Source organism: Streptococcus sp. P25B114, assembly GCF_053010325.1.
This window is the reverse complement of sequence record NZ_JBRKNW010000001.1, coordinates 230687-272907: the sequence shown is the minus strand read 5'-3', so window position 1 is coordinate 272907 and position 42221 is coordinate 230687. Positions and strand designations below refer to the sequence as shown.

Below are 42221 nucleotides of genomic sequence, written 5' to 3'. Positions count from 1 at the left end.
CTAATTGTTTCTGCTGTTCGCGCACTAGTGCTTCGTCCCTCAAGCGAAGTTCTCTCAACTTTTTTAGGAAGGCCACCTCAGTTCGAAGACGTTCATTTTCCTCTTGAAGGCGCTCTAATTCCGTCATCTCTTCCCAGGTTTTCTTGCGTTTACGTCCCATCTTGCTCGGTCTCCCTCTTGGTTTTTCAAGAATAGTATACCCGTTTTTCTTGTATTTTGCTATCCAATTGGGAAGCATTCCTCGATTTGGCAAGGCATAATCAAGGGAAACTGAGAGTTGAGAACACCCATGAATCAAGACCTTATCCATTATTTCTTGCTTTAATTCAGGTGAATAATACCTATTTTTACCTTTTTCAACGATTTCCACGCCATATCGATCCATGAGTTTTATCATGTAGGTGAGATTGGCAATAGTGACCTTGTATATATTGCTAAGGTTGACCCACGACACGTCAATCATTCTCAGCTCTTATATTTCTAGTTTATCTTCATAACTTAATTTCATAAGAAAAACACCCCAATCGTTAGATTTTGTGTCTAACTTTTGGGGTGCAGTTCACTTATCTATTCTCTTTTGCTTAAAAGCAGTCATACTGAATTTGGTATTAGCTTAAAATATTCCCTTGCTTACGCTTGATTAACTAGCACAACGGGTATATATACTCTATTTTGCATACTTATTGATTGGACAAGTCAATTGTTTTTGAGCAAGGCTAGTCCCCCTTAAAAAAGAAAAAGAAAACGAACAAATCATCGGCTCTTGTAATTCCAGATGTTTGTCCGTTTCTGATACTAATTCTTAAGCAAAATCCATTCCGCTTTATTCAGCTTTTTTGCGACCAATCCAGAAACTAAAGCCTAGGGAGGCAAGTAAGAATCCTAAAAGACTTAGATTGTTTCTCTCCCCTGTTTCAGGTAAACGATTGGAAGTTGACATGTTTGAATTGCTACTTGTCAAGGTGGCACTTAACTGGCCTGCCTGCTTCTTAGATACAGCTACCAACGGTAACACAGCTGGCTTGGTCTCCGTATTTTTCTGCCGTTGCTGTAACAATGAGACGGCTGGCATTGCCGGAGTATAAACTTCACTTCTTGTTACTGTTAGAGGCAAGGTACCACTTGGAATAAAATGAGTAACCCCCTTGCCTTTTGCAGTCACCAACGGTTCTAAAATTCCTTCCGGTAATTCATGACGAACTCCACCTCCATTTGCCGTTTCAAGTGGTGGAAGAATACCGACTGGCAATTCATGAGTAACCCCCTTGCCTTTTGCAGTCACCAACGGTTCTAAAACGCCTTCTGGCAATTCATGACGAACTCCACCTCCATTTGCCGTTTCAAGAGGTGGAAGAATACCGACCGGCAATTCATGGCTAACTCCCTTGCCTTTGGCAGTAACTAAGGGTTCTAAAACGCCTGCTGGCAATTCATGACGAACTCCACCTCCATTTGCTGTTTCAAGAGGTGGGAGAATTCCGACCGGCAATTCATGAGTAACTCCCTTGCCTTTGGCAGTAACCAACGGTTCTAAAACACCTGCTGGCAATTCATGACGAACTCCACCTCCATTTGACGTTTCAAGAGGTGGGAGAATTCCGACTGGCAATTCATGGGTAACTCCCTTGCCTTTGGCAGTAACCAACGGTTCTAAAACACCTTCTGGCAAGCTATGTTTGACAACTTCTCCATTTTTTATTGTGAGAATATGAAGGGGAACTACAAGCTCTTCATGGCCGAGGTCATCATAGACCACACGAACAGTCATGGAGTGGTCGCCACTAGACTGTGGAAGTGGAGTGACTACTACAACATCAAATTGACCTACTTCTGCTGGTAGACTGATTTGCTTCACAATTTCATCTGTTGTTTCCTCACTATTGCTTGCCGGTAGGACACGGGCTTCCCCATTAACGTGTGGCTGGTAGCGATCCGCTTTAGGAAGAACTCCTGCTGGCAAGCTGTGTTTGACAACTTCTCCATTTTCTATTGTGAGAATATGAAGAGGTATTACAAGCTCTTCTTCGCTGCGATCATCATAGACCACACGAATAGTCATAGAGTGGTCGCCACTAGACTGTGGAATTGGAGTGACTACTATAACATCAAATCGACCTACTTCAGCTGGTAGACTGATTTGCTTCAAAATTTCAGCTGTTGTTTCCTCACTACTGCTTGCCGGTAGGACACGGGCTTCTCCATTAACGTGAGGCTGGTAGCGACTTGCTTTTGATAGAACCAAGACTACTGGAATCTCAATCGTTTTACTACTAGTGATAGCTGTCAACGCTGTTCTGTCAAAGTTTGGATCCAACTGATAGGTTCCCTCTGTCGCACTAGGCAACTCGTTCTCCACACCAGTAATGGACTGCCCATTATCAACTTGCACCTGCTTCTCTTTTACCAACTTACCTGACTGTGTGAAGTGCAAAGTTACTGTATGAGTTTGAACAGGCTGTTTTAGCTCTACCAAGCGATAAACAATTTCATCTTTAACCAGGCCAAAACGATTATAGCCTTTCTCCAAGGTAATACGAGCTGTAGGAGATAACAGTCCCTCAACCCTTACATATTCCTTGTCTATATTCTTGGTCAGATCTTGTTCAAAGCCTCTGACAAGAACTTGAACATTATCTTGAATATCTCCTGTTACCTGCAAGCTAGAGCTAACTGGGATAATCAGTTTTCCATCTCCAATCAGTTCACCGACTTCAAGATTCTGATTCATAGCCAGATTGAGAAGGCTATCTGTTCCCAACTCAAGTCGTGTGGTGATGCTAGAAACCTTATCAGACAGGGTAATATCTGCACGTTCACTCAGAGTCAATTCCTGAACATCCACTAATTCTACTCCAAATATACGAGCCGCCTTCAGAGTAACATGGTTGTCTGAACTATTTGTCGCCACAACCTTCTTGATATTGCTAGAACTACTCTCCAAGGTAACCCGATCAATAGTTGGAGATCCATCTACACCACCTAAGTCAATCCCTTGATCAACCATGGCAAATTCTGAGTCTATGATAATCTCAACCGGAATCAAACTAGTCCCTTGGGCATGGCCCGCAAAAATTTTCTGGAAGCGAGTGTCTGAGGAACCACCAATAATCGAGATCCGAGCATGGCTTCCTGAAGGGGTGTCAGTTGGAGAACCTGCAATCAAGGTAGGACGAAGATCGACTTGGGCCTGACTGATGGTCGTTGACACGTTATTAAAGGTCAGATGGTTACCATCCGCATAAATCTTCGGTTGCTGACCACCATCAGGAATCATCTCGAGCTTGAGATTACTTAGGGTCACATCTTTTGTCGTTAGCAAATTAAGACCACGAAGATTTAATTTATACCCACGACCATCAATTGTCACCGCCTTATCAATGACAAAATTCGTTGAAAAATTTTGTCCATCACGATGGATGATATCACTAACCAATTTAATAGTATCACCATCTTTAGCTTGGGAAATAGCATAGGACAAACTTTGATATGGATGAGTTTCTGTTCCCTGTCCCTCTTTAGATGTTTCAGCACCTTTGGTGACATAGAGCTCACGCGCCTGAACTTCTTGATAAATACTTGAGCGGAAGTCATCTGTATCCTTCAAATAAGCCTGGAAGATGCTCTTTTTCAATTCTTGAACAGCTGAAACTCTAGTTGACAAGGCTACCCTATTGGTTGCATTAAGTTTCATCTGTTGCAAATCTTTGGCAACGGCCGCATCCATCAAACTCTGAATAGCAGCGAAATCGCTGGCTACACTAGTGGATTTTAGCTCAGTAACCTTGGCGATGCGACGGTCAAACATAGCCTTCTTAAAGGTTGCTAGGTCTCCTCCATATTCTGGCATAATGGCATTCAAAGCTGCCTGATCATTGGCATATTGGCCAGAAACATAGGCTACCATTCCTTTTTCATAACCATATTCTCCCAGAATATCATAGGCATTTCTTCTAAAGCTAATGTCACCTACTGTTCCTGCATTGTTTTGCAGACCTGCATAGATAGGCTCAAAGAGAGGAATGGTGTAGTAAGAATTGGTCCGAGCTGTTCCTGTGGTATTGAGACCGTCAAACTTGTAGCGACCTGAAATCAATTGCTTATCTACAAAATCATGGACAGATTGCAAACCTGCTGCTAAATCTCTCGAAATTGGTTGAGCTTGATCTGTCTGACCACCATTGGCACTTGCGACAAGGCTCAGCTGATTAAGTAGGACCGCCCTGTTTTCAGGTATCTGACTCAAGATAGACTGAGCTTCTGCGTAATCTAAAGTGTACAAGACGTCCAAGATACCCTGCATATAGGTCTTGAGGTCATCACTTGTTTGGAAACGGTCTGGACTAGTATTTTGTGTCCGATTGTCTCCCATGCGATAGGCTGTATTGATAATAAAGCTCGGGTCTTGATAGGGTGTTTTGGCAACATCCATAGACTCAAACATTCCTCTGGCAAAAACTTCTTGTAACTGGCCAGCTCGTCTATCATAGCCATTTAACCAAACGTTCTTATCAAACATATGGGTCAATTCATGGGTATAGACAGACTGACCTGCCTCAGACAGGGATTTTTTCAAGAAGAGGTTAATGGAAGTCTTTCCATTGGCCTGACCATCAGCTTGCAAAAAGTTGGCATAAAGGCTGAGCGGTCTGATAAATTTCTCGACCCCTTCTAAAACACTTGAACCATATTTTGGTGAATAAAGTTCTTGAACGCGCTGAGTAGCTGTCCCTAGTTTCTGCGGACTATCAACCACAATAATGGTTTCATGATTGGCTAGAATATCCCTGTTCTGACTGATACGATGCCAGAATTTCAAAAAGCTTTCCTGGTCATCAGCATAGGATTGTAAGCTAGTTTTAAATGTTGAAATGCCGGTCTGGTCACCTGGTCGGACATAAGATTCCGTCAAACCATAGTTGACTGTGTTTGAAGTGATAATGGCATATACGAGATCACTAGGTAGGGTCAAGAGAGGAATGAGATGGTTACCTAGACGTACATTGCTCTTTAATTTCTGATAGAGCGAGGAATTTCCGTAAGGAGATTGGGACTCTGCCAGATGAGCCTTGCTGGTCTCCTTAAACCATTGCTCCCCTGTTTTACTTGGCTCAAACAAGCTCACTCCCTTCTCCACAAAGGAGAAAATATCAGCTTGATTTGTAATTGGAGCTAGTTTGGTTTGGTAAGTAGTCGCTGACTGTCCCAAGGTCAAATCACGATAGGTCAAGGTATTCAAGATAGTAAGAGTTCCAAGGGGACTCCCGCCACCACCAAAAACCTGAGGGTGATACAAGATTAAATCTTGGGCCTGATGTTGACCAAATTCAAAGGAATATTGACGATCCAGATAGGAAAGACCTGCTAAAATCTTCTCCTTATTACGACGGATATCCTCTACATTGACCTGGCTTGATTTCTCAAAAATACCCGTCAGACTCGTTTCAATCTTAGCCTTTACTCGCTCAAAACTCTCCCTCATATCCAGCATATCCATATAGGCTGTCTGCTTGAGAGACTGCAGCTGGTCGGCTGACAGAGCATTTCCCCCATTTTCCTTCCGAATGGCCGTCTCTAGAGCATTTTTTTCAAGAAAACTTTCTTGATGGCCCAAGTAAGGATAGAGTGAGTCATAGGTCACAGCCGCAAAATCATTTTTCAGCGAAGCAACCTGCTGCGCAACTGCCTCTCTGGTCTGGCTTGTCGTCGGCTGAGTCGTCGCAGGGACTATCTGACTACTACCATCCGAATAAACCACTTGAAACTGCTGAACTGTTTTTCCATTGACGGAGGTCATAAGCTCCCCTTGGTCATCTAGTGGTAATTTAGCAACTTCATTGGCAGCTACACTACGAGCCATGGGTACTGAACGAAGTACAGGTTGGACTACTTCTTCTGCTAGCTGGTCAGTCGGAGCAGATTCTACTGCTGATGTTTCTGCTACCTGAGCTGTTGTAGCTGACTCTACTGCTGATTGGCTTGGGGTTTCAACTACTGTTTGAGGACTTTCTGTCCCTATACTAGGTTCACTTACTTTCGCTTCCGACAGGGGTTGAACTGAGTTTGCTTTTTCTTGATCGAGTGTTGTTGATTGATTTTCTTGGATAACTGGAGTCTGTGAGACGATTGAATCAGTTTGAGTAGACTGAACTACTGGAGACAAAGTCTCTGCGGGAACTGGTTCTGTCAACTGAGTTCCCACCATCTCTGAAACCTGATTACTTGTTTGATCTTGACTTGGCCCATCTGTTACTGCCTGACTAGTTTGCTGACTACTAGCAGGCACTTGACTTACCTCTTGCGCAGCAGCAACCTGCCCTCCAAGGATGCTAAAGCTAATTGCCAGAGCAACTGACACGACACCGATGGAAAACTTACGAATACCAAAATGGTGCTTTTTTTGTAAAAAATGTAAATTCATTAAAATATAGTCTCCTTTTTGAGCCAAATAAAAAATCCACTATAATTATATAAGTAAGAAGAGTGAAATGCAAAGAAAACGCTGACAATCTCACCAAAACAAGAAAAGTTTCCCAACGATAACCGTCAGGAAACTAATGAAAACCATGGTTTCTAAGCAACCTCTTCAACCATCATTCCCTCACCGTCTCAATCGTCCACTCCTTCCAACCTCGAAAGCGAATAGCTCCTTGCTGATTGGTGCGATACCAAACAAATTTTAAGTGAATTAAAATGGTTCTAGTGAAAATTTTTGTTTTTTCACTGTCCACTATAAGGGGAGTATATCACCTTGATATGCATAGGGTTGGGGAGGTTTTTGTCGTTTCAAACTGCCAAAGATGGGATTATACCATAGATTCCACATGGAGCGGGAAAGCAACCTTGGAACCAAGGCATAAAAAGACCTTGTACTCTCTCAGTACAAAGTCCTACTAACTATAATTCAAAATCACTCTTCAGCTTGTCTATCATCTGCCGCAGCAAATCTTGATTGACACTGTATTTGACATCACTATTTTTTGTATTGAAGAGAAGTAAGTCACCGTTGATCAGTTTTTGGGTGTGGAAAGACACTGCCGCCCCTGTAATAGCCAGGCGTTCTGCAATGTCCTTGCTCTTGGCATGGGGCTTGGTCAGTTCCACTAAAACTTGGTAGCGCGTGCTATCGCTGATGACTTTAAGAGCCGTTGTCAAATCATCCAGATCCAGCTCGTCATTTGACAGCATCATCTGATCAATTCGACAGGATGCTAAAAGAGCGACTTTCATATGGTCAAAGTCTTCATTGCCATAATAAGCAAACCAATAATTCCAGGGACTGAGAACGAAGAATTGGGCAGTTTCTACTCCTAAAGCATCCAAGCCAGTCATGGCTAGCTGCTTGGATTCTCGATAGAGTTTCTCAATGTCAAAGTCTCTAGCAAAGGTTTCCCTCTCTGTCCTTGCCTGCTCAAAATAGGGCTGATAGATTGGCAGCATCTTATCCAAGAGATGGACAGACCGCTGAACTGTTTCCAGGGGATTGCGAATAGCCAGTGACCAGTACCACTTATCTGTCGGCTTTTTATCCGTTTTTTCCAAAAGTTCCATGAGGCTAAGGGTCTTCTCACGATGTCCGTCATTTTCAGACGCCAACATGGTTCGCATGGCATCTTCTACTTCTTCTTGAGACAGCTTTAAAATCAATTGACAAGCTTCCTCGACTGTCTTAGGATCCTGTCCTTGATCCAAGAGGTAGAAATACAAGGTGTGCAGGATTGTAAAGATATGTCCCCAGACAAAGACTTGATTGACTTCCTGACGAAAATCTGCCAACTTTTCTTCCATCTCATCACGAATGTCCAAGGCATCTTTGAGAATGTCTTTTTCTTTCTGTGAAAAATCCGCCTCAATCGGTTCCTCACGTTCCGTAACAATTAAAGGAATAAAAAATTTTTCGACAATTTCGCTTCTATAATCTCGGTAATCTAATTTCATAGTTTTCTTTCTAAGTATTCACTAATGACTTTGCAGGCTTGATCCCTGTAAGAATAGTATAGCCCAAGAGTCCCACAGAAAGCAAGAGGAAAATGAGGGAAATACTTGTCGCAGAAAGCACCGTCACCATAAGGGCGACCAAGGCTTGACCTGCAAGCATCCCAATATTGAATATAGTCCCCATTCCTGCATTGATAGTCGCCAATTTATCTTCGGGTAGTTCATTCATTATCAGGGCATACAATTTTGGATTGATAATGCCAGTCATCATGGTAGTGACTAAGATAGTCGCCATCACAATATAAATATTATGAAGGTAGAAGCCAACAAACAGGATGACCGACAAAAATGTACAACACTTGAGCAGGTTAGACAAGCTGATATGTTTGAAGAAAGCCATACCTAGACTAGAGCCAAGGATGTAACCAACAGAAAATAGATTGAATACCAAGGCAAGAGTTATACCAGAATTGACAATCACGAAGTCTGAAAATTCCTTCATAGACAGGATAACCATGGGAGATACGGCACTAACAACCGTATTGATACCCGAAATGGTCAGAATAGAAGCTTTTAGTACAGGGATGTTTTGAATGGCTTGATAAGATTCTTTAAGGCTCTGACCAATTCCCTTGACAAGTCCTGCTTCTGTTTCAGTTTGTTCAACCTCTTGGATAGGATTTTCTTTCAACAACTTGGCAAAAGCTGGACGCAGACCTACCATAATCGCAAGGCTGACCAAGAAGGTCCCAGCATTGAAAAAGGCAAGATTCTGGTAAGACATGAAGCCGATGAGAATGGCACCGCTGGATCGAAAGACAATCATCAAGATACCGCCCACGGTATTCTTAAAAGCCATGGCTGTTTCACGGTCTTCTGCCTCCAAGACCCGCAGGCTAAGTGGCATATAAAGCCCGTTTTCATACTGACCAACCAAGTCAGATAGGAAATTGACCACACAAACCACCGCTACAATCCATAGGGCTGGTGTAAATCCCATTAGTAAACCAACGAGGGCATAAAGAACAAAACGAAGCACCAGAGTAGCCAAAATCGTATCCAATTTATTTTTGGTCCGATCAGCCCAAATTCCCATAAAAAGTTCCGACAAGATTGGCAGAGTTTCAGAAACCGTAATCATGGCCAAGGCAAACTTAGTATCTGGCAGAAATAAGACATAGTTCATCAAAGCTAGGTAGTAAAGCGTGTCTCCAAAGTTGGAAATCACATCCGCTAGGTAGCTTGATAAGAACAATTTATTGTTGAGTATCTTTTTCAAAGTAATTCTCCTTCTAGTAACCAGAGATTTATTCCTATGCACTAGCTACAATCTTTTCAGTATTTTTTCCTGTAAAAATGCTATAACCCAAGAGTCCCACAGAAAGCAAGAGGAAGATGAGAGAAATACTTGTCGCAGAAAGCACCGTCACCATAATGGCGACCAAGGCTTGACCTGCTACCATACCAATCTGGCAGAAAGCATCAATCCCTCCACCGACTGTCGCCAATTTATCTTCAGGCAATTCATTCATAACCAGAGCACTCATTTTTGGATTGAAAATTCCCAGTGTCACTGCCGTTACGAAGATCACTGCCAATACTACATAGATGTTGTGAAGAAAGAAACCTGAGAAAAGTAAAACAGGCATAAGAGTAGAGAACTTGAGGAGGTTGACCAAGCTAACATTTTTGAACAAAGCCATACCGATACTTGACCCCAAGATACTACCAACTGAGAAGAGAATGGAAATCAGAGCCACCGTTGTCCCCGCATTGACAATCACAAAGTCTGAAAACTCCTTCATATTAAGAATTGCTAATGGTGAGAGGGCAGTAAAAATCGCATTCAAGCTTGCAATGGTAATGATTGACGCTTTAAGAACAGGAATATTCTGCACGGCTTGGTAGGAATCTTTGATACTCTGACCAATCCCCTTGATAATGCCTGCTTCTGTTTCTGTTTGCTCAGCTTCTTGGATAGGATTCTCTTTCAACAACTTGGCAAAAGCTGGACGCAAACCTGCCATAATCGCAAGGCTGACCAAGAAGGTCCCAGCGTTGAAGAAGGCTAGGTTTTGATAAGACATAAATCCGATCAGGATGGCACCACTGGCTTGAAAGGCAATCTGCAAGAGATTTTTAACAGTCATTTTAAAAGCCATAGCTGTTTCACGGTCTTCAGCAGCCACTACTCGCAGGCTGACTGGCATATAGAGACCGTTTTCGTATTGACCAGCAAGGTCAGACAGGAAGTTGATGACGCAGACCACTGCCACAACCCACAGGGCTGGGGTAAATCCCATGAGGAAACCAACCAAGGTATACAAACCAACACGAACCAGTAGGGTCGCTAGGATGGTATCCAATTTGTTTTTGGTCTTATCTGCCCAGATTCCGATGAAGAGGCCTGCCAAAATCGGCAAGGTTTCAGAAGCGGTAATCATGGCCAGAGCAAATTTGGTATCTGGTAGAAGCAATACATAGTTCATCAGGGCTAGATAGTAAAGCGTATCGCCAAAGTTGGAAATCAAGTCCGCTACAAAGCTGGACAGGAACAATTTATTGTTGACTAGTTTTTTCATAAGAAACTCCTTTTAATAAAATTAAATATTTGTTTAATCTTATTTTACACTTTATTTTAATAAAGTCAATATTTAATTTTATAAAAATTAAATATTTTTTAAGCAATTGTTTAATTTTTGTTCTATCTGACTTTTTCTTGACAAGATTAGCACAGTTTGTTATAGTATTGTTCGGGCACCTCTTTTGAGAGGTCGGAGAAAAGGCTCCCTAGTTTTAGGGAGCTATTTTTTGTTTTCCCAGAGATTAATACACATTTGGAGGACATATTTGATGAAGAAAATCGCATTTGATTCAACTAAATATTTGAATTTGCAACGTGACCACATTTTAGAGCGTATTGCTCAGTTTGAAGGCAAGCTCTATATGGAATTTGGCGGAAAAATGCTGGAAGATTTCCACGCAGCCCGTGTTTTACCTGGCTATGAACCAGATAATAAAATCAAACTCCTCCAAGAGTTAAAAGACCAAGTAGAAATCGTCATCGCCATCAATGCAAGCAACATCGAACATTCTAAGGCACGTGGTGACTTGGGTATTTCTTATGACCAAGAAGTCTTCCGCTTGATTGACACCTTCAATGATATTGATATTTATGTTGGTTCTGTGGTCATTACCCAGTACCGCAACCAACCAGCCGCAGACGCCTTCCGCAAACAGTTGGAAAAACATGGCATCAAGTCCTATCTCCACTACCCAATCAAGGGCTATCCTTCTGATATCGACCACATCATCTCACCAGAAGGTATGGGCAAAAATGACTACATTGAAACTAGTCGCAATCTCGTCGTTGTCACCGCACCCGGACCTGGTTCAGGTAAATTGGCGACCTGTATCTCCCAGCTCTACCACGACCAACTGCATGGCGTAACATCAGGCTATGCTAAGTTTGAAACCTTCCCAGTTTGGAACTTGCCACTCCACCACCCAGTCAACTTGGCATATGAAGCAGCAACTGCTGACCTGGATGACCTCAACATGATTGACCCTTTCCACTTACAAACCTATGGAAAAACAGCCGTCAATTACAACCGTGACATCGAGGTCTTCCCTGTCCTCAACCGTACCTTTGAACGTATTTTGAACAAATCACCATACGCCTCACCGACAGACATGGGCGTTAACATGGTGGGCTATTCTATCGTGGACGAGGAGGCTGCGATCGAAGCATCCAAGCAAGAAATCATCCGCCGCTACTACCAGACCTTGGTTGATTTCAAAGCTGAGCGGGTTGGTGAACAAGCAGTCAAAAAGATTGAGCTCCTCATGAATGAAGTTGGCGTGACACCTGCTGACCGTAAGGTTGTTATCGCTGCGCGCGAAAAAGCAGAGCTAACAACCAGTCCTGCCCTAGCTATTCAGCTGCCAAATGGTGAGATTGTCACAGGTAAAACCTCTGACCTCCTCAAGCCAACTGCAACTGTCCTTCTCAATGCCATCAAGCAAATCGCACAAATCGATGATGAAACCCTTCTTATCGAACCAAACTACATCCGTCCAATCCAGGAATTGAAGGCAGATTATTTGGATAAAAATAATACTCGTTTGGACGCCAGCGAAATCCTTAACGCCCTTGCTATCACCGCACAAGACAGTCCTCTTGCTGCACTTGCCATGAAAGAATTGGGTCAATTAAACGGTAGCGAAGCCCACTCGACCGTTATCCTATCTGATGAAGACAAGAGCGTCCTCCGTAAACTAGGTATCAATTTAACCTATGATCCTATCTATCAGCACAATAAGTTTTATCAGAAGAACTAAAGACTAAAATAGACTTGCCGGGGCAAGTCTATTTTTGTTATAGAAAAAACAAGAATATTTCTACCCTTGTTTTCTTATTTTATCTATTAGTTGAAATCAACATACTCTTTTTGAAGTTCAAGAACTTCTTCTGCCGTTGCACATTCTGTCAAGGCACGTTGAGCATATTCTTCCATCTTAGCTGTGTCAAGCGTCTTCATGAGGCTACGTGTACGAAGGACAGAAGTTGCACTCATAGAGAACTCATCCAAGCCCATACCTACAAGAAGTGGAACAGCTTGTTGATCACCAGCCATCTCACCACACATACCAGCCCACTTGCCTTCTGCGTGTGCAGCCTTGATAACGTTGTTAATCAAGCGAAGGATAGATGGGTTGTAAGGTTGGTAGAGGTATGAAACTTGCTCGTTCATACGGTCAGCAGCCATTGTGTACTGGATAAGGTCGTTAGTACCGATAGAGAAGAAATCAACTTCTTTCGCAAATTGGTCCGCAAGCATAGCCGCAGCTGGGATTTCAATCATGATACCCACTTGAATATCATCTGCAACTGCAATGCCTTCCGCAAGCAATTTCGCTTTTTCTTCTTCAAGAATAGCTTTTGCAGCACGGAATTCTGTTACCAAAGCAACCATTGGGAACATGATACGAAGTTTACCATGTACTGATGAACGAAGAAGGGCACGCAACTGAGTACGGAACATCTGGTTACCAGTCTCAGAGATAGAGATACGAAGGGCGCGGAAACCTAGGAATGGGTTCATTTCGTGTGGAAGATCGAAGTAAGGAAGTTCCTTATCACCACCAATATCCATTGTACGAACCACAACAGGCTTGCCGTTCATACCTTCAAGAACAGCCTTGTAAGCTTCGTATTGCTCGTCTTCCGTTGGGAAGTCTTGTGAATCCATGTAGAGGAATTCTGTACGATAGAGACCAACTGCCTCAGCACCGTTATCATTTACACCTTCAACGTCTTTAGGTGTACCAATGTTAGCTGCCAATTCAAAGTGTTTGCCGTCAGCTGTAACTGTTTGAGCATCTTTTAACAAAGCCCATTCAGCTTTTTGTTTGGCATAAGCTTCACCGGCTGCTTTGAATTCTGCAATCTGTTCTTCAGTTGGGTTGATAATAACATCACCTGTGATACCGTTAACAGCAAGAACATCGCCGTCTTTAACAATTTCAGTGATGTTATTTGTACCCAATACAGCTGCAATTTCAAGTGTACGAGCCATGATAGCTGAGTGACTTGTACGTCCACCGATGTTTGTTACAAAAGCTTTAACAAATTGCTTATTCAATTGAGCCGTATCAGAAGGTGTCAAGTCATGAGCAATCACGATAGACTCTTCATCAATTGTTGCTGGGTTTGGCAAACGAACACCAAGCAAGTGAGCTAGGACACGTTTAGCAACGTCGCGGATATCTGCTGCACGCTCTTGCATGTATGGGTTATCTTCCATACCTTCAAAGATAGCGATGAACATATCCGTTACTTCTTTCAAACCTGTTTCAGCATTTGTTTTCTTAGCACGGATTGTTTCCTTAATCTGACCAATCATTTCTGGGTCAGCAAGTACCATCAAGTGTGCATCAAATACGGCTGCGGCTTCTTCACCTAGGCTAGCTACTGCATTCTCACGAATAACAGAAAGCTCGTTTTGAGACGCTTCAAGAGCTGCATCCAAACGAGCTTCTTCTGCATTTGTATCTTCAACTGTAACAGTTTCAAAAGATAAATCGGGTTGAACCAGTAGATATGCCTTAGCAACGGCAACACCATCAGATGCTGCAATTCCTTTAAGCATTTCTGTCATGTTCTTATGCCAATCCTTCTTTTTCCATTGTTTCTGTGATTGCTGCGATTGCGTCGTCAGCATCTGCACCTTCAGCAGAGATTGTTACGTCAGCACCTTGGCCAACACCAAGAGACATAACACCCATGATAGATTTAAGGTTAACTGATTTTTCTTTGTAGTTCAACGTGATGTCTGAAGCGAATTTGCTAGCAGTTTGAACAAGCAAAGTTGCTGGACGTGCGTGGATACCTGTTTCTGCCACGATGTGGAAGTCTTTTGAAGCCATATTTGGATTCTCCTTTTTGTTTTACAAAATTTGGGCTATTATGATAACCCTTACAAGGAGGATTATACCACTTTTTGAAATCATTTTCAAGATTTTTTTGCATTTCTTTCATTTTTCTAAGAAAAAGACCTGCCTGGTCGCAAGTCCTTTCTATCTTAAAAATATTGAATAAGAGCCGTAACAAATTGACTAGTAGATAGGGCTTCTACTCCCAAATCCTTTGCAAAGTCAACAGTTACCTGTTTATTTTCAAAAGCTTTTTCGAGTCCAGAAACAATAATCTCTGCTGCTTCTTTCCAATTCATATAATCCAACATCATACAAGCAGACAATAGAACGGAACTTGGATTAGCCTTGTTTTGGCCAGCAATATCTGGCGCTGTTCCATGAGTAGCTTCAAAAATGGCATGTCCTGTTTGGTAATTGATATTTGCACCTGGTGAGATGCCGATTCCACCAACCTGGGCCGCTAGAGCATCTGAAGCGTAGTCTCCGTTGAGATTGGTGAGGGCCACCACATCGAACTTTTCTGGAGCAAGTAAGATTTGCTGAAGGAAATTGTCCGCAATAATATCATTGACAACCAAGTCACCTGACACAAGTTGCTCTGCATATTCTTCCTGGGCCAATTCATAGCCCCATTTACGGAAACCACCTTCCGTGAACTTTTGAATGTTGCCCTTGTGGACCAGGGTTACATTTTTTAGGCCATTTTCCAAGGCGTAATCAATAGCAGAGCGAACCAAGCGCTTGCTGCCTTCCTCAGAAATCGGCTTGATACCGATACTCGATGTCTCAGGGAAACGAATTTTACTAACTCCCATCTGGTCCTTCAAGAAAGCAAGCACCTGTGCTACTTCAGCAGTTCCAGCATCCCATTCGATACCTGCATAAATATCTTCTGTATTTTCACGGAAAATCGTAATATTGGTTTTTTCAGGCTCTTTGAGTGGACTAGGCACTCCCTTAAAATAGCGGACTGGCCGCACACAGGCAAAGAGGTCCAGTTCCTGGCGCAAGGCCACATTCAGTGATCGATGGCCCTTACCAACAGGCGTTCCCAGCGGTCCTTTAATAGCCACGAGGTGGTCCTTAATGGTGGCTAAGGTCTCGTCTGGTAAGGAAGTTCCTGTTGTTTCATAGGCCTTTTCACCGGCCAATACTTCCTTCCAGACAATCTGACGCTGGCCATCATAAGCCTTTTCAACTGCCGCATCAATCGCAGACTGAGCCGCTGACCAAATATCCTTACCGACACCATCCCCCTCGATATAGGGAATAACGGGTTGGTCAGGAACCAGCAACTTTCCATTTTCAAATCTAATTTTTTCTGCCATACTTATCTCTTTCCGATTGGGATATAGGTCAAATTCCGTCCACCTAGATAGGACGAACGAGGACGGATGAGCTTATTGTTCTTGCGTTGTTCCTGTACATGGGCAATCCAGCCGGCCATACGACTCATGGCAAATATTAAGGTAAATATATCACTGTCAATGCCCAAAACATGGTATACCGTCGCCGAATAGAAATCCACATTGGGAATCAAGCCTTTTTTGTGCTTGATAAAGTCCTCTACTTCTTCGGACAAGCGATAGAAGGCCTCATCATCCGTTCCCAGTGTCAAATCACGCGCCATTTCCTTCAAATATTCTTGACGAGGATCCACCGTTTGATAAACCCGGTGACCAAAGCCCATAATTTTTTCTTTTGAGTCCAATTTTTGCTGCAAGTAACCTTCTGTATCACCAGATTCACGGATAGCCAGCAACATATCGAAAACCCGCTCATTAGCTCCGCCATGTAGAGAACCCTTGAGCGTTCCAATAGCTGTCGTCACGCAAGAATAAATATCTGTCAGGGTGGAGGCGGTCACGCGCGCCGCAAAGGTCGAGGCGTTGAGTTCATGGTCAGCATGGAGGACCAGTGCCTTGCTAAAGGCCTTGACTTGCAAATCTGTCGGCTCCTTCCCATTGAGCATATAGAGGAAATTAGCCGCAAAGCCCAGATCCTCACGAGGCTCAATCGGCACCAAGCCCTTCCGCAGACGAGCAAAGGTTGCAATGATTGTCGGAACCTTAGCCATAATCTGAATAGACTGGTCATAGAGGGCCTCCAGCGAACTTTCCTCAGCCCGAACATTGTAAACACCTAAGAGTGACACCGTTGACCGCAAAACACTCATCGGGTGCAGGTGTCTGCGTGACTGGATGAGAATGCACTGCTCCACCGCATCAGAAATGGCATACTCAGCCCGCAAGGCTTTTTCAAAATAATTAAGCTCAATCTGCGTCGGGAGGTGCAGATTCCAAAGCAGGTAAATGACCTCTTCAAAAGACGCATTATTGTCCATCAACTCTGAAATATCATAACCAGCATAGGAAAGGCGGTCATTTTCAATCGCACTAATGCGCGTATCGCAGGCAATGGCATCTTTCAATCCATTTGTTTCTGTCATAGTTGACCTCCTAGTTTCTTTCTCACCACCATTGGCAAAATGCCTCCGTGGCGGTAATAACGAATATCAGCCTCCGCATCAAAGCGAGCCAGAGCCTGAAATTCCTTGGTTTCATTTTCCGAAATAGCCCGAACGGTTACCATCTGACCAACCGTCACATCCTCCGGCAAATCGATAGAGTAGGTTTCCAAACCAGTCAAGCCCAGACTGTCTGCTGTCTGCCCCTCAAGGAATTGCAAGGGTAGGACACCCATCATGACTAGATTAGAGCGGTGAATGCGTTCAAAGGATTCTGCCAATACAGCCTTGACACCCAAAAGATTGGCCCCCTTGGCTGCCCAGTCACGACTAGAACCCATCCCATAGTCCTTACCAGCAATTACCAGGCTACCAATTCCAGCCTCCTGATACTTCATAGCAACATCATAAATCGGCAGAATTTCGCCATCATACTTGGTAAAACCACCAATTTTTCCATCTGCCAACTCATTTTTAATCCGGATATTGGCAAATGTTCCTCGCATCATGACCTGGTGGTTCCCACGGCGACTACCATAGGAGTTGAAGTCAAAGTATGAAATCCCATTATCCTCTAGGTAGCGAGCAGCGGGACTGAGTCGCGCAATGTTCCCCGCTGGTGAAATGTGGTCGGTAGTGACAGAGTCTCCAAATTTGGCCAGGACTGCTAGATTGTCCAAAGGCTTGATAGATAAATCTGTCTGCATATTATCAAAATATGGCGGGTTTTGAATGTAGGTTGACTTGTCATTCCAGGCATAATTTTTATCCGACGTCGTTTCAATGGCATTCCAAGCTTGACTATCTGTAAAGACCTGTTGGTATTCTTCCTTATAAAGGTCACGGGTCACATACTGCTCGATATAGGCATCTACTTCCTCACGACTTGGCATGATGTCTGAGAGATAGACAGGTTGACCATTCTGGTCTTGACCAAGCGGCTCTGTCGTCAAGTCAACATTCATGTTTCCTGCAATGGCATAGGCCACTACAAGGGGCGGACTTGCAAGGAAATTAGCTTTGACGAGCGGATTGATACGGCCCTCAAAGTTGCGGTTTCCAGATAAGACTGCCGAAACCAGCAAATCTTCTTCCTTAATGGCTTCTGCAACTTCTACTGGCAAATCACCGGAATTCCCGATACAAGTGGTACAACCATAGCCGACCAAGTTAAATCCAAGCGCATCCAGATAGGTTTGGAGGCCTGAATTTTTCAAGTAACCTGTAACAACTTTTGAACCAGGTGCCAGAGAAGTCTTGACCGTTTTATTGACTGTCAGGCCTTTTTCAACCGCATTCTTAGCCAGTAATCCTGCCGCTAAAAGTACGTAGGGGTTAGATGTATTTGTACAAGAGGTAATAGCTGCAATGGCTACATGACCTGTCTGAATCGTCTCATCTCCGTCCGCATAATGCACCGTCGCTGTCTTATCTAGCTCTGCCTTGTCCAAACCAAAACCACGAACACCAACTTCACGAGTGATGCTGGCAGCAAATTCCTCCTTGGCATCGGTCAATTCAATCAAATCTTGCGGCCGTTTTGGTCCAGAAATAGACGGCACCACCGTTGACAAATCCAACTCCAAAACCTTGGTGTAGGTTGGGAAATTGACCTCATCGTAGAACAGATGATTGACCTTGGCATAAGCCTCCGTCAAGGCGATATGGTCCTCTGAACGGTTGGTCAGGCGCATGTAGTTTAAGGTCTCAGCATCGATCGGGAAGTAACCACAAGTCGCGCCATACTCAGGTGCCATGTTGGAAACCGTCGCCCGGTCAGCCAGTGCCAATGAAGACAGACCCGGTCCAAAAAATTCAACAAACTTGCCGACAACATTTTCCTGGCGGAGCAATTGTGTCACCCGTAGAGCCAAATCTGTCGCTGTCGCAACCTTGGGCAGACTGCCTGTCAAATGAACACCAATCACTTCTGGAATTGGGAAATAAGACGCCTCTCCCAACATAGCTGCCTCGGCCTCAATACCTCCGACACCCCAGCCCAGAACACCGATACCGTTGATCATGGTCGTATGGCTGTCCGTACCGAACATAGAATCTGGATAAAGTAGGCCATCCTGCTCGATGACAACATCACTGAGGAACTCAATATTGACCTGGTGGATAATCCCTGTTGCAGGTGGCACAGCCCGATAATTCTCAAAAGAGTTTTCCGCCCATTTTAAGAATTCATAACGCTCGTTATTGCGCTCAAATTCTAGCTCAATATTTTTTTCCAGAGCCTGGTCCGTACCGAAGTAATCGACCTGTACAGAGTGGTCAACCACCAAATCAACTGGAATTTCGGGGTTAATCAAATCAGGACTGCCACCCGCCTTAACCACCGCATCACGCATGGATGCAAGGTCAACCACAACTGGAACCCCTGTAAAATCCTGCAAAATAACACGACTTGGCTTAAAAGGAACCTCACCCTGTGGAGCTGCAGCCTGGTAGGTAACCAAATCTTTAATGTGACTTTTGGTCACATCTACACCATCTTCCTTACGAAGTAAGCTTTCCAACAGAATACGAATCGTATAAGGGAGTGCCTGAATATTCACACCATGTTCTTGGGCAACCTCTCCCAAATCATAGTAAGAGAATAATTTTTGTTTGTGTTCAAATTTCGATTTGTTCTTTTGAGTCATGTCTGCTACCTCTATGTATTCATTATGTATATTATACTGGAAGTTGCTTTTTTTATTCAAACACAACTTAACCATGAATGTCATATTTTATGACATATGGTGATTTCGCATAGAAAACAGCTCTACTACGGCTTAAACAAAGCTTGTAGACCTCATTTTCAGAAAACACTACATGTAGTATTTTCTTGTTCGTTATTCGTCTATATTTTGTGATTTGTTTAAGCTAACCCCTTGACTTTAACCCCAAAATCTTGTATTCTTGATTGGTAAATTTGAAGGGAATTATGCAATTTCCTTGTAAACAAAGGAGAAATCGAATGGTTACTATCTATTCAAAAAATGATTGTGTACAGTGCAAGATGTCTAAGAAATTCCTAGACCAACACGGTGTGGAATACAAGGAAATCAACCTGGATGAGCAGCCAGAATTTATTGACCACGTCAAAGGACTTGGTTTCTCAGCAGCGCCAGTGATTGAAACTGAAAACGACGTTTTCTCTGGTTTCCAACCTGCAAAATTAAAAGTCTTAGTATAAGAAGCCTATTATAGAAAGAGATTGCGACTATGAGTTTGAAAGATTTGGGCGATGTGTCCTACTTCCGTTTAAATAACGAAATCAACCGTCCTGTCAATGGACAAATCCCCCTCCACAAGGATCAGGAGGCCCTTAAAGCCTTTTTCAAGGAAAATGTTATCCCTAACAGCAAGCAATTCGATAGCATTTTGGATAAAATCAACTATCTTGTCGAGGAAAATTATTTAGAAAAAGAATTTTTGGAGCAGTACAGCCCAGAATTTCTCATTAAAATTGACCAATTTTTGAAAGACCAGAACTTCCAATTTAAGTCTTTCATGGCAGCCTACAAGTTTTATAACCAGTACGCCCTCAAGACAAACGACGGTGCTTACTATCTGGAAAGCATGGAGGACCGCGTCCTCTTCAACGCCCTCTATTTTGCGGAAGGTGACGAAGAATTGGCCTTGGATTTGGCAAACGAGATGATCCACCTGCGTTACCAGCCTGCAACTCCTTCCTTCCTCAATGCTGGTCGTGCTCGCCGTGGTGAATTGGTATCCTGTTTCTTGCTTCAAGTAACAGACGACATGAACTCTATCGGTCGGTCTATCAACTCTGCTCTGCAATTATCCCGTATCGGTGGCGGTGTCGGTATCTCCCTCAGCAACCTGCGTGAGGCTGGCGCTCCTATCAAGGGATATGAAGGAGCTGCATCTGGTGTCGTTCCAGTTATGAAACTTTTTGAAGATAGTTTCTCTTATTCCAACCAGCTTGGTCAGCGTCAAGGTGCCGGTGTGGTTTACTTGGATGTTTTTCACCCAGATATTATCGCTTTCCTTTCGACTAAGAAGGAAAATGCGGATGAGAAAGTTCGTGTAAAAACCCTTTCTCTCGGTATCACTGTTCCTGATAAGTTCTACGAATTGGCTCGTAAAAATGAGGACATGTACCTCTTCAGCCCTTACTCTGTTGAGCTAGAATACGGCGTGCCATTCAGCTATTTGGACATTACAGCTAAATATGACGAGTTGGTGGCCAACCCTCGCATTCGTAAGACAAAAATCAAGGCCCGCGATTTGGAGACAGAAATTTCAAAACTCCAACAAGAATCAGGCTATCCGTATGTCATCAACATTGACACGGCCAACCGCAGCAATCCAGTTGACGGTAAAATCATCATGTCCAACCTTTGCTCAGAAATCCTGCAAATCCAGACACCAAGCGTCATCAACGATTCGCAAGAATATTTGACAATGGGTACTGACGTTTCATGTAACTTGGGTTCAACCAACATTGTTAACCTCATGAAATCACCTGACTTTGGTCGTTCTGTTCGTGCTATGACACGCGCCTTGACCTATGTTACTGACCATTCTCACATTTCTGCTGTGCCTTCGATTGAGGCAGGTAATGAGCGTGCACATTCGATTGGTTTGGGTGCCATGGGACTTCATTCTTACTTGGCGCAAAACTTGGTGGACTACGGTTCAAAAACAGCCGTTGAATTTACCAATATCTACTTCATGCTCCTCAACTACTGGACTTTGGTAGAATCAAACAACATTGCACGCGAACGCAAGGCGACTTTTGATAACTTTGAAAACTCAAAATACGCAGACGGCACTTATTTCGATAAGTATGTGACAGGCGACTACCAACCACAATCTGACCGTGTTAAAGAATTGTTCCAAGGTATTTTCATTCCAAGCGGACAAGATTGGGCTGACCTGCGTGATAAGGTGATGGCAGACGGTCTCTACCACCAAAACCGCTTGGCAGTTGCACCAAACGGCTCTATTTCCTATATCAATGATGTCTCTGCTTCCATCCACCCAATTACTCAACGGATTGAAGAACGTCAAGAGAAGAAAATCGGTAAAATCTATTATCCAGCAGCAGGCTTGGCAACGGAAACTATTCCGTTCTACAAATCAGCCTACGACATGGATATGCGCAAGGTGATTGATGTCTACGCTGCTGCTACTGAGCACGTCGACCAAGGTTTGTCACTGACCCTCTTCCTCCGCAGCGAATTGCCAAAAGAGCTTTACGAGTGGAAAAATGAGAACAAGCAGACAACCCGTGACCTCTCTATCCTGCGCAACTACGCCTTCAACAAAGGCATCAAGTCTATCTACTACATCCGCACCTTCACCGACGACGGAGAAGAAATCGGATCAAACCAATGTGAAAGTTGTGTAATTTAAGACACTAACATTCATTGATGCTAAAGCATCTAATGAATGAACGGTACTGACTATATGGTCAGTACCTAAGTGGCTTACTACCTCGAAAAGTCGTTAAGTTCGAACGACTTTTCTCAGGTCGTAACTTGCAAGGGATTAGCTGTTGGCAAGCCAACTAGCTAAGCTACGCCAACCGCTATGAGCGGATTAGCTAGCTACCATACGTCAAATTGTGCTGCTTGCGAACAAAGCAATCTAATGAACGTCCTTGGGGCGTTTTTTAGCAAAAAATATGATACAATAGTATAGATATTTCTAGAAAAGAAAGAGAGAAATATGGAAACCTACTACAAAGCCATAAACTGGAATGCCATTGAAGATGTCATTGACAAATCGACCTGGGAAAAATTGACCGAGCAATTTTGGCTCGACACGCGTATCCCTTTGTCCAATGACTTGGATGACTGGCGCAAATTGACTGCCGAAGAGAAAGACCTGGTGGGCAAGGTCTTTGGTGGTCTGACACTCTTGGATACCCTTCAATCTGAAACAGGTGTTCAAGCCCTCCGCCAAGATGTGCGGACACCACACGAAGAGGCTGTTTACAACAACATCCAATTCATGGAGTCTGTTCACGCCAAGTCCTACTCTTCTATCTTCTCCACTCTTAACACCAAGTCAGAGATTGAAGAAATTTTTGAATGGACCAACAGCAATGAATACCTGCAACGCAAGGCTAAAATCATCAACGAAATTTATGAAAATGGCACAGCGCTCGAGAAGAAAGTAGCCAGCGTATTTTTAGAGACCTTCCTTTTCTATTCTGGTTTCTTCACTCCGCTCTACTATCTTGGAAATAACAAGCTGGCCAACGTTGCTGAAATTATCAAGTTGATTATCCGTGATGAATCTGTCCACGGTACCTATATCGGCTACAAATTCCAGCTCGGTTTCAATGAATTGACCGAAGAGGAGCAAGATAAGCTCCGCGACTGGATGTACGACCTGCTCTATCAGCTTTATGAAAATGAAGAAGGCTACACTCGCTCGCTCTATGATAGCGTTGGTTGGACTGAGGAAGTTTTGACCTTCCTACGCTACAATGCCAACAAAGCCCTCATGAACATGGGACAGGACCCACTCTTCCCAGATTCAGCGGATGATGTCAATCCAATCATCATGAACGGTATTTCGACCGGTACATCCAACCACGACTTCTTCTCTCAAGTTGGTAACGGCTACCTGCTCGGTGAAGTGGAGGCCATGCAGGATGATGATTACCTTTATGGTTTGTAAAATAGATAAATAAAAAAGCAGTCGACCACTGCTTTTTTTCTATGCCCCAACCAATATCATACCGTAGGCAATCAGGTTGTTGACAAAATGGAGCGCCATTGAATAGCGGATATCTCGTTTGAGCAAGAAAATCCATCCCAGATTGACTCCCATTGTAAAGTAAATCAAGAACTGCGGAATGGTTGCTGGTCCGTGTGGTAGGCTGAACAAAAGCCCTGACACAACCAAGTAAATCCCCACTGTTTTCATGCTCTGCATTTTCGGGAAGAAATAGGTGGCCAGAAAACCACGGAAAATCAATTCTTCCAGGATAGGGGCAAATACCACTACGGAGAAAAAGGCAAGAATGGGGTAAGCAGAAACAAACTGCACCACTATCATCTGGTTTTGGCTTTCCTCTACAGGAATGAGAAACTGAATGACAAAATAGACCAGGTAGACCAGAATAGGCCAGTGTAGCTTGTGGAACCAGCTACTTTCGACGGTGTAGGCAATGGTCTTGCGTGGATAGACGACCTTCCAGAGGACCACAGCGAGGATTGTGGTCAGCACGATGCCGATAATGCCGCTAATCCAGACTGCTTGTTCCACAATTGGAGCTGGTAGCTCTGCTGCTAGTTGGTCCTTGAAGATGCCCAGCGAGATAAAGCTGCTGGTGACCTGGCTTGCTAGGAAATAAAGCACTATTAAGCCTAAGTGTTTGATAAATTTTAACATAGATAACCCCTAATCTACTTTTCTAAATTCAGCAATAGCATCTAGTCTGACCAAGCGAGTCGTGGTCTTACCGGCCTTGCCTGTCTGACTGAGCTTGACCCAATCCTCATCGCATGCCTCAATCGTAAAATCCTGTCCAATCCCATCTTCAAAGACTACATGAACTGTAGCACCAACCAATTCTTCCACCATTTTTGACATGACATTTCCTCCATTTATCTGTTTTTTGAGTTTCTTGATCTGTTTGGCCAATTTCTTGACTTTTCCATCGTAGGAAAAATAGGATACAAACAGGAAACCAACCGCTGCAAGTGCAATATACTCCAAACTTTCACCTCCGACTTATCCTAATGAACCATTCATGAGCATCTGCATCAAAAGCATGAGCAAAAATCCGATGATATTGTTGATGAAATGCACCAGCATGCTGTACTCCAAGCGTTTGCCTAGGCGGTAAATGAGACCTAGCACCAGCCCCATGCCCCCATACATAATCCAAGAACCAAGCCCTGTCGGAGCGTGCATGAGACCAAAGAGTAGGCTGGATAAGATGAGACCGAAGATAGATTCCTTGCCAAAGATTTTACCCATGATAAAGCCTCGGAAGACGATTTCCTCGACAATAGGAGCAAAAATAGATGTCAATAAAAACAAGATAATCGGAGGGAATCCCATATCTTCAATGGCTTGCTGATTGACTGTGTTGAGCCCTTCACCCGACAATTGCATGACAATGCCTGCTATGATTTTAACAGCAAAAACTGCGATAAATCCAAGACCTACATAGGCCAACATCTTGAGAAAACCGTCCTGCCAAAATTTCGAAAGTAACTTCGCTTTACCTGCTAAGAAGATTTCCAAACCTGTCACTACCAGCAAGGTAGCGCTTGCCCAGACTAGATTGAGCCCTTGGTAATTGTCCAACCGAACTAAAATAAAGGTCGCTCCGATATTTAATGTAAAAGCCAAGAGAAACCATAAAATATAGGGCCAATTTTTCACCATATTCCATTTTTTGATATTCATCGCAATCTCCTTTTTTCTATATTATTTATAATAATTTTTTGCCATTTTTAACTGCATGACCATAATATAGATATGAATACCTCCTGCAATCAATAGGCCTGTCAATTCTACTTCTCCTTGAATAGCTGAAAGAGCAAAACAAAATAGATAAATCCCCGGTAAAATCATACTGCTCAAGTTCATCACGATTTCAAAAGACATTTTGTAGTTTGCCTGCAATTCTGCCTCATCCAACCCTAAAACGTTAGCCTTTACTTCTTTCAAGGTTGGCACAAGAGGCGCCTTAATACCTTTTATCTTATTGTGCCGTTTCATCAGCAACATTTGCATAACAGTGGTGTAAACCAAGACAACAAATGGCCAAATTGAAAAGAATATAAATAACCCATTAGAAGAAATATCCAATTTCAAATTGAGCATCAAACTGACCATTCCCAAAACTGACATAAGACCTGTAAATGTCACTGCGTACGAGTAGTCTAAACTCAGTACTCGATATAGTTCATCAATGCGCTCATCGTCATCAGCTAAATCCTTATATATTTTATAGTTCTTTTCTGCTTTTATAAAATAATAAAGCTGTACCAATAAGGAAACAAGTGTCATGAACAAGAGTACTCCGCTAGCTATATCAAGGATAGTTTGGAAGGGTAGTTGCAAAGGATGATCTAATAAGTCAAAAAATCCAATTAAAAAACCTATAGGCGCACCAATTAAAGCACCAATACCCAGTTGTTTACCTAATCTGAGAAGACTATTTTTTGATTTTTCTTTCTTCATCCCTCTACCTCCACTAATTGAAAGACATTCTCCACGTTTTCGTTGAAAATCATGGCAATCCGCATGGCGATGACCACTGAGGGCGTATATTCCCCACGCTCTATCAGACTAATGGTCTGCCGCGAAACTTCTGCTAACTTGGCCAGCTCTGTCTGGTTGAGGCTATCCCGTGCCCGCAACTCCTTGAGCCGATTTTTTAAGACATATTCCATGTTGTTTCCTTTCTAGGCTTGGTAGATAATCAAGCCTGTTTCTGTGTCTTCGACAGCTATATTCCCCTTAGCAAACTTAACCAACAAGAGATAAGTATAGTAGAAATCACCAGCACAAGCAGCTGCATGCATGGTAGCTACCATCAGATAAAGAGATACGTCCATTCCCCCTAAGCACGCTAGTATTGTCAAGCCTAGACTAATCACGACAAAGGGAGCCAGGGAAATTACCAACATTTGCATCCGATTATAGAGGGAACCTGGACTGGTTGCATAGGCCATGCCGGACTTCCATTTAAACCCGTATTTGACAGGATTTTCAGGACAAAAAACCTTGAAGAAGATGCCGTGGATAGCCTCATGCACAACTATCAAAAGAGGAAATAGAACCATTCCTATCCATAACTCTGGTAAGGTAAGTGGCAAATTTTGATCTACATTAGCCAGCAAGGAAAAGGCTAACTTACCGAATAGAAGAGCAAATGGGAAGACTAGAACAATCGCAAGAATATTCAATCCCCAGACAAATTTCTTATTTTCCATGATATTGACTTCATATAATTTCTTTTTCGCTTCCATCTTTCTTCTCCTTCATTTTCCTTCAAGCTAGACTAAACTATATAGTCCTAGAGCAACTCCAATCAGTAAGCCGAATATAGTTGCCCCTGTAATCATAATTGCTGCCATATCAGATGAAATGTGTCGTTTCATAAGGTTTCTCCTGTCTTTCCTTAGCTTTTTTCACTATTTTTCTTTTTGTTAAATTGCAGAGCTAACACCAGTGTCGCCAATAAAGGAGGAAAGGGATAACTCATTTCCGTCAAACCAATGTCAAATCCTAGCAAGGCAAAAATTTTAAATATCAAAATAGTTATCAAGAAGAGTGCGAAAAACAGTAGGACTACTTTCATTCCATTTTTAACTGTCTTGTTCATTTTTCTTCTCCTTTTCTCTGCTGAGAGTGACATCTAAAAGAAGGAGAGAATTCATCATCATCAAGAGTATCATGGTATCTATCTCCCGACCAAATACGATGTTTTTAACTAAACTATAAATCAAATATAGTGCAACTAGAACCTGCACTCCTCGCACAACGCTTGTTCCTGTAATCAAAATTCCTTTTTTATTGTTATTGTTTTTCATAACGACCTCCAAGATCAATCAATACGCTTTTCTGTTTTCAATTCCTTATCCTAGAACCAGGCCGTCAAAGCCTGTCCAAACTCCAATCCAATGTGATAGAGAGTAAATATGATCTCTTTAATATCAATCAACGTAATAATAAGTAGAGCTAGAAGAACTTTCTCACGTTTGGTCCAATTATTGAAATTCACTTCAGATTTTGTAGGTGACATTTTTTTACTCATGATGATTTCCCGCTTTCTTTATTTTTACTTACTTTATTCTTTTCCCGTTTTTCTCTTTTCTGCCAGCTAGTTTCCACAAGTTCTCATCTGTCACTACGATGGCACAAATGGCAAGAACGACATGAGTATTATCCAACTGCTGCCACTTCATGATGTCAGCCAGCAGGACAAAAACTAGATAGGCAATTGCCAGTACTTGTACGAAGCGCGCAATGTGAAGATTGTTTAACTTTTTCATAATAGTTTCCTACTTTCTTTTTATATGATGATTTCGCTTTCATCTCTTATCTTGATATCATTGTAACACTTCTTTTTCTTTTTGACAAGTATATTTGTCAAAAAAATAATAAAAATTGTCAAAAAGTTTATGAAGATAGTCAAAATGTAGCTGATAATGGGCAATTAGACAAGCAAAAAAGCCCAAATGGGCTCGAATTTATAATTCTGATAAATACTTTCTCAAATCCTCATAGGTTGATGAAGGCAGGTGTACGCCGGGGTTAGCCACAATATAACTGGCGACACGATTGGCAAAGTCGAGCAACTGGTCCAAGGATTTTCCACTAGCTAATCCTGCCAATAGAGCGCCAACATGACTATCCCCCGCTCCCACCGCGTCTACCACTTGCGCTGGATAAGACCTTTGCTCATGCCATTGTCCATCGTAGGCCAAAGCTCCAGCCTCTCCTCTGGTTACCACCAGCGCTTGCCCGGTGCGTTCATTTAAGGTCTGCACAGCCTGCCTGATGTCAGTTTGACCTGATAATGTCAAAGCCTCTTGCTCATTGACATGGAGGATAGGAGACAAATCCAAGACTTGCTCCATGCGCTGCTTATCTATCAGATGTCCTCGCGGTCCCGGCGCAAAAATGAGCTGGGCAGGAATAGTTTCCAAACTGTCCACTAATGCCTGACCTGTTTCTTCCTCCACTTCTAAACCACAAACGTAAACATAGTCGTACTCCGATAAATCCAACTGGTCCAGCCAAGTAGGGTCAAAATGGTATTCCACACCATGGTCGGACAGAAAGGTCCGTTCTCCGTCGCTTTCGATAAAGCAGTAACAACAGCCGTTGGCTCTTTCCACTAAAACCCGTGGTTCAATTCCAATTTTTTCCAGCTCATTCCTGACAAAATGACCGTAAATGCCCGTCCCTACCGGTGAAATGAAATCATAGTCCACACCCATGTGGTGCAGGATATTGACCACATTGAAAGCACAACCGCCCAGAGACAGGACCTGTTTGTCAATATGCGCATCGCCTTGCCGCCCCGGCAACTGATCCAGATAAATCATCACATCACAAACGGTCGAACCGATTACCAAACATTTTCCCATAGCAAAACCTCCGCTTTAGAGATAGTATAGCACAAAAACTCCCCTATCCAGAGATAAGAGAGTTTGAGAATGTTACAAATTTTCAGCAACAGCGCTCAGTAAGTCTACAATCTTAGACGCATCGCTACCACCTGCCATAGCCATATCCGGCTTACCGCCACCACGACCTGCTACGATTGGTGCAAGGACTTTGATGAGGTTTCCTGCATGAACATCGCTTGACTTGCTTGCCACAAGGACATTGACCTTGTCACCGATAGCCGCAACCAACACCAAGACATCCGAGTAGTCTTTCTGCTTCCAGTTGTCAGCAAATGTACGGAGAGCACCTGCATCTGAAACTTGGACCTGGCTAGCAATGTAGCGGACACCGTTTGCCTCTTTAACATCTTTGAAGACATCACCAGCAGCTGCTGCCGCTGCTTTTTCTTTCAGACTAGCGTTTTCTTTTTGCAAATCGCGGAGCTCCGCAGCCAGTGCCTCCACTTTTGTCGGCACTTGGTCGATTTGTGGCACTTTAAGGGTCTGCGCAACAGCTTTGAGAGCATCCTCGCGGTCACGAAGAGCTAGGAAAGCTTCCTTGCCTGTCACCGCTAAAATACGGCGGGTACCTGAACCGATTCCCTCTTCTTTGACAATCTTGAAAAGACCGATTTCAGCTGTATTGCCAACGTGGGTACCACCACAAAGCTCGATAGAATAGTCACCGATTGTAACCACACGAACCACTTTGCCATACTTCTCACCAAAGAGAGCCATAGCCCCCATTTCTTTAGCCGTATCAACATCCGTTTCAACTGTGACAATATCCAAGGCTTCCCAGATTTTTTCATTGACTTCATTTTCAATACGACGAAGTTCATCAGCTGTCACTGCTTCAAAGTGTGTGAAGTCAAAGCGGAGGAATCCTTCCTCGTTCAAGGAACCAGCCTGGGTTGCATGCTCACCGATGACATGGTGAAGAGCGGCATGAAGCAAGTGAGTTGCTGTGTGGTTCTTCTCAACACCACGACGACGATTTGTGTCGATTTCAAGTGTGTAAGTTTGACCAAGCGAAATGCTGGCAGAGAGTTCTACGGTGTGCAATGGCTGACCATTCGGCGCTTTCTGCACATCCACAACTGTCGCAACGACATCACCTGAATCATTTTTAATCACACCACGGTCGGCAACCTGACCACCCATTTCAGCGTAGAATGGTGTTTGGTCAAAGACAAGGAGGGCTTGACCTTCTGACACAGCTTCTGTCCGCTCATTGTCCGCGATAATCACTTCCAATTTGGCATCTAGGCTAGTTTGACCATAGACAAAAGTTGAGCTTTCGGTAATACCTGCCAGGGTTTCATTTTGCATACCCATTGAGCCACCTTTGACAACGGCTGCACGCGCACGGTCCTGCTGCTCTTTCATAGCAGCCTTGAAGCCTTCATGGTCAATCTTATAACCCGCATCTTCAGCCAATTCCTCGGTCAATTCCACAGGGAAGCCATAGGTATCGTAGAGTTTGAAGATGTCCTTACCTTCAAGAGTGTCCTTACCAGCTGCTTTCAAGTCAGCCAAAAGTTCCTCCAAGTGACCGCTACCAGCATCAATGGTGCGAGCAAAGGTTTCTTCCTCACGCTTAACGATTTTCTCGATAAAGTCACGTTTTTCAAGCACTTCTGGGTAGTAGCTTTCCATGATAGTACCAACCGTTTCTACCAACTTGTACAAGAATGGCTCGGTGATACCCAAACGGCGACCGTGCATGACAGCACGACGGAGCAAGCGACGAAGAACATAACCACGTCCTTCATTTCCTGGAAGGGCACCATCACCGATAGCAAATGACAAAGCACGGATATGGTCTGCGATGACCTTGAAGCTCATGTTATCGCCGTCTGGATCGTAAGTCTTACCAGAAATCTTTTCTACTTCACGAATGATCGGCAAGAAAAGGTCGGTTTCAAAGTTTGTCTTAGCCCCTTGGAAAATAGCTGCCAAACGCTCCAAACCTGCACCCGTATCGATGTTTTTATTTGGCAATTCCTTGTATTCAGAACGCGGAACAGCTGGATCAGCGTTAAACTGTGACAATACGATGTTCCAAATCTCGATGTAACGGTCGTTTTCAATGTCTTCTTCCAGCAAACGAATGCCAATGTTTTCAGGATCAAAGTCTGTGCCACGGTCAAAGAAAATTTCCGTATCTGGACCAGAAGGACCTGCACCAATTTCCCAGAAGTTATCCTCGAGTGGAATGAGGTGACTTGGGTCTACACCAAGCGCAATCCAGCGGTTGTAGGAATCCTTATCATCTGGATAGTAGGTCATGTAGAGCTTGTCTTTTGGAAAGGCAAACCATTCTGGACTTGTCAAGAGCTCAAAGCCCCACTCAATGGCCTCATCACGGAAATAATCACCGATAGAGAAGTTGCCCAGCATTTCAAACATGGTGTGGTGGCGAGCGGTCTTACCAACATTTTCAATGTCGTTGGTACGTATTGATTTTTGAGCGTTAGTAATCCGTGGATTTTCAGGAATGACAGAGCCGTCGAAATATTTTTTCAGGGTCGCCACACCAGAGTTAATCCAAAGCAAAGTTGGGTCGTTAACTGGAACAAGATTGGCAGAAGGCTCAACAGAGTGGCCTTTTGATTTCCAGAAATCCAACCACATTTGACGAATTTGAGCAGAAGATAAATTTTTCATAATTAAGATACCAAGCCCGATTAGAAGGCGACTGAAAAATAGGAAACTGGCAGGAAATCCTTACTTCCTAGACAGTTTACTTTTTTTCCGAACCTTCCGGGCGGGTTCAGTTAGACTGATTAACTGAACCATTCCTTTCGTTTTTTGTTTGTTTAATGATGTTTAGCTTGATGCAGATTCCAGCATCTCCACATAGTCAATGGCGATGACTAGGGAAATAACTAAATCAGCATAGTCGTCGTGGTAAACTTTAACCGAATAATGAGAAGTTAGGTGAAAAAGTTCTTTGGAGATTTCAGCTACCAGCTGACCGTCGACCGTCCGCAGTCGAAAATCCAAATCCCAGATATTGCCCTCAAGAGCTAGCCCCAGATTTTCCACCGAGTATTTATCTCTAAAGAAAGTCAATTTCTGTTTCAGATAAAAGGAATGCCCGCTGGCCATGTCAATGGTAAATTGAGGTAGCCAGGTCAGAAATTTCTTGGTAATCTGACTGATTTCCTGTCCTTGGCTGTTTACAATAGTGAACCGCTTGGGAATTTCCAGGAAGGAACCCTGAACCTGATAGGCTAGATTGCCCTGACTATCCTGAATATCGAATTTTTCTCCACCAAAGGTGAACCGCTGTTTCACAAGAAATTCTTTCATGATAACCTCCAAAAAAATGACAAGAAACCAAACGAAGGGCGAAAAACCGCGGTACCACCTTCATTCAATGACTTGTCATTCTTCATTCAGAATCTGTATTCACAGGTAAGCCAACCTCGACTTAGGTACTAAGGTACTTAGGTACTAAGGTACTGAGCTCTGGATACAGGTTCTCACTATTCAATTGTGCTAACGAGTAGCAAGATGATTTACTCAGATGGCTCGCAGCGACCGCCAATTTTCTGAACTGAGTGGATAACCATCCATTCTCGATAGATTATTTGTTTTCATCTTTCTTTTCTTCAGAGCTTGATGAAGCATCTGTCGAAGACGAAGCGTCTGTTGAAGATGAATTAACTTCAGATGGAATATACTGAGAAAGAATGTTTTGGAAGGCTGGGTCTTTGACCTTAACGTTAGCTGCTTTCAACTCTTCTGAAACAACAGTCGAAATGAAGGCTGCATCGTTTTGCTTAGCTGTAAGAATGACTTCTTTCAACTTGTCTTTGTATTCTTTCCAATCTTTTGCTTTTTCAGTTTTGCTTTCCAATTTTACAACATAGTAACTTGTTGTATAAGTTGTCGGGTCAACCACAGGGACGATAGACGCGCCAACTTGGCCATTGTCAAGTGCAAAGACTGCTTGTTGAACTTCTTTTGGCACTTCTGTTGAAGTAGAGTCAAACTTGACTTCTCCACCCTTGTCCTTAGCCTTGCTGTCTGCTGAATTATCCTTAGCCAATTGGGCGAAATCAGCACCGTCTTCCTGAGCTTTTGCCAAGATTTCTTTCGCCTTAGCTTCGTCTGTCAATTGGATGACACGCGCAGTTACTTCTGGCGTATAGTTTTCATAGGCAGCCTTATAGTTGTCATCTGTCAACTCTTTTTCTGCTGCTTGTTTAACAGCATACTCAACCAATTTATTGGTACGGATTTGTTGCTTATAGCTCTCTGTATTCAAGCCAGCTGATGCCAGAGCCTGCTGGAATGAATCACCATACTGCTCTGCCATTTTATCAAAAGCCTCAGTGACTTCCTTGTCTGATACCTTGTCTCCGTAATTTTCTTCAAATACTTCTGTAATCAGCATAGACAAGAGAACCTGCTGAGCATTTGGATTGTTTTTTACTTCGTCATAGAATTCCGAAACAGTAATGGTTTGCCCTTTTAAGCTGACAATATCCTTATCAGTTGATGAAGTACAAGCTGCTAGGGTAACTGCTGCTAACAATGTTACCGCACCAGCAATAATTTTTCTTGATTTCATTCGAAAATTAACACTCCTTCTTTCTTTAACCCATCCATTATACCATAAAATCTTATAAAATTCTTAAATATCATCTAGATTCAGCTCAACATTTTCCAAATTTTTACGGAGCATCAGGAGCCCATCACTGAGTGAAACAAGACTGGCTGTCAAATCTGGATTATCCAAGGTCGCATTGAAGAGTTTCTGTAAACCCTTGTAAATGGTCCGCTGACCACGACGCACTTCCATGATGTCCTTAGCCACATCGCCTCCCTGGAAAATATCATCGATGACAATGATACCACCCAGCTTAACCTTCTTCAGAACTTCAGGCAAGAAAACGATATATTTGGACTTGGCAGAATCCATGAAAACAAAGTCATACTGGTCATCGGCCAGAGTTGGAAGTAACTCCATGGCCTCCCCTTCCAGCAAGGAAATCTGCTTGCGACTATCATACTTGGCAAAATTTTCTTTGGCTAGACCAATCATTTCCTCGTTGCGATCAATAGTCGTAATCTGAGCATTTGGACTATTTTCAGCCATCAAAAGGGCCGAAAAGCCGATTGCTGTACCAATTTCAAGAATATTCTGCGGTTGCAGGGTCTGCAAGAGCAGGCGGAAAAAGGCTACCGTCTCATGTGGGATGACAGGAATATTTTCCTTCTGAGCAAAGACTTCGAGCTCTTTCAAAAATCCTCTATTCTGCGCCTGACGTGTCCGCATAAAGTCCACAATTTCTTCCTTGACAACAGGCCGGCGCATATTGTGGTTTGCGTTTTCTGAGTATGATTGTACCATGTTTCCAAGTATATCACACGCCCGAAATTCGGTCAAGAATAGCTATTTCACAAGAAAAAGACAGGCTAGAGCCCATCTTTCCATGCTTGTGATATTTTCAGAATGCGTGCTATTTGTTCAGCTGTTCTTTCCAGGTTCACTTCCGCTAAAGCCAGCGACTCCTCTAAGCTCGCTAATTTAGAGATAATGGGAAATGCGGCGCAGATATTTTCAAAAGGAAAATCAGGCAAATCGTCCGCAAGACTACCACATATAGCAACAACAGGTACTCCCTGCTTGACCCGGCGGGCAACACCAATCGGAGTCTTACCAGAAAGACTCTGTCGATCCAGACGGCCTTCACCAACTATCACCAGATTAGCCTGGCTAGCACGTTGTTCAAAATCCAGCTGATCCAGCACAAAGTCAATACCCGAATGAATTGTAGCGCCGGCAAAGGCACAAAGCCCTGCAGCCATACCGCCGCCCGCACCAGCTCCTTCCTTTTCAATCAAATCAGGATTAACGAGCTGATAAAAATCGTGCATCTCCTTATCAACTTGGGCAAACCTTTCCGGTGCCAATCCTTTTTGAGCTGCAAATACATAGGTCGCCCCATTCTGCCCGCACAAGGGATTGGTCACATCAGTGATTAAATCAATCTGAATAGCAGCACTATCAAATCCTGTATCGGGTTTGGAATAGCTGACCACCTTGCCCAAATTGGCCCCTATCGGCTCCAACTCCTGACCATCCTTATCGAAGAATTGAAATCCCAAGCCAGCCGCCATGCCCATTCCACCATCATGACTAGCGGAACCACCCACTCCAATCATAATTCGCTCCATACCGGCCTCAACCAGATGGACAATGAGCTCCCCCAGTCCTCTGGTCTGAATCTGTAATGGAGCTCGACTTTCTATTGGAATAGAGGCCAGACCCACAAGCTCAGCCATTTCAAACATGGCCAAACTTCCTTTTACCGCATATTGAACCTGAATGTTCTCCCCAAAAGGACCGGTAACCTGGGTTGATTGCCTGTTTAATCCCAAACTATGCACCAGGCTATCCAGTGTCCCCTCTCCTCCATCTCCAAGCGGCATCAAATCGTAGGAGGCCTCTGGAAATACCTTTGAAAATCCATTTTTTATAACCCTAGCCACATCTGGAGCGGCCAAGGATTCCTTAAAAGAATCTGGCGCAATCAAAACATGCATCTAGCTGTCCTCCGAGCATCTACTCATTTTCGACTTGGAATTGAATCAAGTAATTCTTCTTATCCAGCTGACCGGTAAAGTTATCGCCGACTTTGATAAATGGTAACTTGTCTGTACTGTCTTCCGTCGCCTTAACCTTATAAATCTTGCCTTCCGACTGGATATAGTAGACCGTTGAACCAGCAATCATCTGACTACCCAAGGCCTCGATTTTACCAGAGACAGTCTCGAGCTCTTCTGCCTCTTGTCCATCTGCTGTGCTTGCCAGACCAGACAAGCTCGAGGCATCTGTCCCGGATACCTGAGAAATCAAGGTCGCCACGTCATTGTTAACTGTCACCTGCTGGTAATCTTCGGCATCGACCAGGGCATAGGATTTTACTAGACCGGCGTCGTCCTTGAGAGAAACAAGGTAGTAGGCGGTGTCGGCTAGCTTGACCAGACTTGGTGCCGTTGCTTGGTAGCCTTTTTCTTGGACTTCTCCTTCAGCCGATTCTTGGGCGGCTGTCTCGGTTGCTGATGCCAGCTTGTAGTTGGTTATATCACGGGTCCGCATATTGACTAGAATAAAGCCCAGGTTAGATGAATCTGCTGTAGCTGAAGTAATCCCTGTGTAGAGATAGATATCCGAACCGATTGAAATATAGTTGTAGCTGTCAGTTGTATTTTTAACGCCAGTTTGGCTAAAGACCGTATTCCAGAAACCATTTTGATAAGTATAATGGTCATCAACACGGCTGATGACATTTTCGGCAGAGTAGACACGGTCCACCCATTCTGGAATGTCAGCTAAGCTATACCGCTTGCTTTCTCCTGTAACGGCATCTAGTACGATAGCACCTGTTGGGTCATTGGATGACAGACCGAATTTCGGTTGATAGATCGTAGCAATATAGTAGGGGTTGCCCTGGTCGTCAACTTCAAAGGAGGGATTGCCAAAAATCGTGGTCGGATATTGAATTCGCAGATGACGCTTGGTATCATTGAACCAATATTCTGAATCGGAGAAATGCATGGCCTGTGCCAGCTTGGCAAGCTCTGCTTTTCCTGTCGTCTGGTTGACCTTGACATAGTAGCCAATCCCGTCTTGATGGTTGCTCAGCCATTTCCAAAAAGACTTATATTCCAAAGGCGACACGCGAAAAGGTTGCTGGCCAATGGTAATCTGGCGATAATCATCCGAAATACCGAACTGAGAAACCTTGTCAATGGTGCCTAGATAGGTATCTCCAATCTTCTCAGCTGATGCCCGATCCAGGAGAGCCAGTCTAGAAATATCTGTCTCTGGGAAATCCGCCTTGAAATCCGCATCCTGAACCGTGATGACACCAGCATAGTCCTTGGCACGGAAAATGCGAGTATTGAGAGCACCAAGTAGGGTTAAGACAAGGACAATCCCCAGCAGCAGGCGACCAAACCAACGCAGATAGCTAGGTAGCCCGTTGGGCTTGAGCTGATAGGTGTCGACAGAACGATTGCGCCCAGAGATTTTTGTCACCTTCTGGACCATACCGCCTGCGGACGAGAAGACCAGTATCAACCAGACCAGCCCCAGTGATTGGAGCAAGAAGAACCAAAAACCCAGGCTCCAAATGTTGAGGGCTGGTAGATTGTACCAGTAGTATATAGCCATTTCTAGCATAAGAGCCAGCCAGGCTAATCCAATCAATTGTCTTTTCATAGAAATCTCCTCCATATCAATTCTAGTTATATTATAGCATATTTTCCCACTTGTGAAAGCGAAAACAATATTTTATTTCAGTTTTTCTCAGTCGCATCCATAGGGGAATTTTGATATAATGGAGCGATAGAAAAAGTGAAAAGGATAGAATATGAAACTCATCTCATGGAACATTGACTCCCTAAACGCGGCCCTGACAGCAGAATCCCCACGCGCGCTCCTATCTCGCGCCGTGATTGATACGCTAGTTGCAGAAGATGCCGACATTATTGCCATTCAGGAAACCAAACTCTCTGACAAGGGACCAACCAAGAAGCACTTGGAAATTCTAGAAGGCTACTTCCCAGGCTATGCCAATACCTGGCGTTCTTCTGTAGAGCCTGCTCGTAAGGGCTACGCTGGCACCCTCTTCCTCTACAAAAACCACCTGACTCCTACCATTAGCTTCCCAGCAATCGGTGCTCCTACCACTATGGACTCTGAAGGGCGCATCATTACCCTGGAATTTGACGATTTCTACGTGACCCAGGTTTATACGCCAAATGCTGGCGATGGCTTGAAGAGACTCTCAGACCGCCAAATCTGGGACGTCCAGTATGCCGAATACCTATCACAGCTTGACAGCCAAAAGCCCGTCTTAGCCACAGGTGACTACAACGTTGCCCATAAGGAAATCGACCTGGCCAACCCAGCCAGCAACCGCCAGTCACCAGGGTTTACAGATGAAGAGCGTGAAGGTTTTACCAACCTGCTTGCCAAAGGCTTCACGGATACCTTCCGCCACTTGCATGGTGATGTCCTCAATGCGTATACTTGGTGGGCACAACGCAGCCGCACCAGCAAAATCAACAACACAGGTTGGAGAATCGACTACTGGTTGGTTAGCGACCGTATCGCTGACAAGGTGACCAAATCAGCTATGATTGACTCCGGTGCTCGCCAAGACCACACACCAATTGTGATGGAAATAAGCATTTAATTTTTAGTTTATTTGATAATTAAAACCCGGCAAATGCTGGGTTTTTAAATGTATCTGATTTGAAAACGATTACTTTTTGTGGTATAATAAATATATAGATATCATTAAAGGAGGAAACATGAACAACAAGAAAATCGAACGAAAATCACTCACTGTATCAGCTATCGTCAACGGACTTAGCGGAACCGCTGGAGTGGCAGTCTATATCATCACTGGCATGAATGCCCTGTTCCTGGATGGCGTATTCTCACTGATTGCTTTCATATCATCTCTAGTCGCATTCTATATTTCAAAAAATAGCCACAAGAAAACAGCAACCTTTCCGCAGGGACTTTACTTTTTAGAACCTCTCTACGCCATTATGAAATCACTGGCGACCCTGCTCTTACTATTGTTTGCTGTCCTCGAAACCAGTGCAACAGCCTTTGCCTATTTTGTCAATGGCATTGGAAATCAGATGACCACAGGGCCTGTTATCCCTTATTCAGTTACGATGTTTTTCGTCTGTATTGCCCTTTATCTCTACAATCTCCACATGAGCGCCAAACTCAACCACATGTCAACGATCATTTTGGCAGAGGCAAAAGGAAATTTGGTCGACGGGCTCATCTCAGGGGCCATTGGCTTGGCAATCCTACTGCTATTCTTTGTCCCAATCAATGGACCGCTTGGATTTCTCCACTACACCGGTGACTTTTTCCTGACTGTGGCCTTGGCCTTGATTTCCTTTAAGGAGCCTTGGAATGGTCTCCTAACTGCTTTCAAGGAACTGGCCAACGGAACAACCCATGTGCCTGAAATCCATGAATCCATCTATCAAATTCTTGGTTCTTATCTTGACGAAGATGCTCAAGATATAGATATTCACATCTTCAAACAAGGTATGAACATCCGGGTAAAAATCAATCTGCACGATGTGGAACACCAGTTAGTGCAACAATTGCTGGCTGAAAAACCACAGATGCTCTATCTCCTGCAAAAACAGCATGAGTACATCTCAGTTGAATATGCTTTATAAGAAAAAATCTCGGCCTAGAAACCGAGATTTTCGTATGGTGTCTTGTAACCAATCTGAAGAATTTTCCCATCCTGAATGAGCAAGGGGCGCTTAATCAACATACCATCATTGGCCAACAAATCCAAGGCCTCATCAACCGTCAAGTCTGCAAACTTGTCTTTCAAACCCAATTCGCGATAGCTGTTGCCCGATGTATTGAAATACTTCTTCAACTCCAATCCAGTCGCATCCATCCACTCTTTCAATTGAGCAGCCTTGGGCGGTGTTGTCTTGATGTCGATAGCTTCAAATTCTAGACCCAGTTTTTTGAGCTCAGCCTTAGCTGCCCGACAGGTTGAACATTTTGGATATTCGTAAAATAAAATCATTTCCTCACCTCAAAATACGGATTTTCATGTTGCAGGAGCCAAATTTTTCTATCCAAGCCCCCAGCATAGCCAGTCAACTTCATGTCACTTGACAGAACACGGTGACAGGGAATGATGATAGACAAGGGATTTCTTCCCACTGCTCCGCCGATTGCCTGACCTGATTGGATGTCCAAGGCCTTGGCAATCTGACCATAGCTTGTCGTCTGACCTACAGGAATTTCTTGTAAAATTCGCCAGACCTTCATTTGAAAATCCGTCCCTCGTAAATCTAGTGGCAATTGGCTAAAGCCAGGGAATTTTCCAGCAAAATACTCTGCCAATAAGCGTGCTGCCTGGTCCAAATGAGGATGAGGAGTGAGAGAAATTTCCTCTGCCACTCCCCTCTCAAAATACTTCTGATCATGAAACCAAGCCCCTACCAAGCCCTGGTCACTCGCAATCAAAGAAATGGGGCCAAGGGGACTAGTGTAGATTTGTTTGTATAGCATTATTTATGTTTAATGACACGAACCTTGATAATAGCATCCAGGTCTTCAAACTTAGCCACCAGGCTGTCAATTTTAGACTTATCTGACTCGTCTAAATCCAGCAAGGTATAGGCATAGTCACCCTTAGAACGGTTAATGATATTGTCGATGTTAATCCCTAGCTCAGACACAGCTGTCGTGATTGTCGCCACGATATTTGGCACATTTTTGTTGATCAAGGTAATGCGATACGGTGCATCGAGGAATTGCTTAACATTCGGGAAGTTGACAGAGTTGATAATCTCACCCGTCTCCATAAATTGACGAATGGTCTGACCAGCCGCAATGGCACAGTTGAGCTCCGCCTCCTCGGTCGATCCACCAACGTGCGGAAAGACTGTAATGTGCGGTTTGTTGAGGACCTCTTCTGTACCAAAGTCCGTCACATAGTTTTTAACAACACCTGCATCAATCGCCTCAAACAAATCAGCGTTGTTGACCAATTCACCACGGGCAAAATTGACCAAGGTAACCCCTTTTTTCATGAGAGCAAAGCTGTCTGCATTGAAGAGCTCACGAGTCTTGTCAGTCAATGGCACATGAACGGTGATGTAGTCTGACTGGGTAAAGATTTCCTTCAAATCATCCACGCGCTTGACGTGACTAGAAATGGTCCAGGCTGTCTCAACAGACACATACGGGTCGTAACCAAGAACATTCATACCTAGACGACGAGCATCATTTGCAATACGAGCACCGATAGCACCCAGACCGATGACACCGAGTGTCTTTCCAGAAATCTCTGTCCCAGCAAACTGCTTTTTACCTGCCTCGACCTGCTTTGGCACATCGTCGCCAGACAGGGCATTGGTCCAGGCAGTCGCACCGATATAATCACGAGCAGACAGGAGAATAGAGGCGATAACCGCTTCTTTTACCGCATTGGCATTGGCACCCGGAGTATTGAAGACCACAATCCCTTTTTCAGTAGCCACATCAATTGGAATATTGTTTGTACCAGCACCAGCACGGGCAATAGCCTTGAGATTTTCTGGAAAATCAAAGCCATGCAGGTTTTCAGAACGGATGATAAAGGCATCAGGATTGCCTGCCTGATCCCCATCTATCTGGAAACGATTGCCCAGTTCCTTGAGACCAACCTGGTTGATATTATTAAAAGTTCTAACGCTAAATACCATTTTTTTACCAAAAAGGCGGATTAGCTTCCGCCCTACTTTCATTTTTTAATTTGAGTTTAGGAGCCAACGGTCATCTTCATTCACCTCTTGATATAGACTGCGTTCGCTCTTGTGTTTGATTTTTTGATAGGCCAGGCGTTCCCCGTCAATGGGAACCTTGCCACAATAGACATAGCCCAACTTCAGCAAGATATGTTGCATAGCCTTATTTTGCTCGTGGGTATCACAACGGAAGTCTGGTCCCTTCTGGCCTTCAATCAAGCCCTGCAAGAAAGTCTGACAAAACTTTTGACCACGAACACTGGCTGACACTGCCACACGATGAAAGGTCGTATAGACTGGATTATTGTGCTGCCATTTGCCGTCATAGATTGCCTCATAGGCCTCTTCCTGACCACGATGAACCGCTGCATAAGCCACAATCTTGCCATCTACCAAGCCCACATAACCCTTACCAGATAAGATATCCTCGATTGCCTCACTCGCGCTTGGATACTCTCCCTGCCATTGGTCAATGCCAGAGGCCGCTAAGTAAGCTCGTGCCTCTTGAAAGATTGCTTCGATGGCCCCGACTTCATTGGGATGTGCCAGACGGATTTCCATTAGGCATTCTCCGCAGCAAATTTCTTCATGAAGTCAATCAAGTCTACAACGCCTTGACGCGGGAAGGCATTATACAAGGAAGCACGCATGCCGCCAACGGAACGGTGACCCTTGATGTTCTTAAAGCCTGCTGCAGTCGCTTCTTTGACAAACTTAGCATCCAATTCTTCGCTTGGTGATACAAATGGAATGTTGGCCACTGAGCGCTGTTCCTTGATGCGAACAGGGTTGGTGTAGAAAGCAGACTGGTCAATGTAATCGTAGAGCAGACCAGCTTTTTCGCGGTTGATTTTTTCCATTTCATCAACGCCACCGATTTCTTTGACCCATTCAAAGACAAGTTTTGAAATGTAGATAGAGTAAGCTGGCGGTGTATTGTAAAGTGACTC

At 43.8% G+C, this 42221-nt stretch carries 36 protein-coding genes and 1 pseudogene (1 of these 37 cut by a window edge); 6 read left to right on the top strand and 31 right to left on the bottom strand.

The window, feature by feature from the left end; all coding sequences use genetic code 11:
- The 5 genes and pseudogenes from ACVC7T_RS01225 to ACVC7T_RS01205 all read right to left on the bottom strand — a co-directional run.
- Positions 1 to 463: pseudogene (locus tag ACVC7T_RS01225) on the bottom strand (transposase); the annotation flags it as partial.
- Positions 464 to 823: 360 nt separating this feature from the next.
- Complete coding sequence (locus ACVC7T_RS01220; protein ID WP_447262324.1) at positions 824 to 6418, bottom strand: ZmpA/ZmpB/ZmpC family metallo-endopeptidase; 5595 nt, start codon at positions 6416 to 6418, stop codon at positions 824 to 826.
- Between the two features lie 476 nt (positions 6419 to 6894).
- Complete coding sequence (locus tag ACVC7T_RS01215) at positions 6895 to 7935, bottom strand: ArsR/SmtB family transcription factor (RefSeq protein WP_105160059.1); 1041 nt, start codon at positions 7933 to 7935, stop codon at positions 6895 to 6897.
- Between the two features lie 10 nt (positions 7936 to 7945).
- Positions 7946 to 9214 (bottom strand): MFS transporter, encoded by a 1269-nt coding sequence (locus ACVC7T_RS01210; protein WP_099807114.1) that lies wholly within the window; start codon positions 9212 to 9214, stop codon positions 7946 to 7948.
- A 34-nt stretch (positions 9215 to 9248) separates the two neighbouring features.
- Positions 9249 to 10517, bottom strand: coding sequence for an MFS transporter (locus tag ACVC7T_RS01205; protein WP_099807113.1), 1269 nt, complete (start codon positions 10515 to 10517; stop codon positions 9249 to 9251).
- A 271-nt stretch (positions 10518 to 10788) separates the two neighbouring features.
- Between ACVC7T_RS01205 and ACVC7T_RS01200 the strand changes: the two genes are divergently transcribed.
- Positions 10789 to 12276, top strand: a complete 1488-nt coding sequence (locus ACVC7T_RS01200; protein ID WP_447262323.1) for a DUF1846 domain-containing protein — start codon at positions 10789 to 10791, stop codon at positions 12274 to 12276.
- 86 nt (positions 12277 to 12362) lie between these two features.
- Here the strand turns inward: ACVC7T_RS01200 and ptsP are convergent, their stop codons facing one another.
- From ptsP to acnA, 5 genes are all read right to left on the bottom strand, one after another.
- Positions 12363 to 14096: a phosphoenolpyruvate--protein phosphotransferase gene (gene ptsP / locus ACVC7T_RS01195; RefSeq protein WP_447262322.1), complete on the bottom strand. Its 1734-nt coding sequence runs from the start codon at positions 14094 to 14096 to the stop codon at positions 12363 to 12365.
- A 4-nt stretch (positions 14097 to 14100) separates the two neighbouring features.
- Entirely contained in the window at positions 14101 to 14364 is a 264-nt protein-coding gene (locus tag ACVC7T_RS01190; protein WP_002936050.1) for a phosphocarrier protein HPr, read from the bottom strand.
- Between the two features lie 155 nt (positions 14365 to 14519).
- Entirely contained in the window at positions 14520 to 15701 is a 1182-nt protein-coding gene (gene icd, locus ACVC7T_RS01185; protein ID WP_447262321.1) for an NADP-dependent isocitrate dehydrogenase, read from the bottom strand.
- Positions 15702 to 15703: 2 nt separating this feature from the next.
- Positions 15704 to 16822 (bottom strand): citrate synthase, encoded by a 1119-nt coding sequence (locus tag ACVC7T_RS01180; protein ID WP_447262320.1) that lies wholly within the window; start codon positions 16820 to 16822, stop codon positions 15704 to 15706.
- Complete coding sequence (acnA, locus tag ACVC7T_RS01175) at positions 16819 to 19488, bottom strand: aconitate hydratase AcnA (RefSeq protein WP_447262319.1); 2670 nt, start codon at positions 19486 to 19488, stop codon at positions 16819 to 16821. Before acnA ends, ACVC7T_RS01180 begins: the two co-directional genes overlap by 4 nt.
- Positions 19489 to 19805: 317 nt before the next feature.
- Here acnA and nrdH point away from each other — a divergent pair, with 317 nt between their 5' ends.
- The 3 genes from nrdH (at position 19806) to nrdF (ending at position 23488) form a co-directional block, all read left to right on the top strand.
- Positions 19806 to 20024 (top strand): glutaredoxin-like protein NrdH, encoded by a 219-nt coding sequence (gene nrdH, locus ACVC7T_RS01170; RefSeq protein ID WP_105160052.1) that lies wholly within the window; start codon positions 19806 to 19808, stop codon positions 20022 to 20024.
- A 29-nt stretch (positions 20025 to 20053) separates the two neighbouring features.
- Positions 20054 to 22213: a class 1b ribonucleoside-diphosphate reductase subunit alpha gene (nrdE, locus tag ACVC7T_RS01165; protein WP_105110321.1), complete on the top strand. Its 2160-nt coding sequence runs from the start codon at positions 20054 to 20056 to the stop codon at positions 22211 to 22213.
- 315 nt (positions 22214 to 22528) lie between these two features.
- A complete protein-coding gene (gene nrdF, locus ACVC7T_RS01160) occupies positions 22529 to 23488 on the top strand; it encodes a class 1b ribonucleoside-diphosphate reductase subunit beta (RefSeq protein ID WP_105122184.1) in 960 nt (319 codons plus the stop codon).
- A gap of 39 nt (positions 23489 to 23527) precedes the next feature.
- On the opposite strand, the gene ACVC7T_RS01155 is transcribed toward nrdF, so the two are convergent.
- The 16 genes from ACVC7T_RS01155 to ACVC7T_RS01080 form a co-directional block, all read right to left on the bottom strand.
- Positions 23528 to 24205 (bottom strand): CPBP family intramembrane glutamic endopeptidase, encoded by a 678-nt coding sequence (locus ACVC7T_RS01155; RefSeq protein WP_172009116.1) that lies wholly within the window; start codon positions 24203 to 24205, stop codon positions 23528 to 23530.
- A gap of 9 nt (positions 24206 to 24214) precedes the next feature.
- The gene (locus tag ACVC7T_RS01150; RefSeq protein ID WP_125265518.1) at positions 24215 to 24532 is read right to left on the bottom strand and encodes a hypothetical protein; all 318 of its coding nucleotides are present in this window, start codon (positions 24530 to 24532) and stop codon (positions 24215 to 24217) included.
- A 15-nt stretch (positions 24533 to 24547) separates the two neighbouring features.
- Entirely contained in the window at positions 24548 to 25231 is a 684-nt protein-coding gene (locus ACVC7T_RS01145; protein WP_447262318.1) for a CPBP family intramembrane glutamic endopeptidase, read from the bottom strand.
- A gap of 21 nt (positions 25232 to 25252) precedes the next feature.
- Positions 25253 to 26011, bottom strand: coding sequence for a DUF3169 family protein (locus ACVC7T_RS01140; protein ID WP_447262317.1), 759 nt, complete (start codon positions 26009 to 26011; stop codon positions 25253 to 25255).
- The gene (locus ACVC7T_RS01135; RefSeq protein ID WP_172067905.1) at positions 26008 to 26223 is read right to left on the bottom strand and encodes a helix-turn-helix domain-containing protein; all 216 of its coding nucleotides are present in this window, start codon (positions 26221 to 26223) and stop codon (positions 26008 to 26010) included. Before ACVC7T_RS01135 ends, ACVC7T_RS01140 begins: the two co-directional genes overlap by 4 nt.
- Positions 26224 to 26235: 12 nt before the next feature.
- A complete protein-coding gene (locus ACVC7T_RS01130) occupies positions 26236 to 26802 on the bottom strand; it encodes a DUF3267 domain-containing protein (RefSeq protein ID WP_447262316.1) in 567 nt (188 codons plus the stop codon).
- Positions 26803 to 26954: 152 nt separating this feature from the next.
- Positions 26955 to 27158 carry a hypothetical protein gene (locus tag ACVC7T_RS01125; protein ID WP_105122179.1) on the bottom strand — a complete coding sequence of 68 codons (204 nt, stop codon included), beginning with the start codon at positions 27156 to 27158 and terminating at the stop codon, positions 26955 to 26957.
- The gene (locus ACVC7T_RS01120) at positions 27142 to 27366 is read right to left on the bottom strand and encodes a hypothetical protein (RefSeq protein ID WP_105122178.1); all 225 of its coding nucleotides are present in this window, start codon (positions 27364 to 27366) and stop codon (positions 27142 to 27144) included. The genes ACVC7T_RS01125 and ACVC7T_RS01120 overlap by 17 nt, the downstream gene beginning before the upstream one ends.
- A 252-nt stretch (positions 27367 to 27618) precedes the next feature.
- Positions 27619 to 27828 (bottom strand): hypothetical protein, encoded by a 210-nt coding sequence (locus tag ACVC7T_RS01115; protein WP_105122177.1) that lies wholly within the window; start codon positions 27826 to 27828, stop codon positions 27619 to 27621.
- A gap of 198 nt (positions 27829 to 28026) precedes the next feature.
- Positions 28027 to 28929 (bottom strand): carbohydrate kinase family protein, encoded by a 903-nt coding sequence (locus ACVC7T_RS01110; RefSeq protein WP_394733442.1) that lies wholly within the window; start codon positions 28927 to 28929, stop codon positions 28027 to 28029.
- Positions 28930 to 29001: 72 nt separating this feature from the next.
- On the bottom strand, positions 29002 to 31620 hold the full coding sequence (gene alaS / locus ACVC7T_RS01105; RefSeq protein ID WP_447262315.1) for an alanine--tRNA ligase: 2619 nt from the start codon (positions 31618 to 31620) through the stop codon (positions 29002 to 29004).
- 162 nt (positions 31621 to 31782) lie between these two features.
- Entirely contained in the window at positions 31783 to 32268 is a 486-nt protein-coding gene (locus tag ACVC7T_RS01100; protein WP_125265525.1) for an LURP-one-related/scramblase family protein, read from the bottom strand.
- Positions 32269 to 32545: 277 nt separating this feature from the next.
- Positions 32546 to 33535 (bottom strand): peptidylprolyl isomerase PrsA, encoded by a 990-nt coding sequence (prsA, locus tag ACVC7T_RS01095; RefSeq protein WP_105111429.1) that lies wholly within the window; start codon positions 33533 to 33535, stop codon positions 32546 to 32548.
- A 63-nt stretch (positions 33536 to 33598) separates the two neighbouring features.
- Positions 33599 to 34318, bottom strand: coding sequence for an O-methyltransferase (locus ACVC7T_RS01090; protein WP_105111428.1), 720 nt, complete (start codon positions 34316 to 34318; stop codon positions 33599 to 33601).
- 65 nt (positions 34319 to 34383) lie between these two features.
- Positions 34384 to 35514: a glycerate kinase gene (locus ACVC7T_RS01085; RefSeq protein WP_447262314.1), complete on the bottom strand. Its 1131-nt coding sequence runs from the start codon at positions 35512 to 35514 to the stop codon at positions 34384 to 34386.
- Positions 35515 to 35533: 19 nt separating this feature from the next.
- The gene (locus ACVC7T_RS01080) at positions 35534 to 37195 is read right to left on the bottom strand and encodes a hypothetical protein (protein WP_447262313.1); all 1662 of its coding nucleotides are present in this window, start codon (positions 37193 to 37195) and stop codon (positions 35534 to 35536) included.
- Positions 37196 to 37346: 151 nt separating this feature from the next.
- On the opposite strand from ACVC7T_RS01080, the gene ACVC7T_RS01075 reads away from it, so the two are divergent.
- Both ACVC7T_RS01075 and ACVC7T_RS01070 read left to right on the top strand, forming a co-directional pair.
- A complete protein-coding gene (locus ACVC7T_RS01075) occupies positions 37347 to 38174 on the top strand; it encodes an exodeoxyribonuclease III (RefSeq protein WP_447262312.1) in 828 nt (275 codons plus the stop codon).
- A gap of 118 nt (positions 38175 to 38292) precedes the next feature.
- Positions 38293 to 39192: a cation transporter gene (locus tag ACVC7T_RS01070; protein WP_447262311.1), complete on the top strand. Its 900-nt coding sequence runs from the start codon at positions 38293 to 38295 to the stop codon at positions 39190 to 39192.
- A gap of 14 nt (positions 39193 to 39206) precedes the next feature.
- Here the strand turns inward: ACVC7T_RS01070 and ACVC7T_RS01065 are convergent, their stop codons facing one another.
- The 5 genes in view from ACVC7T_RS01065 to serC are tightly spaced (at most 45 nt apart) and all read right to left on the bottom strand, a layout consistent with a single transcriptional unit that may run on beyond the window.
- A complete protein-coding gene (locus ACVC7T_RS01065) occupies positions 39207 to 39560 on the bottom strand; it encodes an arsenate reductase family protein (protein ID WP_105122170.1) in 354 nt (117 codons plus the stop codon).
- On the bottom strand, positions 39557 to 40054 hold the full coding sequence (locus tag ACVC7T_RS01060) for a methylated-DNA--[protein]-cysteine S-methyltransferase (RefSeq protein ID WP_447262331.1): 498 nt from the start codon (positions 40052 to 40054) through the stop codon (positions 39557 to 39559). The genes ACVC7T_RS01065 and ACVC7T_RS01060 overlap by 4 nt, the downstream gene beginning before the upstream one ends.
- Positions 40051 to 41229, bottom strand: a complete 1179-nt coding sequence (locus ACVC7T_RS01055) for a phosphoglycerate dehydrogenase (protein WP_447262310.1) — start codon at positions 41227 to 41229, stop codon at positions 40051 to 40053. Before ACVC7T_RS01055 ends, ACVC7T_RS01060 begins: the two co-directional genes overlap by 4 nt.
- Positions 41230 to 41274: 45 nt before the next feature.
- A complete protein-coding gene (locus ACVC7T_RS01050) occupies positions 41275 to 41832 on the bottom strand; it encodes a GNAT family N-acetyltransferase (RefSeq protein ID WP_105160042.1) in 558 nt (185 codons plus the stop codon).
- On the bottom strand, positions 41832 to 42221 hold the 3' end of the coding sequence (gene serC, locus ACVC7T_RS01045; protein ID WP_172062587.1) for a 3-phosphoserine/phosphohydroxythreonine transaminase. Its footprint extends 702 nt past the window's final position; 390 of the gene's 1092 nt are visible here — the last part of the coding sequence; its start codon lies beyond the right edge, outside the window — the gene reads right to left on this strand; the stop codon is at positions 41832 to 41834. The genes ACVC7T_RS01050 and serC overlap by 1 nt, the downstream gene beginning before the upstream one ends.

Excerpts from the sequence above, each read along its gene's own strand:
- nrdH (WP_105160052.1), top strand. The coding sequence starts at position 19,806 with ATGGTTACTATCTATTCAAAAAATGATTGTGTACAGTGCAAGATGTCT.
- ACVC7T_RS01070 (WP_447262311.1), top strand. The coding sequence starts at position 38,293 with ATGAACAACAAGAAAATCGAACGAAAATCACTCACTGTATCAGCTATC.
- ACVC7T_RS01140 (WP_447262317.1), bottom strand. The coding sequence starts at position 26,011 with ATGAAGAAAGAAAAATCAAAAAATAGTCTTCTCAGATTAGGTAAACAA.
- ACVC7T_RS01125 (WP_105122179.1), bottom strand. The coding sequence starts at position 27,158 with ATGAACAAGACAGTTAAAAATGGAATGAAAGTAGTCCTACTGTTTTTC.
- ACVC7T_RS01050 (WP_105160042.1), bottom strand. The coding sequence starts at position 41,832 with ATGGAAATCCGTCTGGCACATCCCAATGAAGTCGGGGCCATCGAAGCA.
- ACVC7T_RS01085 (WP_447262314.1), bottom strand. The coding sequence starts at position 35,514 with ATGCATGTTTTGATTGCGCCAGATTCTTTTAAGGAATCCTTGGCCGCT.
- ptsP (WP_447262322.1), bottom strand. The coding sequence starts at position 14,096 with ATGACAGAAATGCTTAAAGGAATTGCAGCATCTGATGGTGTTGCCGTT.
- alaS (WP_447262315.1), bottom strand. The coding sequence starts at position 31,620 with ATGAAAAATTTATCTTCTGCTCAAATTCGTCAAATGTGGTTGGATTTC.
- nrdF (WP_105122184.1), top strand. The coding sequence starts at position 22,529 with ATGGAAACCTACTACAAAGCCATAAACTGGAATGCCATTGAAGATGTC.
- ACVC7T_RS01080 (WP_447262313.1), bottom strand. The coding sequence starts at position 37,195 with ATGAAAAGACAATTGATTGGATTAGCCTGGCTGGCTCTTATGCTAGAA.
- ACVC7T_RS01145 (WP_447262318.1), bottom strand. The coding sequence starts at position 25,231 with ATGAATATCAAAAAATGGAATATGGTGAAAAATTGGCCCTATATTTTA.
- ACVC7T_RS01075 (WP_447262312.1), top strand. The coding sequence starts at position 37,347 with ATGAAACTCATCTCATGGAACATTGACTCCCTAAACGCGGCCCTGACA.
- ACVC7T_RS01220 (WP_447262324.1), bottom strand. The coding sequence starts at position 6,418 with ATGAATTTACATTTTTTACAAAAAAAGCACCATTTTGGTATTCGTAAG.
- ACVC7T_RS01100 (WP_125265525.1), bottom strand. The coding sequence starts at position 32,268 with ATGAAAGAATTTCTTGTGAAACAGCGGTTCACCTTTGGTGGAGAAAAA.
- ACVC7T_RS01115 (WP_105122177.1), bottom strand. The coding sequence starts at position 27,828 with ATGAAAAAGTTAAACAATCTTCACATTGCGCGCTTCGTACAAGTACTG.
- ACVC7T_RS01130 (WP_447262316.1), bottom strand. The coding sequence starts at position 26,802 with ATGGAAGCGAAAAAGAAATTATATGAAGTCAATATCATGGAAAATAAG.
- ACVC7T_RS01205 (WP_099807113.1), bottom strand. The coding sequence starts at position 10,517 with ATGAAAAAACTAGTCAACAATAAATTGTTCCTGTCCAGCTTTGTAGCG.
- ACVC7T_RS01215 (WP_105160059.1), bottom strand. The coding sequence starts at position 7,935 with ATGAAATTAGATTACCGAGATTATAGAAGCGAAATTGTCGAAAAATTT.
- ACVC7T_RS01200 (WP_447262323.1), top strand. The coding sequence starts at position 10,789 with ATGAAGAAAATCGCATTTGATTCAACTAAATATTTGAATTTGCAACGT.
- nrdE (WP_105110321.1), top strand. The coding sequence starts at position 20,054 with ATGAGTTTGAAAGATTTGGGCGATGTGTCCTACTTCCGTTTAAATAAC.
- prsA (WP_105111429.1), bottom strand. The coding sequence starts at position 33,535 with ATGAAATCAAGAAAAATTATTGCTGGTGCGGTAACATTGTTAGCAGCA.
- ACVC7T_RS01135 (WP_172067905.1), bottom strand. The coding sequence starts at position 26,223 with ATGGAATATGTCTTAAAAAATCGGCTCAAGGAGTTGCGGGCACGGGAT.
- acnA (WP_447262319.1), bottom strand. The coding sequence starts at position 19,488 with ATGACTCAAAAGAACAAATCGAAATTTGAACACAAACAAAAATTATTC.
- ACVC7T_RS01120 (WP_105122178.1), bottom strand. The coding sequence starts at position 27,366 with ATGAAAAACAATAACAATAAAAAAGGAATTTTGATTACAGGAACAAGC.
- ACVC7T_RS01180 (WP_447262320.1), bottom strand. The coding sequence starts at position 16,822 with ATGACAGAAACAAATGGATTGAAAGATGCCATTGCCTGCGATACGCGC.
- ACVC7T_RS01155 (WP_172009116.1), bottom strand. The coding sequence starts at position 24,205 with ATGTTAAAATTTATCAAACACTTAGGCTTAATAGTGCTTTATTTCCTA.
- ACVC7T_RS01055 (WP_447262310.1), bottom strand. The coding sequence starts at position 41,229 with ATGGTATTTAGCGTTAGAACTTTTAATAATATCAACCAGGTTGGTCTC.
- ACVC7T_RS01110 (WP_394733442.1), bottom strand. The coding sequence starts at position 28,929 with ATGGGAAAATGTTTGGTAATCGGTTCGACCGTTTGTGATGTGATGATT.
- ACVC7T_RS01190 (WP_002936050.1), bottom strand. The coding sequence starts at position 14,364 with ATGGCTTCAAAAGACTTCCACATCGTGGCAGAAACAGGTATCCACGCA.
- icd (WP_447262321.1), bottom strand. The coding sequence starts at position 15,701 with ATGGCAGAAAAAATTAGATTTGAAAATGGAAAGTTGCTGGTTCCTGAC.
- ACVC7T_RS01090 (WP_105111428.1), bottom strand. The coding sequence starts at position 34,318 with ATGGTACAATCATACTCAGAAAACGCAAACCACAATATGCGCCGGCCT.
- ACVC7T_RS01065 (WP_105122170.1), bottom strand. The coding sequence starts at position 39,560 with ATGATTTTATTTTACGAATATCCAAAATGTTCAACCTGTCGGGCAGCT.